This window comes from Streptomyces sp. M41, from assembly GCF_043673425.1.
In the GTDB taxonomy this organism is placed as follows: domain Bacteria; phylum Actinomycetota; class Actinomycetes; order Streptomycetales; family Streptomycetaceae; genus Streptomyces.
This window is the reverse complement of record NZ_JBIMKE010000042.1, coordinates 1-55,719: the sequence shown is the minus strand read 5'-3', so window position 1 is coordinate 55,719 and position 55,719 is coordinate 1. Positions and strand designations below refer to the sequence as shown.

At 70.2% G+C, this 55,719-nt stretch carries 53 protein-coding genes and 2 pseudogenes (1 of these 55 only partly in view); 23 read left to right on the top strand and 32 right to left on the bottom strand.

The annotated features are described in order from the left end of the window. From sbnB to mca, 11 genes are all read right to left on the bottom strand, one after another. On the bottom strand, positions 1-43 hold the beginning of the coding sequence (gene sbnB, locus ACHBTE_RS33420; protein ID WP_394729066.1) for a 2,3-diaminopropionate biosynthesis protein SbnB. The gene continues 980 nt to the left of window position 1, outside the view; the window shows 43 of its 1,023 coding nt (coding positions 1-43); its start codon is at positions 41-43; its stop codon lies off the left edge, out of view. Continuing rightward, the gene (sbnA, locus tag ACHBTE_RS33415; protein WP_394729063.1) at positions 37-1,050 is read right to left on the bottom strand and encodes a 2,3-diaminopropionate biosynthesis protein SbnA; all 1,014 of its coding nucleotides are present in this window, start codon (positions 1,048-1,050) and stop codon (positions 37-39) included. Before sbnA ends, sbnB begins: the two co-directional genes overlap by 7 nt. Further along, positions 1,047-2,444, bottom strand: coding sequence for a condensation domain-containing protein (locus ACHBTE_RS33410; protein WP_394729061.1), 1,398 nt, complete (start codon positions 2,442-2,444; stop codon positions 1,047-1,049). The genes sbnA and ACHBTE_RS33410 overlap by 4 nt, the downstream gene beginning before the upstream one ends. A gap of 3 nt (positions 2,445-2,447) precedes the next feature. After that, positions 2,448-2,693, bottom strand: coding sequence for an acyl carrier protein (locus tag ACHBTE_RS33405; protein ID WP_394729059.1), 246 nt, complete (start codon positions 2,691-2,693; stop codon positions 2,448-2,450). Between the two features lie 87 nt (positions 2,694-2,780). Further along, positions 2,781-3,737 (bottom strand): beta-ketoacyl-ACP synthase III, encoded by a 957-nt coding sequence (locus ACHBTE_RS33400; RefSeq protein WP_394729057.1) that lies wholly within the window; start codon positions 3,735-3,737, stop codon positions 2,781-2,783. 71 nt (positions 3,738-3,808) lie between these two features. Next, positions 3,809-4,783, bottom strand: a complete 975-nt coding sequence (locus ACHBTE_RS33395) for a TauD/TfdA family dioxygenase (RefSeq protein WP_394729055.1) — start codon at positions 4,781-4,783, stop codon at positions 3,809-3,811. Between the two features lie 65 nt (positions 4,784-4,848). After that, positions 4,849-5,784 (bottom strand): TauD/TfdA family dioxygenase, encoded by a 936-nt coding sequence (locus ACHBTE_RS33390; RefSeq protein WP_394729053.1) that lies wholly within the window; start codon positions 5,782-5,784, stop codon positions 4,849-4,851. Positions 5,785-5,926: 142 nt separating this feature from the next. Beyond that, positions 5,927-6,706, bottom strand: coding sequence for a thioesterase II family protein (locus ACHBTE_RS33385; protein ID WP_394729051.1), 780 nt, complete (start codon positions 6,704-6,706; stop codon positions 5,927-5,929). Continuing rightward, the gene (gene fabG / locus ACHBTE_RS33380; RefSeq protein ID WP_394729080.1) at positions 6,703-7,449 is read right to left on the bottom strand and encodes a 3-oxoacyl-[acyl-carrier-protein] reductase; all 747 of its coding nucleotides are present in this window, start codon (positions 7,447-7,449) and stop codon (positions 6,703-6,705) included. Before fabG ends, ACHBTE_RS33385 begins: the two co-directional genes overlap by 4 nt. A gap of 1,346 nt (positions 7,450-8,795) precedes the next feature. Continuing rightward, positions 8,796-9,095 (bottom strand): hypothetical protein, encoded by a 300-nt coding sequence (locus ACHBTE_RS33375; RefSeq protein ID WP_394729049.1) that lies wholly within the window; start codon positions 9,093-9,095, stop codon positions 8,796-8,798. Further along, a complete protein-coding gene (gene mca, locus ACHBTE_RS33370) occupies positions 9,088-9,948 on the bottom strand; it encodes a mycothiol conjugate amidase Mca (protein ID WP_394729078.1) in 861 nt (286 codons plus the stop codon). The genes ACHBTE_RS33375 and mca overlap by 8 nt, the downstream gene beginning before the upstream one ends. Positions 9,949-10,116: 168 nt before the next feature. On the opposite strand from mca, the gene ACHBTE_RS33365 reads away from it, so the two are divergent. Beyond that, the gene (locus ACHBTE_RS33365) at positions 10,117-10,515 is read left to right on the top strand and encodes a DUF4307 domain-containing protein (protein ID WP_394729047.1); all 399 of its coding nucleotides are present in this window, start codon (positions 10,117-10,119) and stop codon (positions 10,513-10,515) included. A 211-nt stretch (positions 10,516-10,726) separates the two neighbouring features. Beyond that, positions 10,727-11,227, top strand: a complete 501-nt coding sequence (gene greA, locus ACHBTE_RS33360; RefSeq protein ID WP_394729045.1) for a transcription elongation factor GreA — start codon at positions 10,727-10,729, stop codon at positions 11,225-11,227. 73 nt (positions 11,228-11,300) lie between these two features. Here greA and ACHBTE_RS33355 read toward each other — a convergent pair whose 3' ends face one another. The 3 genes from ACHBTE_RS33355 to ilvA all read right to left on the bottom strand — a co-directional run bounded on the left by ACHBTE_RS33355 (position 11,301) and on the right by ilvA (position 14,548). Next, positions 11,301-12,158, bottom strand: a complete 858-nt coding sequence (locus tag ACHBTE_RS33355; RefSeq protein WP_394729043.1) for an ABC transporter permease — start codon at positions 12,156-12,158, stop codon at positions 11,301-11,303. Beyond that, entirely contained in the window at positions 12,155-13,147 is a 993-nt protein-coding gene (locus ACHBTE_RS33350; protein ID WP_394729041.1) for an ATP-binding cassette domain-containing protein, read from the bottom strand. Before ACHBTE_RS33350 ends, ACHBTE_RS33355 begins: the two co-directional genes overlap by 4 nt. 171 nt (positions 13,148-13,318) lie before the next feature. Then, positions 13,319-14,548, bottom strand: coding sequence for a threonine ammonia-lyase (gene ilvA, locus ACHBTE_RS33345; RefSeq protein WP_394729039.1), 1,230 nt, complete (start codon positions 14,546-14,548; stop codon positions 13,319-13,321). Positions 14,549-14,711: 163 nt separating this feature from the next. On the opposite strand from ilvA, the gene ACHBTE_RS33340 reads away from it, so the two are divergent. From ACHBTE_RS33340 to ACHBTE_RS33330, 3 genes are all read left to right on the top strand, one after another. Next, the gene (locus ACHBTE_RS33340) at positions 14,712-15,215 is read left to right on the top strand and encodes a MarR family winged helix-turn-helix transcriptional regulator (protein ID WP_394729076.1); all 504 of its coding nucleotides are present in this window, start codon (positions 14,712-14,714) and stop codon (positions 15,213-15,215) included. A 174-nt stretch (positions 15,216-15,389) separates the two neighbouring features. Further along, the gene (locus ACHBTE_RS33335) at positions 15,390-15,902 is read left to right on the top strand and encodes a sigma factor-like helix-turn-helix DNA-binding protein (protein ID WP_394729037.1); all 513 of its coding nucleotides are present in this window, start codon (positions 15,390-15,392) and stop codon (positions 15,900-15,902) included. Next, entirely contained in the window at positions 15,899-16,147 is a 249-nt protein-coding gene (locus ACHBTE_RS33330; protein WP_394729035.1) for a hypothetical protein, read from the top strand. The genes ACHBTE_RS33335 and ACHBTE_RS33330 overlap by 4 nt, the downstream gene beginning before the upstream one ends. Positions 16,148-16,175: 28 nt before the next feature. Here ACHBTE_RS33330 and ACHBTE_RS33325 read toward each other — a convergent pair whose 3' ends face one another. Then, on the bottom strand, positions 16,176-17,330 hold the full coding sequence (locus ACHBTE_RS33325; protein WP_394729033.1) for a cystathionine gamma-synthase: 1,155 nt from the start codon (positions 17,328-17,330) through the stop codon (positions 16,176-16,178). A 212-nt stretch (positions 17,331-17,542) separates the two neighbouring features. Here ACHBTE_RS33325 and ACHBTE_RS33320 point away from each other — a divergent pair, with 212 nt between their 5' ends. The 5 genes from ACHBTE_RS33320 to ACHBTE_RS33300 all read left to right on the top strand — a co-directional run bounded on the left by ACHBTE_RS33320 (position 17,543) and on the right by ACHBTE_RS33300 (position 21,867). Further along, positions 17,543-18,661, top strand: coding sequence for a hypothetical protein (locus tag ACHBTE_RS33320; protein WP_394729031.1), 1,119 nt, complete (start codon positions 17,543-17,545; stop codon positions 18,659-18,661). A gap of 164 nt (positions 18,662-18,825) precedes the next feature. After that, positions 18,826-19,539: a peptide-methionine (S)-S-oxide reductase MsrA gene (gene msrA, locus ACHBTE_RS33315; protein WP_394729029.1), complete on the top strand. Its 714-nt coding sequence runs from the start codon at positions 18,826-18,828 to the stop codon at positions 19,537-19,539. 183 nt (positions 19,540-19,722) lie between these two features. Next, positions 19,723-20,136 (top strand): hypothetical protein, encoded by a 414-nt coding sequence (locus ACHBTE_RS33310; RefSeq protein WP_394729027.1) that lies wholly within the window; start codon positions 19,723-19,725, stop codon positions 20,134-20,136. A 165-nt stretch (positions 20,137-20,301) separates the two neighbouring features. After that, entirely contained in the window at positions 20,302-20,808 is a 507-nt protein-coding gene (locus ACHBTE_RS33305) for a hypothetical protein (RefSeq protein WP_394729025.1), read from the top strand. A 153-nt stretch (positions 20,809-20,961) separates the two neighbouring features. Beyond that, a complete protein-coding gene (locus ACHBTE_RS33300) occupies positions 20,962-21,867 on the top strand; it encodes a hypothetical protein (RefSeq protein WP_394729023.1) in 906 nt (301 codons plus the stop codon). A gap of 88 nt (positions 21,868-21,955) precedes the next feature. Here ACHBTE_RS33300 and ACHBTE_RS33295 read toward each other — a convergent pair whose 3' ends face one another. From ACHBTE_RS33295 to ACHBTE_RS33270, 6 genes and pseudogenes are all read right to left on the bottom strand, one after another. Next, on the bottom strand, positions 21,956-22,783 hold the full coding sequence (locus ACHBTE_RS33295; RefSeq protein WP_394729021.1) for a hypothetical protein: 828 nt from the start codon (positions 22,781-22,783) through the stop codon (positions 21,956-21,958). A 194-nt stretch (positions 22,784-22,977) separates the two neighbouring features. After that, a complete protein-coding gene (locus ACHBTE_RS33290; RefSeq protein WP_394729019.1) occupies positions 22,978-25,152 on the bottom strand; it encodes a hypothetical protein in 2,175 nt (724 codons plus the stop codon). Positions 25,153-25,164: 12 nt separating this feature from the next. Beyond that, the gene (locus ACHBTE_RS33285) at positions 25,165-25,743 is read right to left on the bottom strand and encodes a hypothetical protein (RefSeq protein WP_394729017.1); all 579 of its coding nucleotides are present in this window, start codon (positions 25,741-25,743) and stop codon (positions 25,165-25,167) included. Positions 25,744-26,087: 344 nt separating this feature from the next. Next, entirely contained in the window at positions 26,088-26,804 is a 717-nt protein-coding gene (locus ACHBTE_RS33280; RefSeq protein ID WP_394729015.1) for a hypothetical protein, read from the bottom strand. A gap of 195 nt (positions 26,805-26,999) precedes the next feature. Next, positions 27,000-27,536, bottom strand: a complete 537-nt coding sequence (locus ACHBTE_RS33275; RefSeq protein WP_394729013.1) for a MarR family winged helix-turn-helix transcriptional regulator — start codon at positions 27,534-27,536, stop codon at positions 27,000-27,002. A gap of 59 nt (positions 27,537-27,595) precedes the next feature. Then, positions 27,596-28,632, bottom strand: a pseudogene (locus tag ACHBTE_RS33270) (PP2C family protein-serine/threonine phosphatase). A 209-nt stretch (positions 28,633-28,841) separates the two neighbouring features. Here ACHBTE_RS33270 and ACHBTE_RS33265 point away from each other — a divergent pair. The 4 genes from ACHBTE_RS33265 to ACHBTE_RS33250 all read left to right on the top strand — a co-directional run bounded on the left by ACHBTE_RS33265 (position 28,842) and on the right by ACHBTE_RS33250 (position 33,695). Next, on the top strand, positions 28,842-29,363 hold the full coding sequence (locus ACHBTE_RS33265) for a nitroreductase family deazaflavin-dependent oxidoreductase (RefSeq protein WP_394729011.1): 522 nt from the start codon (positions 28,842-28,844) through the stop codon (positions 29,361-29,363). A gap of 264 nt (positions 29,364-29,627) precedes the next feature. After that, positions 29,628-30,146 carry a hypothetical protein gene (locus tag ACHBTE_RS33260; protein WP_394729009.1) on the top strand — a complete coding sequence of 173 codons (519 nt, stop codon included), beginning with the start codon at positions 29,628-29,630 and terminating at the stop codon, positions 30,144-30,146. A 258-nt stretch (positions 30,147-30,404) separates the two neighbouring features. Further along, positions 30,405-31,646, top strand: coding sequence for a cation:proton antiporter (locus tag ACHBTE_RS33255; RefSeq protein WP_394729007.1), 1,242 nt, complete (start codon positions 30,405-30,407; stop codon positions 31,644-31,646). A 72-nt stretch (positions 31,647-31,718) separates the two neighbouring features. Then, positions 31,719-33,695: an NAD-binding protein gene (locus tag ACHBTE_RS33250; RefSeq protein WP_394729005.1), complete on the top strand. Its 1,977-nt coding sequence runs from the start codon at positions 31,719-31,721 to the stop codon at positions 33,693-33,695. Between the two features lie 223 nt (positions 33,696-33,918). Here ACHBTE_RS33250 and ACHBTE_RS33245 read toward each other — a convergent pair whose 3' ends face one another. After that, positions 33,919-35,028, bottom strand: a complete 1,110-nt coding sequence (locus ACHBTE_RS33245; RefSeq protein ID WP_394729003.1) for an SPFH domain-containing protein — start codon at positions 35,026-35,028, stop codon at positions 33,919-33,921. A gap of 29 nt (positions 35,029-35,057) precedes the next feature. Next, a complete protein-coding gene (locus ACHBTE_RS33240) occupies positions 35,058-35,495 on the bottom strand; it encodes an NfeD family protein (protein ID WP_394729001.1) in 438 nt (145 codons plus the stop codon). A gap of 205 nt (positions 35,496-35,700) precedes the next feature. On the opposite strand from ACHBTE_RS33240, the gene ACHBTE_RS33235 reads away from it, so the two are divergent. The 3 genes from ACHBTE_RS33235 to ACHBTE_RS33225 all read left to right on the top strand — a co-directional run bounded on the left by ACHBTE_RS33235 (position 35,701) and on the right by ACHBTE_RS33225 (position 37,857). Continuing rightward, entirely contained in the window at positions 35,701-36,108 is a 408-nt protein-coding gene (locus tag ACHBTE_RS33235; RefSeq protein WP_394728999.1) for a YciI family protein, read from the top strand. Between the two features lie 8 nt (positions 36,109-36,116). Next, positions 36,117-37,265, top strand: coding sequence for an RNA polymerase sigma factor (locus ACHBTE_RS33230; protein WP_394729074.1), 1,149 nt, complete (start codon positions 36,117-36,119; stop codon positions 37,263-37,265). A gap of 118 nt (positions 37,266-37,383) precedes the next feature. Beyond that, entirely contained in the window at positions 37,384-37,857 is a 474-nt protein-coding gene (locus tag ACHBTE_RS33225; protein WP_394728997.1) for an SRPBCC family protein, read from the top strand. A 178-nt stretch (positions 37,858-38,035) separates the two neighbouring features. Here the strand turns inward: ACHBTE_RS33225 and ACHBTE_RS33220 are convergent, their stop codons facing one another. Beyond that, positions 38,036-39,037, bottom strand: coding sequence for a helix-turn-helix domain-containing protein (locus ACHBTE_RS33220; RefSeq protein ID WP_394728995.1), 1,002 nt, complete (start codon positions 39,035-39,037; stop codon positions 38,036-38,038). A 183-nt stretch (positions 39,038-39,220) separates the two neighbouring features. On the opposite strand from ACHBTE_RS33220, the gene ACHBTE_RS33215 reads away from it, so the two are divergent. The 3 genes and pseudogenes from ACHBTE_RS33215 to ACHBTE_RS33205 all read left to right on the top strand — a co-directional run. Continuing rightward, positions 39,221-40,264, top strand: coding sequence for an NAD(P)-dependent alcohol dehydrogenase (locus ACHBTE_RS33215; RefSeq protein ID WP_394728993.1), 1,044 nt, complete (start codon positions 39,221-39,223; stop codon positions 40,262-40,264). 312 nt (positions 40,265-40,576) lie between these two features. Beyond that, positions 40,577-40,960, top strand: coding sequence for a VOC family protein (locus ACHBTE_RS33210; protein ID WP_394728991.1), 384 nt, complete (start codon positions 40,577-40,579; stop codon positions 40,958-40,960). A 78-nt stretch (positions 40,961-41,038) separates the two neighbouring features. Beyond that, positions 41,039-41,644 (top strand): annotated as a pseudogene (locus tag ACHBTE_RS33205) (SDR family oxidoreductase); the annotation flags it as partial. Positions 41,645-41,668: 24 nt separating this feature from the next. Here the strand turns inward: ACHBTE_RS33205 and ACHBTE_RS33200 are convergent. From ACHBTE_RS33200 to ACHBTE_RS33180, 5 genes are all read right to left on the bottom strand, one after another. Further along, complete coding sequence (locus ACHBTE_RS33200) at positions 41,669-44,980, bottom strand: S8 family serine peptidase (protein ID WP_394728989.1); 3,312 nt, start codon at positions 44,978-44,980, stop codon at positions 41,669-41,671. A 193-nt stretch (positions 44,981-45,173) separates the two neighbouring features. Then, complete coding sequence (locus tag ACHBTE_RS33195; RefSeq protein WP_394728987.1) at positions 45,174-45,857, bottom strand: ABC transporter ATP-binding protein; 684 nt, start codon at positions 45,855-45,857, stop codon at positions 45,174-45,176. Positions 45,858-46,074: 217 nt separating this feature from the next. After that, positions 46,075-47,550, bottom strand: coding sequence for an ABC transporter permease (locus ACHBTE_RS33190; RefSeq protein WP_394728985.1), 1,476 nt, complete (start codon positions 47,548-47,550; stop codon positions 46,075-46,077). Positions 47,551-47,724: 174 nt separating this feature from the next. Then, on the bottom strand, positions 47,725-48,972 hold the full coding sequence (locus tag ACHBTE_RS33185) for an Ig-like domain-containing protein (protein WP_394728983.1): 1,248 nt from the start codon (positions 48,970-48,972) through the stop codon (positions 47,725-47,727). A gap of 221 nt (positions 48,973-49,193) precedes the next feature. Next, the gene (locus ACHBTE_RS33180; protein WP_394728981.1) at positions 49,194-49,547 is read right to left on the bottom strand and encodes a hypothetical protein; all 354 of its coding nucleotides are present in this window, start codon (positions 49,545-49,547) and stop codon (positions 49,194-49,196) included. Between the two features lie 151 nt (positions 49,548-49,698). On the opposite strand from ACHBTE_RS33180, the gene ACHBTE_RS33175 reads away from it, so the two are divergent. Beyond that, positions 49,699-49,983 (top strand): hypothetical protein, encoded by a 285-nt coding sequence (locus ACHBTE_RS33175; protein ID WP_394729072.1) that lies wholly within the window; start codon positions 49,699-49,701, stop codon positions 49,981-49,983. A 42-nt stretch (positions 49,984-50,025) separates the two neighbouring features. Continuing rightward, positions 50,026-50,808 (top strand): hypothetical protein, encoded by a 783-nt coding sequence (locus ACHBTE_RS33170; protein WP_394728979.1) that lies wholly within the window; start codon positions 50,026-50,028, stop codon positions 50,806-50,808. A 76-nt stretch (positions 50,809-50,884) separates the two neighbouring features. Here ACHBTE_RS33170 and hutH read toward each other — a convergent pair whose 3' ends face one another. From hutH to ACHBTE_RS33155, 3 genes are all read right to left on the bottom strand, one after another. Beyond that, positions 50,885-52,453, bottom strand: a complete 1,569-nt coding sequence (hutH, locus tag ACHBTE_RS33165) for a histidine ammonia-lyase (protein WP_394729070.1) — start codon at positions 52,451-52,453, stop codon at positions 50,885-50,887. A 64-nt stretch (positions 52,454-52,517) separates the two neighbouring features. Then, positions 52,518-53,666 (bottom strand): diguanylate cyclase domain-containing protein, encoded by a 1,149-nt coding sequence (locus tag ACHBTE_RS33160; protein ID WP_394728977.1) that lies wholly within the window; start codon positions 53,664-53,666, stop codon positions 52,518-52,520. A 277-nt stretch (positions 53,667-53,943) separates the two neighbouring features. Next, the gene (locus tag ACHBTE_RS33155; protein WP_394728975.1) at positions 53,944-54,744 is read right to left on the bottom strand and encodes an enoyl-CoA hydratase/isomerase family protein; all 801 of its coding nucleotides are present in this window, start codon (positions 54,742-54,744) and stop codon (positions 53,944-53,946) included. A gap of 221 nt (positions 54,745-54,965) precedes the next feature. Between ACHBTE_RS33155 and ACHBTE_RS33150 the strand changes: the two genes are divergently transcribed. Then, positions 54,966-55,598, top strand: coding sequence for a hypothetical protein (locus tag ACHBTE_RS33150; RefSeq protein WP_394728973.1), 633 nt, complete (start codon positions 54,966-54,968; stop codon positions 55,596-55,598). Positions 55,599-55,719 lie beyond the last annotated feature (121 nt).

Sequence of the window (55,719 nt, the reverse complement as noted above, 5' to 3'; positions counted from 1 at the left end):
CGGTCAGAAGCCCGGCCACCTGCCCGTGTTCGATGATCAGCATGCGCTCACCGCCATGAAGAGATCGGGTTCCTGCCACAGATGGGAGACCTCTCCGAAGTGGGCGCGCACCCAGTCGTCGGAGTAGATCGAGTCGAGGTACCGGTCGCCCCGGTCGGGGAAGATCAGCACGACGTTGCGGCCGGCCGGGATGCGGGCCGCGAACTTGCCGAGCGCGGCGGTGACCGCGCCGGAGGAGCCGCCGGCGAGGATGGCCTCGCGGTCGGTGAGGGTGCGGCAGCCGATCACGCACTCCAGGTCGGAGACGTGCACCACCTCGTCGGCCAGCGCCGGGTCGAAGAGGGCGGGCCGCACCGCCGCGCCGTGTCCGGGCAGCAGCCGCGGTCCGGACACCCCGCCGAACAGCACGCTGCCCAGCGCGTCCACGCCCACCAGGGTGGTGGGCAGCCGGTGTTCGCGGATGTAGCGGGCGCAGCCGGTGAGGGTGCCGCCGGTTCCGGTGGAGCAGAACAGGTAGTCGACGCGGCCGTCGAGGGCCTCGGCGATCTCCCGCATGGTCCGCTCGTGCGCCAGCGGGTTGCGCGGGTTGGCGTACTGGTTGGGCCAGTAGGCGCCGGGGATGGTCGCGACGAGTTCCCGTACCCGCTTCAGGCGCGTCGGCAGATAGGCCCGCGTCTCGGGGTCGACCTCGGTGACCATGTCGACGGTGACGCGGTAGGCCCGCAGGATGGCCAGGTTCTGCTCGGTGGTCTTCGGGTCGACGACGCAGATGAAGTCGATGCCGAAGTACCGGCAGATCTGCGCCATGCCGATGGCGAGGTTGCCGGAGCTGGACTCCACCACCGTGGACCGGCCCGGCACCAGGTCGCCGCTGCGGATGCGGCCCAGCAGCATGGAGAGCGCGGAGCGGTCCTTGACACTGCCGCCCGGGTTGAACGCCTCCAGCTTGGCGAAGACCCGGGAGCCGAACCGGGGCAGCAGCCCGGTGAGTTCCACCAGGGGCGTGTCGCCGACGCCGTCGAGGATGCCGTGGAGGACGGGAGCGCTCATGAGACGGCGCCGGGGTGGCCGCCGAGGGCGAGCAGGGCCCGCTTGTCGTCGCCGTCGGTGAGCGGGATACGGCCGACGGGACGGTCCGCGTCGTCGACCACGGCGGCGAGGAAGCGTACGTACTGGTCGAACAGCCGCTCCATGGTGGACCGTTCGAACAGCGCCGTGTCATAGCGCAGGGCGATGGTCAGGCCGCAGGCGTCCCGGGTGACCTCAAGCGACACGTCGCACTGGCCCTCCAGGTGCGGGATCTCCAGATAGGTGACGGTGAGACCGCCCACCCGCATCGGCACCCCGGCGGCGGCGACCCCCATGCCGCCGTCGAAGCGTTCGGTGGCGACCATCGTCATGGAGATCCGGTACAGCGGCCCGCCGTCCCCGGCGTCCTGGGCGACCAGCGGGAACGGATAGGTGGCGCGTGCGGTGGCCTGCCTCACCCGGTCCGCGGCGCGCTCGACGACCTCGCCCAGGGTGGCGTTCCTGGTGATCTCGGCGCGTACCAGCACCGGGTTGACGTAGTAGCCGACGACCTCGCGGGCCGCGGAGCGGCGCACGGAAGCCGGGCAGGCGATGAGGAAGTCCCGCATGCCGGTCCAGCGGTTGACCAGCGCCTGGAGCGCGCCGAGCGCCACCGCGAACTGGGAGACCTCGCGGTCGGCCGCGGCGCGCCGGATGCCCTCCGAGAGCGCGTCGGGCAGCCTGCGCACCAGACTCGTGCCCTTGCTCGCCGGTACGGCCGGACGCGGCCGGTCGGTGGGGAGTTCGGCGGCCTGCGAGCCGGCGCACTGCTCCCGCCAGAAGTCGGCCTGGCGGGCGCCGCGCGACGAGTCCAGCAGGGTGCGCTCGGCCGCCACGAAGTGGTCGAAGTCGGTGGCCGGCGGCTCCAGACCGGGGTCCTTGCCCTCGGCGAGGGCCGCGTAGGCGGCGAGCAGGTCGCGCCAGAGCAGCCACTGGGACAGGGCGTCGGTGGCGATGTGGTGGGTGACGACCAGCGCCACGGCGTCCGTCTCGCGCCGCAGCAGCACGGCACGGAAGGGGCCCTCCTCGGTCAGGCGGAACGGCGCGGCGACCTCCGCGTCGACCATCCGGCGCAGTTCCTCGTCCCCGGCGCCGGGCACCTCACGGACCGTCAGGCGCCCGGTGGCGCCGGGCGGCAGGACGCGGCGCCGCGGGCCGTCCTCGGTGTCCGCGTACACCGAGCGGAGCATGGGATGCCGCTCGGTGACCGCGTCGACGGCCCGCCCCAGGATCTCGGGGTCGGGCGCCGGCTCCATGCGGACACCCCCGGCGAGGTGGTAGGTGGAGCTGTCGGGAGCCAGGCTGTGCAGGAGCCACAGTCCTTCCTGGCCCACCGACAGGGGCAGCGCCCCGTTCCCGGGATCCATGTGGGTCATGGCTCAGACTCCCGCCTTGTACGCCATGAGGAAGTCCGCGACGTCACTGACCCTCAGCAGGTCGGCGACCTTGTCGTCGGGCACCGACAGACCGAAGTTTTTTTCCACCGCCGCCAGCAGATCGATACGGGTCAGGGAATCCATGCCGAGGTTCTCGAAGCTGGAGTCGGCGGTGACTTCGCCCTCCAGGTCCGGGGCGGTGCGCAGGGTGAGGTTGATGATCTCGACGATCATTTCGTCTCTGGTCATGGTGGTTCCGTCTCTGTGAGGAGGTGAGGAGGTGAGGAGGTGAGGAGTGAAGGTCGGTGGAAGAGGGTCGAGTGGACGGCGGTGCCGTCAGGGCATGTCGACGACCTGGCCGGCGTATGTCAGACCGGCGCCGAAGCCAAGCAGCAGGACCTTCTCGCCCGGGGTGGCACGACCGCTCTCCTTGAGGCGGTTGAGCGCCAGCGGCACCGACGCCGCCGAGGTGTTGCCGGTGTCCACGACGTCGTTGACGACGCGGTCCTGCGGCAGGCCCAGGTTGTCCGTCAGGGTGCGGATGATCCGGTTGTTGGCCTGGTGCGGGACGAACCAGGCGATGTCCTCCAGGGAGACACCGGCGGCGGCGCACGCCCGGTGGGCCACGTCCGGCATGGTGGCCGTCGACCACTTGTAGACGAGCGGGCCGTTCATCGTGACGTACTCGCGCCCGTCGGCCTTCTCCGTGATGCCGAGGACCTCGTGCCGCGCGCCGTCGCTGCCCCACACCGCCGGGCCGATGCCGGCCGTCTCGGAGCGCGAGACCACGGCGGCGCCGGCGCCGTCGCCGAAGATGACGAAGGTGTCCGGGTCGTTGGGGTCGATCCACTCGCTGGTCCGCTCGGCGCCGATGACCAGCGCGTGCCGGGCCTCGCCGAGCCGTACCGCGTTGGAGGCCATGGCCAGGGAGTAGGTGAAGCCGGCGCAGACCGCGTTCAGGTCATAGGCACCGGAGTTCGGCAGGCCGATCCGGCTGGCGACCTCGGGCGCCACCCCGGGCATGCGGACGCGGCGGGTGGCGCTGGCCACGATGGTGAGGTCCACCTCGGCGGGGTCGATGTCGGCCTCGACGACCGCCTTCTCCCCGGCCGCCGCCGCCATCGCGGCGATGGTCTCCTGCTCGTCCGCGTGGTGGCGGGTCTTGATGCCGGTGCGGCTCTCGATCCACTCCGGGGAGACCGTGGTCCGCTGCGACAGCTCCTCGTTGGCCACGAGGCGGGCGGGCCGGTAGACCGCGAGAGCGGCTATGCGTGATCCGTGTGTGGTGAGCATCTCTCTTCCCAACTGCGGGTCGGCTGGACGTACTTGTGCGGTCGGACCGCGGTGCTGTGGCACATGGCCGCTCAGGCCGCGGACGGCTCCGCCATGGCCACGGCGATCCGCCGGGGCCCGGTGAACGGCTCGCGGGCGTGCGCGGCGAGCATGTTGTCGACGATCAGGACGTCGTCGCGCTGCCAGTCGAAGCGGACGGACGCCCCGCGGTAGCAGCCGCGCAGATGGTCCAGCACGTCGTCGGGGATGGCGCCGCCGTCGCCGTAGAACGTGTGCGTGGGCAGGTCCTCGTCGTCGAAGATCGCGCGCAGTCCCGCGCCGACCTCCTCGGGCAGCGTGCTGGTGTGGAAGAACGTGGCGTGGTTGAACCACACCTCCTCGCCGCTGACCGGATGCCGGTGCACCGCGCGGCGGACCGCGGTGGTGCGCAGCCCTCCGTCGGGCCGCCACTCGGCCTCGATGCGCCGCTCCGCGCAGTACGCGACGACGGCGTCCCGGTCGGAGGTGTTGAACGCCTCCTGCCAGGGCACGCCGAACCCGGTGTGGAAGTTGCGCACCACCTGCCAGCCGCGTGCCTCGAACTCGGCCCGCACGTCGGGGTCGACGGCGGCCAGGACCTGCCGGATGTCGGCGAGCGGGGTCGCTCCCTGGGTGGTGGGCGGCTCGACGCAGTAGAAGTACAGCGTGCGGGGCCAGACGGCCTGGTAGGAGTTCTCGTTGTGCAGGAAGATCTCCTCGGCCGGCGGGTAGTCCGTCGACGTGTAGACCTGGCCCTTGATGGTGGAGCGGGGTGAGGAGCGTTCGGCGTAGGCCAGCGGGGGCGTGCCGGAGAAGGCGCGCACGGTCTGGTCGAAGCCGTCGACGCCGCCCACGTCGAAGCCGCGCAGCAGCAGCGCACCGCGCCGGCCGAGCAGTGCGCGCAGTTCGGCGCGGTGCTCGGTGAGGTAGGCGTGGATGCCGGTGCCGGGGGCGTCCGGCCGGCACAAGCCGGGCACGGTTCCGCTGCCCTGCCAGCCGGCGGGGATCTCTTCCGAGGTGATGGTCATGGTCAACTCGCTTGGTCGTCGCGGCGTCCGGGACCGATGAGGGCCGGTACGGGGACCACGGACGGTCAGTCGGACATCGCCACCAGCACCCGCCGGTCGCCCGTGTAGGGGCGTCGGCCGTGTGCCAGCAGCAGGTTGTCGATGAGCAGCAGGTCGCCGGCGTGCCAGTCGACGTCGACCGCGTTGTCCAGGCCCCGGTCACGGATCTGCAGCACGTACTCGGCGGGGATGGGGCTGCCGTCGGCGAAGGTCACCGACTGGGGCAGCTCGTCCTCGGAGAGGATCTGGGCGAGTTCCTTCGCGGTCTCGTCGCCGAGGCCGGCCGGGTGCCACTGGTCGGCCTGGTTGAACCAGACCTCGGCGCCGGTCACCGGGTGGACGGTGGTGGAGGGGCGCAGCGACTCGACGCGCAGGCTGCCGTCGCGCCGCCAGGTCCACTCGGCGCCGGCGCCCTTCAGGAACGCCTCCACCTCGGCCCGGTCGGACGTCTCGAAGGTGTCCTGCCAGCTCTTTCCGAGTCCGTAACCGTCGTGCAGGTTCTGGACGTAGCGCACTCCGCCCGCGAAGGCGTCCCGTACCTCCGGGTCCAGCGACCGGAGCCACAGCGCCGCATCGAGCACCGGGGTGGCGCCGCCTCCACCGGGCGTGATCTGGCAGAAGAACGCCAGCCGGGCCGGCCAGGCGTGGGCGTAACTCATCTCGTTGTGCATCGAGATGGTGAACTCCTGCGGATACTCCGTCGAGGTGTAGACGTTGCCCCCGACCTTGGTGCGCGGCGAGTTGCCGTGCACGTAGGCCAGTCGGTTCGGCAGCAGCCTGGCCAGCACCGGGTCCAGGGTGTCCGGCGTGATGCCGAAACCGCGGAACACCAGCGCCTTCTCCCGTGTCAGCGCGCCGGTCAGCCCTCCTTCCAGGGCGTCCACGCGCCGCAGCAGTTCCTCGGGGCCGCCGCCCTCGGCCGCCTTGATCTCCGTCGGTGCCCAGGCCGCGGTACTCGCCATGTCACCTCTCCTTTCGCTGTCGTCTCGGTGCGGTGTGTACGGGGCGCCGGCCAGGGGGTGTGGTGAGAGTCCTGTGCGGTGCCCGCGGTGTCCGTCGCGTGCCCTCGGCGCGTGCCGGGCGCGCGGGTGCTGTGCGGGACCTTCACAACACCCTCTGGGCGTGCCCGGCCACCGGCAGGCGGGCCAGCCGCTGCGCGATGTCCGCGGTCAGCTCCGCCTCCCGGGGCGCGAGGTAGAAGTGGTCGCCCGGAAAGGAGCGCACCATGAACTCGCCCTCGGTCAGCTCCGACCAGGCCTCGATGCCCGGCCGGGTGACTCCCGGGTCGCGATCGCCGAGGTACGCCACCACCGGGGCCCGCAGCACGGGCGGAGTCTGCCTGTCGTACGTCTCGATGAGCCGGTAGTCGGCCCGCAGCACCGGCAGCAGCAGCTCCCGCAACTCCGGTACGGCGTAGGCGTCGCCACCGAGGGTGCCCAGCCGGGTCACGCCCGCCACCAGCACGTCGTCCGCCGCCCGGTGCAGCGCGGTGGACCTGCCGCGGTGCGGCGCGCTACGGCCGGAGAGCAGCAGCAGAGCCGGTCCGGGCCCCTCGGCCGCCGGGCCCTCCAGGCGTACGGCGACCTCGTAGGCCACCGCCGCGCCCATGCTGTGGCCGAACAGGACCAGCGGCAGGTCGCGTTCGGGGTCGAGCGCCTCGGAGACCCGGCCGGCCATCTCGTCCATCGTCTCGACGCACGGCTCGTCCATGCGCTCCTGGCGGCCCGGGTAACGCACCGCGAGGAGTTCGACATCGGCGGGCAGCCGGGGCGCCCAGCCGTGGAAGAGGCGGGCGTTGCCGCCGGCGTGCGGGAAGCACACCAGGCGCACGCGCGGCGCCACCGCGCCCCGATAGCGCCGGAACCAGATCCCCGGCCCGGTCACAGCGCCATGCCGCCGTCGATCCGCACCACCTGGCCGGTGATGTACGCGGCCTGCGGCGAGACCAGATAGGAGACGAGGGAGGCGACCTCGTCGGGGGTGCCGAAACGCGCGAGCGGGATGCGGCCCATGGCGTCCTTGGCGACCGACTCGGGGACTCCGGCGACCATCTCGGTGTCGATGAACCCGGGGGCGACCGCATTGGCCCGCACGCCGTACCGGCCGAACTCCTTGGCCAGCGCCTGGGTGAGGCCGATGATGCCCGCCTTCGACGCCGAATAGTTGGTCTGCCCGGCGTTGCCGACCACGCCGGCCACCGAGGACAGCGTCACCACGGTGCCCTCGCGGCGGCGGATCATCGACCTGACCACGGAGCGCAGCAGGTTGTAGGTCCCGTCGAGGTTGGTGCGCAGCACGGAGTCCCACTCGTCGTCCTGCATCAGCGCCAGCGGCCGGTCGCGGGTGATACCGGCGGACGTCACGACCGCCGTCACCGGGCCGAGGCCCGACTCGACATCGGCGACGAAGGCCCGCACCCCGACGCGGTCGGCGACGTCCACGCGCCGGGTCAGCACCCGGCGGCCCGCCGCCTGGATCTCCTTGGCGACCTGCTCGGCCGCGCTCTCGTCGGACCGATAGCAGATCGCGACGTCGAAACCGTCGTTCGCGAGCCGGGTGGCAACCGCCCGCCCGATCCCCCGCGACCCCCCGGTCACCAGCGCCACCTGCCTGGACTGCTCCGGCATCTCTTCCCCACGCTCCGGCATCTCTCCCCCATCCGTTCGGATGAGTCGAGCGTGTGTTCGCGGGCTATATCTGGCCTATACGGCACCCTGCATCCGGGCCCCGACCACGCCCCGCGTACGCCGCCCCCGCCCCGCCGCTCCCATGCGCCCTCCTCCCCCGGCACCCCGTGCGCGCACGCCGCCCCGCTGGTCGCCACGGCGATGCCCCGCGTCGGCGCCCCGCACCAGACCACCCGGCGATCGCCCACACCCGGCCCGCAAGGCCCGCCCCCAACCGCCTCTCACCCCCACACCCCATGGCTGAATCCGGTGTTCCGCCCCAACACCCCACAGCACGAGCCGCCCGAGGGCGATCTGCTACCGCGGGGGGTGGGGTGGGGTACGGCAGGTCCAGCGGAGGCGCGGGGGCCCGCGTGGCTGCTGCACCGGACCGGCGAGGGGATTCGGTCGCTCGGGCGGAAGCGGAGGCCCCCAGGGGGAAGGGGCCCGCGTGGCTGCTGCACCGGACCGGCGAGGGGATTCAGTCGCTCGGGCGGAAGCGGATGCACCGGGCGGAGGGGGCCCGAGTGGCCGCTGCGCCGCGTCCAGGAGGGCTGCGGCAGTTCGGCGGAGGCGCGAAGGGGGCGGAGGTGCCCGAGTGGCAGCTACGCCGGGGCGGCGAGGGGGATGGGGCCGGGGACGGGGTACGGCCGCCTCCGGCGGAGACACGGAGCAAGAGGACCGAGTGGCAGCTCCGCCCGGCTGGACGCGATGGTGGCGGGCACGGAAAGGTGCGCGCCTGGCTCCCGGTGCGCGGCCGGTCCCGGTGCAGGCCAGGGCCCGATGCGCGGCCGGGGTCCGGTGCACGGCCAAGGTTCGGTTGCTCGTGACGCCCTGGAACGCCGGGAGCACCGGCAACCGTCGAGGAGTCGAAGGCTCGAACCCGCACCTTCGAAGAGGGAGCGGTCAGCTCGTCGTCCCACCTACCTGCGCCCCACCACCACGCCGAGGACCGTCGGCCGCCCCCGACGGAGGCAGACCCGGACAGCTGCGGCTTCAGCGGCTGATGACGCAGGCGGGCCGCGTTTCCAGCGGGCACGCGTCACGCATGGCGAGGCGAGAGGGGGCCCGGAGCCGGCGGTCGCGGGCAGACGCCGGGAACGTGCGGACGCAGCAGGCCACCGCGCTGCGAGCCGGCCCAGCTGTCCCGCACCGTAGCCGGAGGCCGGAGGCCCGGTGATCGGCATAGCGGCTCAGCGCGGCGCCGAATCGCCATGCGAGGGAGGTCATGACTGTGGCATCGGCGACCCGGCACTGCCCCGGCGACCCGCCTCGCCCGCCTCCGCCCCTAGGCCACCTGAGCCCACCTACTGCGACTTGCCCGGCGTCGTCCCGGTCGCCGCGGAGCCCTGGGACTCCTGGGAGCCCAGGGAGTCCTGCGGACCCGCGGAGCCCCCGGCGTCCGTCTGCGGCTCCGCGGGCTCCTTGAAGTCGACCCTGCTCATGTGGCGGTTCATGGACTTCATCAGGCCCCACACCGCCAGGGCCATCACCGCGAAGACGATGAAGCCGAGGACGCCGGGGGTGACCTTGTCCTCGTCCACCTCCTTGGCGAGGGTGGCGAGCTGTGTCATTGCCAGGCTTGCGCTTGCGCTCATGTCAGGCATTGTCGCGGATGCCCGCAAAGAGGTCGTCCTCGGGGAGGGACGTATCGACGAGGGCCTTCGCCAGCTCGTACTCCTCGGTCGGCCAGACCTCCTTCTGGACCTCCAACGGGACCCGGAACCAGCCGCCGTCGGGGTCGATCTGGGTGGCGTGCGCGATCAGGGCCTTGTCGCGGATCTCGAAGAAGTCGCCGCACGGCACATGCGTGGTGAGGGTGCGCTGCTTCATCCCGAACTCGTCCCAGCGCTTGAGCCAGTCCCCGTACGGCGACTCCAGGCCGCGATCCAGCATCGCCTGGTGCAGGGCCTCGGTGCGGGGACGGTTGAAGCCCTGGTTGTAGTAGAGCTTCAGCGGCCGGTACGCGGGCCCGTACTCCGCCTCCGGATACTTCTCGGTGTCCGCCGCCCCCTCGAAGGCCACCATCGAGATCTTGTGGGTCATGATGTGGTCGGGGTGCGGGTAGCCGCCGTTCTCGTCGTAGGTGGTGATCACCTGCGGACGGAAGCGACGGATCTGCTTCACCAGCTCACCGGCCGCCTTGTCGACGTCCTCCAGGGCGAAGCAGCCCCCCGGCAGCGGCGGCAGCGGGTCACCCTCGGGCAGCCCGGAGTCGACGAAGCCGAGCCACTCCTGCTTGACGCCGAGGATCTCGCGAGCCTCGTCCATCTCCTTCTTGCGTACCTCGTGGATGTGCTCCTCGATGTACTTGTCGCCCTGGAGCTTCGGATTGAGGATGGAGCCGCGCTCCCCGCCCGTGCAGGTCACGACCAGCACGTCCACCCCCTCGGACACGTACTTCGCCATGGTCGCCGCGCCCTTGCTCGACTCGTCGTCGGGGTGGGCGTGGACGGCCATCAGTCGCAGCTGGTCAGTCAAGACTCAATCCTCGTAAGTCGGCGCCCGGTGTGCACCGGCGCGATCGGCGGCTTCTATAGTGACCGAATCGGGGGGCGGATAATTCCGGGGTACGGCCCGGAGACCTTCTTTTGGGACATCCGTCCCGCTCCGGCCAGGAGGACGATCATGAGTACGGCGAGCACGCGGCTGCCCGAGGGCCGCTACGGCCGTTCCTCGGACGCGCGCGCGGACCGCAAGCTCAAGGTCGTCGGCGCGGTGCTCGGTGCGGCGCTGCTGGCACTGGTCGGGTACTTCGGCTACCACTACGTCGGCCAGAACAAGATCAGCGCCGAGGTGATCGGCTTCAAGGCGGCCGAGGACTCGGTGAAGGTCCACCTCGAGGTCCGCAAGGACGCCGGCGCCTCGGGCTACTGCACACTGCGCTCCCAGGCCGAGAACGGCGCCGAGGTCGGCCGCGCCGACTTCCGCTTCGACGGCGACGCGACCCGCCTCGACAAGGTCGTCAGCCTGCGGACGACGTCCCAGGGGACGACCGCCGAACTGCTCGGCTGCCACGCCGACTGACCCGGTCGACCGGAAGCGATCGAGACTGGTCGACACCGACCACCTTCGCTCAGAATGCATAGGCGCTGACCTGCATTGATGCAATCTTGGTGGCTTATGTCCTCCCCCTTCGGCCATTGAATTGTTAGGCTCGTGGTTTCGCCCTTCCGTGAGGGAACATCCTTCTGGGTAGGGCGATGCTTTGTATTCCCAGTACCTACGAGGAGCACCTGTGACCCAGACCAGCGAGAACGTCACCTGGCTGACCCAGGAGGCGTACAACCAGCTCAGGGCCGAGCTGGAGTACCTGTCTGGTCCTGCGCGCACGGAGATCGCCGCCAAGATCGCGGCCGCGCGCGAGGAGGGCGACCTGCGCGAGAACGGCGGGTACCACGCGGCCAAGGAGGAGCAGGGCAAGCAGGAGCTCCGAGTACGCCAGCTGACCCAGCTCCTGGAGAACGCCCAGGTCGGCGAGGCGCCGGCGTCGGCGGACGGTGCTGTGGCGCCCGGCATGGTCGTGACGATCGCCTTCGACGGTGACGAGGACGACACCCTGACCTTCCTGCTCGCCTCGCGCGAGTACGCCAGCTCCGACATCGAGACCTACTCGCCGCAGTCCCCGCTGGGCTCCGGCGTGATCGGCCACAAGGTCGGCGAGGACGCGGAGTACGAGCTGCCGAACGGCAAGACGGCCTCGGTGAAGATCCTCAAGGCCGAGCCCTACAGCGGCTGACCCACCTCGCACGGCGGCCCCGCCCGACAGACCTCGACAAGCCCCCGGCGCCCACCCGGCACCGGGGGCTCTGTCATGCCGTGGCCGAGCGGTACTTCCGTACCGCCAGGGTGCGGAAGACCACGATGATCAGGACCGAGTAGATCAGCGAGGCCCACACCGGGTGCTGCATGGGCCAGGCGTCCGACGCCGACTGACCGGGGTTGGCGAACAGCACTCTGCATGCCTGCACGGTCGCGCTGAAGGGATTCCATTCGGCGATGTGCCGTAGCCATGGGGTCATATGGCTGGTGTCCACGAACGCGTTCGAGATGAAGGTGACCGGGAAGAGCCAGATCAGCCCGCTGGACGTAGCGGCCTCGGGGGTCCGCACGGACATGCCGATCAGTGCGCCGATCCAGGTGAACGCGTACCCGAGCAGGAGCAGCAGTCCGAAGGCCCCCAGCACCCTGCCCGCGTTGGTGCTGCCGTCCGATCCGACGCGCCAGCCGACCAGCAGGGCGACCACGGCCAGGACGACCAGGGTCAGGGCGGTCTGGACGAGGTCGGCGAAGGTACGCCCGGTGAGCACCGCGCCTCTGGCCATCGGCAGGGAGCGGAACCGGTCGATGAGCCCCTTGTGCATGTCGTCGGCGATGCCCGCACCGGAGCTCGCGGTGGCGAAGGTGACGGTCTGCGCGAAGATGCCCGCCATCAGGAAGTTCTTGTAGTCGACGGCGCTGGTGCTGCTGCCGATCTGCATGGATCCGCCGAAGACATAGGTGAACAGCACTACGAACATGATCGGCTGGATCAGGCCATAGATGATCATCTCGGGAATCCGGGACATGCGGATCAGATTCCTCTTGGCGACCACCATCGAGTCCCGGACGGACTGGCTGACCGGGTTCGAGGCCGGCGCGACGCGCACGGCGTCGGTGAGAGCGCTCATTTCTTGACGGCCTCCTTGCCGTTCCCCTTGCCGTTCTCCTCGCCCTTGACCTCGGCCACGTGTCCCGTCAGGGACAGGAACACGTCGTCGAGGGTCGGGCGGCGCAGGCCGATGTCGTCGATCTCGATGCCGCGGGTGTCGAGCTCACGGATGACCTCGGCGAGCAGCTTGGCGCCGCCGGTCACCGGCACGGTGAGCTTGCGCATGTGCTCCTCGACGGTGGTGTCGCCCTTGCCGAAGCCGCGCAGCACTTCCGAGGCGGCCTGGATCTCGTCGCGCTCGTGGACGACGACCTCGACGCGCTCTCCGCCGGTGCGGGCCTTGAGCTGGTCGGAGGTGCCCTTGGCGATGACTCTGCCGTGATCGACGACCGCGATCTCGTGCGCGAGGTGATCGGCTTCTTCGAGGTACTGGGTGGTGAGCAGCAGTGTCGTGCCGCTGGAGACGAGGCGCTTGATGACCTCCCACAGCAGCTGGCGGTTGCGTGGGTCGAGGCCGGTCGTCGGCTCGTCCATGAACATCACGGGCGGGGAGACCACCAGGGCCGCCGCGAGGTCGAGGCGGCGGCGCATGCCTCCGGAGTAGGTCTTGGTGGGGCGGTCGGCGGCGTCGGCGAGGTCGAACTGCTCCAGCAGCTCGCCCGCGCGCGACTTCGCCGTCCTGGCCTTCATCTGGTAGAGCTGGCCGACCATTTGAAGGTTCTCGCGGCCGGTGAGGTACTCGTCGACCGCCGCGAACTGGCCGGACAGGCCGATGGAGCGGCGTACCGCGTCGGGATGCTTGAGGACGTCGACGCCCGCGACGACCGCCGAGCCGCTGTCGGGGCGCAGCAGGGTCGTCAGACAGCGGACGGCCGTCGTCTTGCCCGCGCCGTTCGGCCCGAGCAGGCCGAGGACCGTGCCCTCGGGGACATCGAGGTCGACGCCGTCCAGTGCCCTTACGTCACCGAAGGTCTTCACCAGGCCTTCGGCATAGATGGCGCCTGGCATATGAATCTCCACGTCGTCGGGGAAACTTCGGGAAGCCTAGGTTTGCACTTTTCATTCCACTCATGGCGGAATTTACGAACACACCATAACGCGATGTATCGCGTCCCTCAATGGATTTGCCCGAACGAGTGACAAGGGGCCTCCGAGCTGAGCTTCCACCCGCCTCACGACTCAGTCGATGACGGTGTAACCCGCCTCGCGGAGGGCATGGCCGACCTCGACGCAGTGCGCCGGCCCCTTCGTCTCCAGGTGCAGCTCGACCTCCGCCTCCGCGAGCCCGAGCCGTGGGTCGGTCCGGACATGGCTGACGTCGAGGACGTTGGCGTCCACCGCCGACAACACCCCGAGAAGCGTGGCGAGCGCACCGGGCCGGTCCGTCAGCCGCAGCCGGACGGCCAGGTAGCGGCCCTGCGCGGCCATGCCGTGCCGCAGGACACGCTGGAGCAGCACAGGATCGACGTTGCCGCCGGACAGCACCGCGACGACCGGTCCCTCGAAAGCGCCGGGGTCGCTCAACAGGGCGGCCACCGGGCTCGCGCCGGCGGGCTCGACGACCAGCTTGGCCCGCTCCAGGCACAGCAGCAGGGCGGTGGCCAGCTCGTCCTCGGAGACCGTGCGGACCTCGTCCACCAAGTCGCCGATGATCCGGAACGGCACGTCACCGGGCCGGCCGACCTTGATGCCGTCGGCCATCGTCGCCGGGTTGTCGACGGCGACCGGGTGCCCGGCCGCGAGCGAGGGCGGGTAGGCCGCGGCGCCCGCCGCCTGCACGCCCACGATGCGCACGTCGGGCCGCAGCGACTTCACCGCCATCGCGATACCCGCCGCGAGCCCTCCCCCACCGATGCCGACGACGATCGTCCGCACCTCCGGGCACTGCTCCAGGAGCTCCAGGCCCACGGTGCCCTGGCCCGCGATGATGTCGGGATGATCGAAGGGGTGGATGAACACCGCGCCCGTCTCGGCCGCGTACTCCTGCGCCGCGGCGAGCGTCTCGTCGACCACCTGGCCGTGCAGGCGCACCTGAGCGCCGTAGTCCTTGGTGGCGCTGATCTTCGGCAGCGGGGCGCCCTTCGGCATGAACACCGTCGACCGCACGCCGAGCAGCGACGACGCGAGGGCGACGCCCTGCGCGTGGTTGCCGGCGCTGGCGGCCACGACGCCCGCGGCCCGCTCCTCCGGGAGCAGTCCGGCGATCCGTACGTAGGCGCCGCGCAGCTTGAACGATCCCGTGCGCTGGAGGTTCTCGCACTTGAGGTGCACGGGCGCGCCCACCAACTGGGTGAGGTGCCTGCTGCCCTCCATCGCCGTCACCCGTGCCACGCCAGAGAGCATCTTCTGGGCGCCGCGCACGTCGTCGAGCGTGACGGGAGGCAAGGAGTCAGCCGTGCTGTAGCTCATGACTCAAGTCTCGCAGTTCACAGGCGCGAGGCCCTGGTGTGACCAAGCACCGAGATGGGTTTGCGCAGCGCCGGTACACCCCGCGGCCCGGCCGCGTACCCTGTCCCCCAACCCAGCACCCCCTTCATGAAGTGAGCCCCCGGCCATGCCCACAACACCTGAAATGTCGATGGACATGACGACCGTCGCTGACAGCGGTCTCCTCGACACGCTTCAGCACGAGGTGGCGGTGTTCGCCCGTCGTGCCGAACAGACCCGGCTCGGCGGCGTCGGGCAGGTGCGCAACTCCATGGACCGCGCCGCATACCTGCTGCTCAATCGCCTCGACAAGGAAGGCCCTATGGGCGTCAAGGCGCTCGCCGCGAGCATGGGGATCGACTCGTCGACGGTCACCCGGCAGGTCGCGCCGCTCGTCGACACGGGGCTCGTGAAGCGGACCTCGCACCCGGAGGACGGGCGGGCGGTGGTGCTCCAGCTCTCCCCGCGCGGGCAGTCGCGACTGGAGGAAGTGCGCTCGTCGCGGCGTCAGTTGATGGCCGAGCTGACCGAGGACTGGGCCCCGGAGGAGCGCGAGGCGTTCTGCACGCTCCTCACCCGCTTCAATGTCGCGCTCTCCTCGCGCATGGCGGCCCAGGGGATCTCGGGCGCGGAGTCGCCGGCCTCCTGACGCCGCGCCGCCGCCCCTGTCCCGGGGCCGCCGATCGGGTCGCAAGTCTTGACCTTGGGCCGTCGCTGTCCTCATATGAAACCGGGCCCTCCTCATCTGCGCGAGTGACGCGTCACGCGGGTGGCCGGGCCGGTTCCGCAAGACGTGTGCAGGCGTGTTCAGGCGGGAGGGGCGGTGGGACGACGGCGTGCGGCCGAGGACGCCCGCCGAGCCCGGGAATTCGAGGCGTTCGTCGCGGGCGCGGCAGGGCGGCTGCTGCATGCCGCCACGCTGCTCACCGCGGAGCCCCCGGACGTCAACCCGCGCGCGCGGCGCCTGCTGACGCTGTCCCTCGCGCACACGTACGCGTCCTGGCACCGGCTGCGCGGCGAGGACCCCTACGATCGCGCCCGCCAGCACCTGGCCACCCGCTTCGCCAGGACCGCCTGGCATCAGTACGGCGGCCTGGGCACCCTCGGCCGGTCCCGCCCGCACCCCGACAGCCCGCTCGCCGGTCTCTCCCCGCAGGAACGCCTGATCCTCGTCCTGAGGCTGTACGAGGGCGTCGCCGAGGAACAGGTCGCGGCGCTGCTCGGCCTGCCCAGGGAGCGCGTCCACGCGATCTGCGACCGGGCGACGGCGACCCTGCTGCATCCGCCGCGAGGGCCCGCACGGCCCGTGCTGGGAGCGAAGGCGGTGGCGCCGTGAATCGCAGCGAACGGGAAGCCGCCGCGCGGCGGATCATGGATCGCACACCGCCGTCCGTGCCGCCGGAGCTGTTCGGGGAGGCCGTGCGGCGCGGCGGGCGCATGCTGCGCCGCAGGACCGCCGCCGTACGGCTGATGTGGCTGCTGCTGTTCGCCGCGTCCGTGGCGTTCGTGGTGTGGGCCGTGCTGGCCCGCCCTTGGGTGGAGCCGCCGTCGGAGACGACTCCACCGCTGACCGGCTGGTGAGCCCCGTCCGAAGGGCCTGAGCCGTGTCCTAGCCGAGGGCCTGCTGGAGGTCCTCCAGGAGGTCGTCGACGTTCTCGATGCCCACGGAGAGCCGGACGAGGTCGGCGGGCACCTCCAGGGCGGAGCCGGCCGTCGACGCGTGCGTCATGCGACCCGGGTGCTCGATGAGGGACTCGACGCCCCCCAGGGACTCGCCGAGCGTGAACACCTTGGCCCGGTTGCAGACCTCGACGGCCGCCTCCTCGCCGCCGGTGACCTGGAAAGACACCATGCCGCCGAACGTCCTCATCTGCTTGGCGGCGACCTCGTGCCCGGGGTGCTCGGGCAGGCCCGGGTAGAGAACGCTGGTCACGCGCGCGTGCCGGGTGAGCATGTCGGCGATCTTGGTGGCGTTCTCGCTGTGCCGGTCCATGCGCACCGACAGCGTCTTGGTGCCGCGCAGCACCAGCCAGGAGTCGAAGGGCCCGGCGACCGCGCCCATCGCGTTCTGGTGGAAGGCCAGTTCCTCACCGAGATCGGGGTCGCTGACGATCAGTGCGCCGCCGACGACGTCCGAGTGGCCGCCCATGTACTTGGTCAGGGAGTGCACCACGACGTCCGCGCCGAGGGACAGCGGCTGCTGGAGGTAGGGCGTGGCGAAGGTGTTGTCGACGACGAGCTTCGCGCCCGCGTCCCGGGCGATCTGGGCCACGGCCGCGATGTCGGTGATGCCGAGCAGCGGGTTGGAGGGGGTCTCCACCCAGACCGCCTTGGTCTTCGGTGTGACGGCGGCCCGTACCGCGGCGGGGTCGCTGGTGTCGGCCACCGACCATTCCACGCCCCAGCGGGAGACGACCTTGGCGAAGAGACGGAACGTGCCGCCGTAGGCGTCGTTGGGGATGACCACGTGGTCGCCGGGGCTGAGCAGCGTACGCAACAGGCAGTCCTCGGCCGCCAGTCCGGACGCGAACGCGAGGCCGCGACGACCGCCCTCCAGGGCGGCGAGGTTCTCCTCCAGGGCGGTCCTGGTCGGGTTGGCGCTACGGCTGTACTCGTAGCCGCCGCGCAGCCCGCCGACGCCGTCCTGCTTGTAGGTCGAGACCTGGTAGATCGGCGGGACGACCGCGCCGGTCAGGGGGTCGGCGGTATTGCCCGCGTGGATCGCGAGGGTCTCGAAGTGCTGACTGATATGCCTGTCGCTCATGGGCACCGAGCGTAGTGCGCCGACGAGGCGGATGCCGGGCGACGGAGTTTCCATCCACCGCAAGCACCGGACGTCCGCGACCGGCCTCCGCAGTCGGCCTCCGCTGCCGGCCTCCGCCGCGGATCTGTGCGGGCGGGTTTTCCACAGCCTCGTTTTCCACAGGTCGCGCACCTCGTTGGCCAATTGTCCGGGGCGTCTGGAACGCTGGAGGCATGGAGATTCTCTGGGTCCTGATCGCGCTGCTCATGCTCGGCTTTGTGCTGGTGCCGTTCCTGAGGCGCAGGCGGGGCATGATCGAGCAGGTCCCGGCGGGCCACCCGGACGCCGCGGACCCGGCGAACTACGGCTTCGTACGGCAGGAGGAGCTGGACGTCCGCATGCCCGGCCCCGACCAGGATTTGCTGGACGTGCTCGACCTGGTGCAGCGCACCCAGGACTATCGCGCGGCCTCGCAGCTGCTGGCCGGCACCCAGGCGGAGGGCGAGCTGCGCTGGCAGCGGGTGCAGGCCTTCGCCGGCGCCGCGTCGCTGGAGCTCCAGCAGAAGCCGGGCGGGGTCAGCGAGGCCCCGGGCGGGCAGTGGCTGCGGGTGTGGCGCACCGAGCAGCCCAAGGACGCGGGCGGGGCGGCCGTCCACGCGGAGTTCCTGGTGCAGCAGGCGTGGCGCACGGCGACGCCGGGCACGGACGAGTTCCGGATCATCATGGAGGAGGCGAGATCGGCGTGCGCGGATGCGGCGCTGCTGGCTCCCGGTGACCCGATCCCCTACATCGTCGAGCTGTCGGTAGCCCGTGGACTGGCCTACCCGCGCCCGGAGTTCGAGCAGCTCTGGCTGAAGATCCTGGACCGAGCCCCCGCCCACATGGGCGCGCACCTGGCGGCCCTGCACTACTGGTGCGAGAAGTGGCACGGCTCACGGCAGCTGGCGTACGACTTCGCGGAAGCGGCGGCGGCCCGCGCGCCTCAGGGCTCCCTCCTGTCGGCGATGCCGCTCTTCGCGGTCTTCGAGCACATGCCGGAGGTGAACCTGGTCAGCGGCTTCTACCAGAGCGAGGTCGTGACGAAGGCGATCCACGGCGCGCTGTACGCGGAGCACGCCGCCCGCCCCGACGACCCGATGCTGGCGCACGTACGGCATCTGCTGCTGTTCTTCCTGGTCCGCGGCGAGCGCTGGGCGGAGGCCATGAACCAGCTCATACACGTCGACGGCCATGTCGGCGCCCTGCCCTGGACCCTGTCCGCCGACCCCGCGGCGGAGTTCGCGGTCTATCGCGCGCTGGCGGTGGCGGGCTACGAGGCGAACGGCGGCAGCCCGGCGACACTGCCTCACTGACCCGGCCCGGCCGACCGGCATGCCGACGGCCAGGAGGAATGTGCGAACGCGGCGAGACGTTGAAGGGTCAGCACCGGGCGGAGGTGTCTCCGTCGACGCGAACCGCCCGCCAGCCGTGCCACCCGGTCTGCGAGACCCGCGAGACCCGCGAGGAAGGAACCGTCATGCTCTTCGGCCGTACGCCCGTCCTGCCCACCCCCGAGCAGGCGCTGAAGGGCCGTCCGGAACCGGCCTTCACGGTCCCCGACCGCCACACGGTCCTCGGCAACGCGCTCGTCGGCCCCTACCCCGAGGGCCTGGAGATCGCCGACTTCGGCCTGGGCTGCTTCTGGGGCGCCGAGCGCAAGTTCTGGCAGCTCCCGGCGGGCGTATGGACGACCCTCGTGGGCTACCAGGGCGGCTACACCGAGCACCCCACCTACGAGGAGGTCTGCTCGGGCCTGACCGGCCACACGGAGGCCGTGCGCGTGGTCTACGACCCGAGCGTGATCTCGTACGAAAGCCTGCTGAAGACGTTCTGGGAGTCGCACGACCCGACGCAGGGCTTCCGCCAGGGCAACGACGTGGGCACCCAGTACCGCTCGGCGATCTACACCCACACCCCGGACCAGGCGAAGGCGGCCGAGGCCGCCCGCGAGTCGTACCAGAAGGTCCTGACAGGCTCCGGCTACGGCACGATCACCACGGAGATCCTCCCGGCAGAGGGCCGGCCCTTCTACCCGGCCGAGGGCTATCACCAGCAGTACCTGGACAAGAACCCTGCGGGCTACTGCGGGATCGGCGGGACGGGGGTCAAGCTAAGTACCCCGTTCGAGACGAACTGGGGAGCGTCGTGCCCGACAGGGATCGCGCCCGCGCCGGAGGCGACAGGCCAATAGGTCTGCAGGCTCAAGCTGTCTTAGCGGGCTGTGCTAACGACTGTCAGGCAACACGGCAGCACAGCCGATCCGCGCGTCGATGGGCTGACTCGGTTGCGCGGCTCCAGCCACCCTGGAGTCCACTTTCAGTCATACCGTCCACTTGCCGCATGATTCCTCATGTTCGTAGCCACGATTACGACCATGGCGGCTTCGGGGGCAAAAAGCAGTCGACTCGGCGGCTTAGGACAGTGGTGGGGCATCTTGGCCGGCACCTTACTCATCGCCGCGTGGATCAATGAAGCAGCAGGCCCGGCGGTGATCATCAGCCTGTCCGCATTGGTTCTCCTCTGGTCCTTCTTTCAAGCTCCAGTTGCTTGCGGGGCCCCAGTCAGAGGACGAACCGACGGTTGCCGCAACAACGCCACCGGCATCCTCATGGGCTGCCACATCCATCAACACCGGTGGCAGAAACTGAAGATGCTGATCCTCCGGCGCCGAGTGCGCGAGTTCTGCTCCGGACTGTTCTCAGACGGCAAGGCCACCCTCGTCACACTCGCTGCTGCAGGCAGCTTCCTCTCAGGACTCGTGGCTCTCATACCTGGTGTCGCCGTCTGACCAACGGGTCACATGACAGCACAGGCTCGGCGGGACGGGGGTGTCCTGCCCGATCGGCGTCGCCAAGGCTGACGGGTGACGGCTGGCGTCGCGCCGACGGTGCTGGAAGCGTTGTGGCGGGAACGACGACCGTGGGGCCCGCCCCTCGCCCACACGTTTCGCGGCATGTATGCGGATCGCTGGGTGCGCTTCCACAGCCTTCCCGGCTCCAAGCGCTACCCCGAGTCGGCGGATGAGTACGGAATCGTCCTGGAGCGGTACAACACGGTCCTCGACGAGTTGTTCACGGGCCTGGAAGTGTTCGTCGTGACCATGGACTGGTCGTACACACCGACCGGTCCCGCCGGCCACGGGACACCACGGCAGGAACTCCACCCCGACAGCGTCCTCTGGTGGACCGAATCGAACCAGGACGACACGGACCCGGAGTTCCACACCCACACTCGCCTCTACGCCGATCGGCGCCAGTGGCGACACGGCTGCGTCGACAACCTGCTGCGCGCCGTCGCCGACGAGGCGCTCGTCGAAGTGTTCATCACCGACACGGAACTTCGACGCGTCCACCATCCCTACGACGGCGGCGCGGATGTCATCGCGGCCACCCCCGACGAGCGCGACGCACTCCGTGATCGGCACGCCGCCTGGTTGTCCGGTCACCCTGCCGGTCTCTGACGAGCCGGAACCGCCACGGCTTGATCGAGCAAGAGCCGACATCAGCTGTCCCCTGGGCGCGGAAACGGCCATTCCGCCTGTTCGAGGGTCCCGTGAACCTCCATACTGGTTCAGCTTGTTGGACCTGAGGTGGGGGGCACCTTGCAGTCACGCGTGAGACTGACCATGGTGGGCCTGGCAACCGGTGTGATCGCTCCGATCAGCGTGGAAGCACTGATCGCCTACATCAAAGGTGAAAACTACAGCTTCGCCCGCGCGCTGATCGTGCTCGGCGTCATTTCACTGGCAGCACTGGTGTTGCTGGTGATCCGAAGCAGTTCCAGAAACCTGCGCACCAGCCTGGACGTAAGCCTCTTTCTTGCGGGGCTCGCAACCTTCGGGGTGGGCACTGCGAACGTCGTCGATTCCGCAGGCGACGGAAGCAGCGCTCTGGCAAAGGCGTGGGGAGTCGTCTTCCTCGGAATCCTCGTCCTGACGCTGGCCATCTATTCGCATGTCGTGTCGAGAAACGGATCAGCTCTCCTCCTGGCAACTCGGCAGTCACCTGCCCCGAAGGAGGTCGAGCAGTTCAATGTCGACAGCGTCCTGACCGTTCACAGGTTCGACGATTATCAAGATGCCGACCGAGAGGTGGAGGAATATTGCCGGCAGGCACTCGACCCGCAAGATCTCCAATTCATCGGATACTACGTCGACGGCCGCTGCCGATTTCATGTCGATGCGCTTGAAGCCGCGACATTGAACCCGTACTTCCGCCGCAGCAGCCGTGCTGATCGCCGGCTGGCATACGAGCGGTCCGGACGCCAACTCGACTGGCTGATCGAGAATCTCGACGTCTACATGCAGCACCTGTCGGGAGGGATTCTCATCAGGGTGGTTTTCGATGTCGAGCAAGGCGCCCTCTACTACTGCAACATCGACGAGGGCACCTACATCATGGGCGTCACCATGATCCAGGACGAAGTTCTGGTGGCTGACGAGAAGATCCGCCATCTCGCCAACGAGCTGGGGCATCTACCCCGCGCGGGGGCGCCGCCGTTCGTCCGATTCGCCAAGTAACCGGCGGCCCCGCGGCCTGACACAGGCCTGCTGATCGCTGACCTTCGAACACGAAGGTGACGGTCGCTCTACTCAGGCCAACTGCCGCCTATCCGCATTCCGTTGGATGCCGGGTGCATCGCAGGCTCTTCTCCGCCTCCACCGCGCTGGAGTTGGCATCCCCGACGACCGTCAGCTCCAGGTCGTTCACCTGCTTGGAGTCGATGCCGTCACCTCGTGCGCCGGCCCAGATGCCGACGATTCGGGAGCTGTCGTCCTTGAGGAACCGGGTCCGCTCGGAGTCGACCTGCTCGATGACCGCCTGTTGCCAGCTGCCCGCGATGTGTTGCGCGCGGTTCACCTCGTAGGGCGGGGGGCTGTCGACGGTCGCTTTGAGGCGCTGCAGGACACCAGAGCGCCATGCTGCTGCCTGCGATTCCGGGATGTCATCGCCGATTCCGTCGTAGTGGCCGAGGCCGACGGCGCAGCTGCGGGCAGGCCCGGTGTAGGCAGCGCCCGTGGCCTGGGAGGGAACCGCGGCCAGGTGCGTTGCGCATGTGCGGACATGCGCGGCTCGCACGTCGGCGTACGCGGAGGGATCCTCGGACACCGCGCGTACGACGTTGGTGAAGTCGTCGGGGTGCGCAGACATGCGCACGGTCTCGCCGTCCTGCCATGGGCCGCTGTCCGCTCGGCGCGTGTACTCGCCGTTGACACCGGCGAGTATCTCGTAGGTGTCCTGGGCGTAGTCCACCAGAGCGGCTGCCAGGGGGGCGCGAAGTTCCGGGGGGATGGAGGGCTCTTGGCGTTTTTCGATGTCCTCGTTGACCGCGGCGAGGGTCGCTTGCATGGCGCGGGCTTCGGGGAGCGTGTGGCGTCCGGGAGCCGACCCGGTCGTGGCGTCCTTCATCGCCCGGCCCAGGGCTGCACAGTCCATGTCCTCGCGGTATGCGTCACCGAGGGAGCGTTGAAGGATGGGCGCGGACAGCAGACTTTCACAGTCCGAACTGCCCTCCCCTGCAAGGGGGGTGCAGCCGACCACCCCTCCGCCGGCCAGGACGACAGTGGTCACAGCTACGACGAGAAAGCGTGTGGGGCGGGGGCGTGGCGCCCGGGGCGGAGTGTTGTCGTTCATCGGCCTATCGCGTCGTTGGCCAGCTTCTCGCCGGTGGTGTGGTCGTTGCGCATGTCGAACTGCAGGTCGTTGACGGACGGGTCGTCCATGCCCGGCATGCCGGGCCCATTGGCCCATTCGTCGACGAGGAACTGCATCTCCCGCTGGGACTTGAGGCTTCGGTCGGCGACCTCGGCGGCAGCCGCGTCGTTGTTGTAGCCCTTCTCCTGGTTGGAGATGTCGTAGGTCCAGGCGTCCAGCATGCGCTGCGCGGCGTCGCCGATCCCCGGGACCATGGTCACCGGAGTGCCGCCCACGTGGTAGATGGTCTTGGCCTTCCAGTCCTCCTGGGCGTTGGCGCTGTCCCGCTTGTCGTAGATGACGTCCTCGCGCACGGCGTCGTAGGCGCCGAGAGCGGAGCCGCCCTTGCGGACGGGTTCCCGGACGGAGTCGGCGGTGTTGCCGCCGTTGTCCTCCATCTGCTTGGCGATGTACGCCGTCTCGGCCTTGTGCATCGTGCCGTACGCCTCGGGGTCCTCGGAGATCCCGCGCATCATGCGGATCAGCTTGTCCGAGTTGGGGGCCATGTGGGCGTCGTTGCTGTCGCCGAACAGGCCGTCGCCGCCTCGCCCGTGCTCCTGGGGAGCCTCGTGCGTGTACGAGCCCTGGACTCCCGAGAGGATCTCGTGGGTGTCGTTGGTGTAGTCGGCGAGGCAGTTCGCGAGCGGTTGACGCAGGTTGGGCTTGATCTCCTCGTGGCCCGGCGCGGTGTCCATCAGCTCGACGGTGTCACGCATGATGCGCGCCTGGCCGGCCGTGTGCGGGGGACCCGCTTCCTCGCCGGTTGTCGCGGCTTGTAGAACGCTGCCGAGGCCGACGCGCGTGTTGGAGGCGTCGATGTGGTCGATCTTCCCGGTCGGCTCCTGCCCGCGGTAGACCTCCCGGACCTCCAGGTCGGGCCAGTCACGCTTGTTGAGCAGGTACTCCAGACGCTTGTTGCCTCCGTCGTCACCCGGGTCGAGGTACGCGGTCGCCGTGTCCGGATCACGGCTCATGATGCCGAGCATGTCGTCCACCGGGTCCATGACGGGAACGGCGTCGACGTCGGCTCCGGCATTGGCCTGGTCGTACTCGTTCCACAGGTCCGGGTGCTTCTTCTCGGCCGCGATGATGTCGTCGGTGAGCCCGGTGGTGAGCCGTGGCGGGTAGTCGGCGGTGTCACCGTGCTTGAGCAGGGTGGTCAGGGTCTGGTAGCCGTACGGCTGGGAGCCGTCGTCGCCGGTTCGCTCGACGCCGAGTGCACGCATGTCCTTGCGCCACTCGTCCGAGAACTCCTTGTCCTTGTTCGCGGTGGCGATGTTGTTGGCGAGGGCGTGCTGGATGTTGTTGTACTTGTCCTTGTTCGGGCCGTCGCCGGAGCGTTCGTGCTCCAGGTCCTGTGCCAGACGCAGCGTGCCCTCGGGGCCGAGGTCGTCCAGGACCATCCGGCTGAACTCCGGGTCCTTCTGGTTGTGGCCCATCAGCCGGTCGAGCTCGCCCAGTTCGGCGGGCGAGAGCTTCTCGCCGCTCTCGTACTTCTTCAGGAGCTTCGAGGCCCGCTGTGACTCGTCCTGATCGACGGACTTGACGGTCTTGTCGTTGAAGCCTTCGTCGCCGCCCTTGCCGGTGTTGCGCTTCAGGGCGATGGCGGCCGACTGGTCGGCGTTCGCGGCGGCCGTCAGGATGAGAACGATACGGGCCTGCCATTGCAGGATCCTTTCCTCGTTCTGCGACGGCAGTACTCCTCCGGGACCGCGACGCCGGTCGCCGCCCTCCTCCGGATCGATCAGGCTGACTTCACCCGTGCCACTGATCCGCACTCCGTTGCGCTTTGCGGCGGCGGCCAGCTCGTGCAGGTCCTCCTTGTACTTGCGCAACTCCTCGTAGGCGTCCTCCAGGACGGCGCGGATGCCCTTCGCCTCGATGACCGCGTCCCCGAACTCCTTCTCAGCGGCCGCGACCTGAGCGCGGGCGAACACCGCGGTTCCGTCGATGCTGGTCCAGCCGGCCTGGTCGAAGGGCTTTACGACGCCGTCACCGAACCCTTGGCCCCACTGTTCGTAGCGGCGAATGACATCGCCCCACTGGTCGGCGGCGGCTTTCACCGAGGCGACGTCGAGGTGGTAGAGCTGTTCGTAGGCGATGCTGCTCATGGCAGGTTCCTGTCAGTCGAAGTCGGGCAGCGAGGCGTGGACGGCGTTCATCTCGGACTCGTTCGCCGACTCCGTACGGACGTGGTTGTGCGCGGTCGTGATGCACTTGTCGCCGATGTCGCCGCAGGTGCGGGCCAGACGGCGGGCCTGCTTGTCCCAGCTCTCCAGCGTGCTCATCAGGGTCACGCCGAGATCGCCGCCCCACAGGTCGCCGCTGAGGGACCCCACAGCCGCCATCATCTCGGCGTCCTCGCCGACATCCCCGTTGGAGTGCACCAGGCTGGCCAGCTGGTTGGAGTTCTCACCGGCACGGTTCAGCGCCGCCGGATCGTCGACACCGCTGAAGCCGGCGGTCTGCACACCACCGCTGCCGCCGCTCGACATCGTCTGGATTCCGCCGCTTGCGGGCCCCGCGGAGTGGGTGCCGGGTGCGGGGTCGAGGTCGCGCACGTCCACGGGCTGATCGGGCCCGGCGATGGGCGAGCTCGCAGGGCCTGAGCCCGAGGTTCCGGATGCGGGCGCCGGCATCGTGCGTTTGCCGTCGGCGTAGAGGCCGCCCGGATCAGGGTCGGCGCCGGGAGCTGGGTCCATGTCCCGAACGTCCCTGCCTGTGTCCGGTGCCGGCAGCTGGTACGCGACACGTGGATCCGGGCCCGTGTTCGGTACTGATACAGGGCGTATGTCGCCTGTGTCGGAACTCATCGCTTTCCCCCGTGTAAGTGACGCGCCATCACCTTGGACCGCATGTCAACAAACCATGATCGACTCGTTGCCACCTTAACGAGGTTTGCATACCGGTGGTCAAGGCCATCGGGTGAGCGTCAGCGGGCACCTGGCGTCGCGGATTGCCGCTTCGCTGCTGTGTACCGTCCGACGCCGCCCGCTGAGCATCCGCTGCCCAGGTGAGGAGCTCGGCCAACGGCGGTGCAGTCGGTTCAGCCTTGCGCAGCGGGGCCCGGAGAGTCCTGGGGGTCGGGCCGGATGCGCGAGAGCCGATAGGAGCGCACGACCGCGATCACAGATGCGGTGACCAGGGCGCCGGCCCATCCGGCCAGATCACGCAGTTGCTTCGGCCAGGACCCCCCGTTCTCCACACCTCGCGGAGACACCCGCCCCTTCGGGTCGTACACGACGGCGAGCGCGTCACCGGGGCGCGTCGTGTGACCGCAGCCCCTCCAGATGCGGACCTTGAGCGGTACCCCGTACCGGTCGGTCACCGAGCAGAGGTAGCGGGCACGGCTGCCGCCCGCGGCGTCCTGCACCGAGGTCACCACCACGGACTCGACGCGCCCGCGCTCGGCCAGGACCACACCCGCGGCCGTCTGAGGCGCGTGCAGGGCCAGGCACATGCCGAGCACAGCCACGATGCCGATCAGCGCCCGTCCGGCCCGCATCACACAGAGGTAGAGAGCAAGCGCTGCGGCGCACACCAGGCCGGCCTCACCGTGCGCCAGCCCGGGGATCCCGTACCAGGCGCCCGCCAGCGCACTGCCGACGATGCCGCCCACCGCGAGCACCCCGGCAAGGAGGCCCTCCCCGGTCAGCCACCAAGGCGGCAGGCCGACGAACTCCGCGGGCCCCCACACCACTGCGCGCAGTTGGCTCAGCAGGTGCGGTTCCGCCGCGGGCCGAGGGCGATGCGGTCGGCGCATGTCCGTCTCAACTCCCCGCGATCCTCGTCGCCGCTCCGCGGCCGTCCGCCCTCCCGCGGACCGACCGCGGCCGCCCTCGGCCGGCTCGCTCCGCCCACCGGACCTGCCTTCACGTTTTCCTTGCATTATGCAAAACCTGCGCCGCCGGTAAAAAGGCGCGGTCCGAATGGGAGACTGATCGTTACCTCGACACCGTCAGGCGTCGTGTCCGATCGCAGTGTCGGCCGCCCAGCCCAGCGGGTGCGGTTCCGGATCGTCCGGCGCCGGCGCCAGTGGTTCACCGCCGGCCTCGTTGAAGGCGTTCAGGGCCTCGACGAGCGCCAGCCGCTGGGTGGGGCTGAGTCGCTCGACGATCGCGGTGATCTCGGCGCGGCGCCGGGCGGTGACGTCGTCGACGATGCGCCGCCCCTCCGCGGTGAGCCGCAACATGGTCTCCCGGCGGTTGCCGGGGTTGGTCTGCCTGTCGGCGAGCCCGGCGGCGATCAGCCGGTCCACCATGCGCATCGCCGTCGAGGGAGCGACGTGGAGATGGTCGGCCAGCGCGACCAGCTTCGTGGCGCCCCGCGTGGACAACACGACCAGCATCCGGAACTGCGGCAAGGTCACCCGCTCCTCGACCGCGGCCAGAGAGCGGGCGGAGACCGCCACCAGCAGGCGTGACGCGGTCAGCACCGCGCCCGTGACCGCGTCGACGTCGTCCGTGGTCTCCAGGCGGGTCTCGTGCTCCGGCATACGTCCCTTTCTACCGTGCCGAAACTCCAGCTCGCTCACTGACCCTTGGCGGATACTCCCTACTCATGCTCGTAAGCATGTCCATGACCGTGGTAGCGCAACAGGATCATCGCCGCGTCGTCATGGGCGGGTCCGGCCACGTGCTGCGCCACGTCGTCCCGCAAGGCACGCAGAGCGCGGTGCGCGTCCGGGTCCTTCAGCAGATGCGTGCGGTCGCCGAGGGGGTAGAAGCGGCCGCTGTCATCGCGGGCTTCGGTGACGCCGTCGGTGTACAGCAGCAGTTGCTCGCCGGGCGCGAAGCCCGCGCGGAACGGTTCGGGAGCGTCCGTCCCGTGCGCGCCCAACCCCAACGGGAGTGCGTACGAGGGTGGTTGGGGGAAGTCGGCGGTGCCGTCGCGCCGTACGAGCATCGGGGCCGGATGGCCGTAGTTGAGGAAGACGGCCTCGTGGTCGGTGCCGATCTCGGCGAGGATCGCGGTGACGAACTTCTCCCCCTCCAACTCCCGGGCCACACTGCGTTCCAGACGCGCGCCCAGTCCCGTCAGGTCGGGCTCGTCGTGGGCGGCTTCCCGGAACGCGCCGAGCACCAAGCGGCCGTCTCCACCGCGGCGAGCCCCTTGCCCTGAACATCGCCCACGATCACCCGGATCCCGTGCGGCGAGGCCACCACCTCGTACAGGTCCCCGCCGATCCGCGCCTCCGCCACGGCGGAGGTGTACGACACCGCCGCCTGCAACGGTCCCGCGGTCAGCGGCACCGGACGCAGCAGGACTCGCTGCGCCACCTCCGCGATGCGCTGCACACTCGCCAGCTCCGCCTCCCGGCGCGAGCGCATCACGGCCGCTGCGATCCCGGCACCCGTCACCCCCGCGACAGAGGCCATCGCGGTGTATCCACGCCGCGACTCGAACAGGCCGTCGTACAGCCCGAGCCCGACACACAGCACCAACGCCCCGACGCCGATCAGCGCGGTGCGCCGCCAGCCGCCCACCAGGCCCGCGAACGCCGGCCCCAGCGACACGAGCGGCAGCAACCCGACACTCGGGCCGGCCACGACGTCCACACCCGCCACAGCGGCCATCACCATGATCGGCATCCAGGACAGAGCCGTGCCCCCGGACGGCTGTTCCTTCGCGGTCACGACGTACTCCAGCGGTGTGGCAGCCCTGGAGGGGTCACCCTTCCCGGGTGCCTCCCCCTTCACCTTTAGACTATGCAAAGGTTTGTCGCACGAGGGGATCCCCGCACCAGGCCTTTACCCAATCGAGTCCGAGAGCTGACTCCCCGATCCGCGAGAGGGACACGATGACGCGCAGACACCCGGAGAGGTCCGTACGCCCTCAACTCCCGGCCGGATGGCGGCGCCTGGCCGCGCGGCTGCCGATCCTGCTCTTCCGCGCGGGACTGGGGCCGGTCTTCGGCAAGCGGCTGCTCCTGCTGCATCACACCGGCCGCGTCACCGGGCTGAATCGCCATGTGGTCCTGGAGGTCGTGCGCTACGAACCTTCCGAAGGGAGCTGGACGGTCGCAGCAGGCTTCGGCCCGAAAGCGGACTGGTACCAAAACCTTCGTGCGCAGCCGAAGACAGTCATCCAGTTCGGCAACCGTCACCATGCCGTCACCGCCCGCTTCCTGCCGGCCGAGGAGGGCGGTGAGGAGATGGCCCGCTACGCCCGGAGGCATCCCGCGACAGCTCGCCGCCTGTGCGCATTCATGGGGTTGCCGGTGGACGGTGGCGAAGGGTCCGGTGGCGAAGCGTCCTTCCGGGATGCCGGACGAGCCATCCCCTTCGTTCGCCTCGACGCATTCAGCCGTTCTCACCACTGAGCGAGGCCCGGCAGGGAGCCCAGCGACAAAGGCCCGTGGGCCCTCAGGGCTGGCGTCCAATTTTGCACTGTGCAAGGATCTTGTTCCGGGGGCTGAGCCGGCGGCCCGCTTCCGTTCGGTGCCCAGGAGTGGCAGCGGCATGGCAACCCGGCACAGCGGAAGTCCGGCCGCCGGTGCGCCCCTCACCGCACAGCTCAGGCGGCGCGGGACCATTTGCTCACGACCTTCACGGCAAGCCGCCACGCACGAGGGGACACATGCACGGTGACCACCCGAAAGACGGGTGACGACGGGATGCCCGACGAGCCCGAGGACACGTCGTCCATACCCGACGAGGTCTGGTTGCGGTTCCTCACCGACAGCGAGCGCGACATCCGCACCTCGGCCCCCAGGGAACCCTCCGCTCGGGAACGGGCCACAAGCTCTCGCCCCGGAGCTGGGCCCGCCGAGGCAGGCAGGAGCGTCTCGGACGGGCGAACGCGACGGACGCAGGGGCGAGTGGAGGCGGTGGGCGAGTTGTGGCAACCCGAGGAGAACTCCACCGGCCCGGCCTGGCGGGACATGGACGCCCGCGCCAGGCTGCGACGTGCGGGCCGCGTCGTCGCCACAGCCGCCGCGATCACCCTGGCCCTGGGTGCCTGGTCCTGGCTGTCCACGAACGCGGGCGCACCGGACGCCCCGCTCGACGAGACCGTCCAGCACTCGGAACAAGCCCCTCCCACGGCCTTGCCCCTCACGCCCGAACCCACCTACACCGCTTCCGCTCCGCCCCCTGCCGGCTGAGCGGGCGGCTAGGTCAGAGATGTGTGACGCCCCAGTTCGGCGGTCTCCTGGTCGCCCGAGTCATGGGCCGACGCTCAGAACGCTGACGCCCGCGGGCTGTCCTCGCGTTGCCGGAACCCGGCAAGGATCCCCGCCCCGAAGTGCGCGTCAAGGACCTGTCAGGAACGCGTAAAGCATGCGTAAGATCGCCACTGGTGTGCCGGGAAGTCTGGTCGGCGGTGTGGACAGAAGTCTCTTCGTCGATCGGGGGTCCTGATCATGGTGCTCGTTGTGGTGTTCGGTGCGGCGCTGCTCATCGCGGTGCTGCTGTCAGGGCTCGCGGCCCGGACCGTGCTCTCGACGTCCTTCCTCTTCCTCGTCGGCGGCGCGCTGGTCAGCGACGGCTTTCTGGGTCTGATCCACATCACCCCGGACAGTGAGATCGTGTCCGTGACGGCGGATCTGGCGCTGTTCGCGGTGCTGTTCACCGACGGCATGCACGTCTCCTTCCCCAAGCTGCGGGAGAACTGGCGCAACCCGGCGCGTGCCCTCGGGCTCGGCATGCCGCTCGCCTTCGTCGGCATGGCTCTGCTCACGCACTTCGCGGTCGGGCTGGACTGGACGACGTCCTTCCTCGTCGGCGCCGTACTGGCACCCACCGACCCCGTGTTCGCCTCCGCGATCGTGGGGCGCAAGGAAGTCCCGTCGAAGCTGAGGCAGTTGCTCAACGTGGAGAGCGGTATCAACGACGGGCTTGCCCTGCCGGTCGTCCTCATCCTGATCGCGGCGGCCGGGCCGACGGCCGGCGATGCCGATGCCTCGCTCGGAGTGATCGCCCTGGAACTCGTCCTCGGGCTGGTCTTCGGTGTCGTCCTGCCGTTCGTCGTGAACGAGCTCGTACGCTTCCGGCTGCTGGGCGCCGAGCCCAAGCTGCAGCCGCTGCTGCCGCTCGCGATCGGTGTGATCCTGTACGCCCTGTGCCACCTCACGCACGCCAACCCCTACCTCGCCGCGTTCTCCGCCGGCGCCGTGCTCACCGCACGGGCGCCGGAGGCGAAGGAGGCGTTCGAACCACTGGGGGAGGCGCTGGCGGAGCTGGCCAAGTTCGCGGCCCTGCTGGTGTTCGGCGCGCTGCTGACGCCGCAGCTGTTCGGCGACCTGTCCATCGGCGGCTACGTCGCGGTGGTCCTCGCCATCGTGCTGATCCGCCCGGCCTCGCTGCTGCTGTCGCTGCTCGGCACGCGGTTCACCCGCCGGGAGAAGCTGGTGGCGGCCTGGTTCGGACCGAAGGGCTTCGCCTCGGTGGTGTACGGGCTGCTGGTGCTCCAGGCGGGCATCCCGCAGGGTGAGGAGGCGTTCACGCTCATCGCCGTGTGCATCGCCTTCTCGATCGTCGCGCACAGCTCGACCGACGTACCGATCGCCCGGCTCTTCCACGTCGAGGACATCGCCGGGGTGCCTGACGGTGACGCGGCACCGGTGACGTGTGCGGCCGGACGGTCGCAGGAGGTGGGTGCCTGACCTGGTCCCGGACCGGCAACCCTGCTCCCGCGCTTCCGCTGCGCGTCCGTTCGACCGGAGGTCTGCGACGACATGACCTTGTTCCCCCAGCCCACGCCCGGTGCTCCGCGGCCGGGTCACATGATCGTGTGTGGTGACGACGCACTGGCCGAACGGCTGGCGGCCGAACTCACGACGGTGTACCGGGAGCGGGTCACGCTGATCGTCCCGGGCTCGACCGGCACCGGTGTCACCAACCCGACACGTGCCTTCGCTCTGCTCGGCCGGATGCAGGCCGCCATGAACCGTACGACCGACGCTCCCGGCGGGGGCGGGGCCGCTCCGCGGATACTGGAGGCGCCCGTGCTCACGGAGGCGGTACTGGTCGAAGCGGGTGTGCGGGAGGCCGCCGCACTGGCGCTGGTCCACGACGACGCGACCAACATCCACGCGGCCCTGGCCGCCCGGCGGCTCAACCCCCGACTGCGCCTGGTGATCAGGCTCTACAACCGCAAGCTCGGCCAGCACCTGGAAGAAGTCCTCGACCAGGCCGCCGCCCTCGCCGCACCCGGCCTGGACCCCGACGCCCTGGACACCTCCACCACGGTCCTGTCGGACGCGGACACGGTCGCGCCTGCCCTGGCGGCCACCGCGGTCGCCGGCACCAGCAAAGTGGTCCAGGCCGACGGCCTGCTGTTACGGGCGGTGGAGCGTACCCCGCCCGGTCGCGGGGAGGTGCCCGACTCCGGCCTTTGCACGCTCGCCCTGCTGTCGTCGACCACCAACGATCCCGCGGGAGCGGAGGGTTCGGACGCGAGCGGGCAGGACGGGCCGGCGCTGCTGCCCGACATGAACGCGGTCGCCGCCGCGACGGGTCGCGGCACGGTGGTCCTCGAAACGGTCGCCCACACCGGCTCCCCATCCGCCCCCGGCCGCCTGGCAGGGCGGGCACTTCCGCTCGCTTCCCTGTTCTCGCGTCGGCTGCGCTGGTCGCTGGCCGGGCTCGTCGCCAGTGTCCTGGGGCTTGCCGTGGCCGGCTGGCTGACCACCGACGACCACCCGCTGCATGCCGCGTACCTCACCTTGCTGGACCTGTTCGCGATCGGGGACCCGGCGATCGGCGCACCCACCGCCCGTCAGGTCCTGCAACTCCTGTCCGGCCTGGCCGGGCTGCTACTGCTCCCCGTCCTCCTCGCGGCCGTGCTCGAAGGGCTCGGCACCTTCCGCACGGTCTCGGCACTGCGACGCCCGCCCCGCGGTCTCTCCGGGCACGTCGTCCTGCTCGGTCTCGGCAAGATCGGCACCCGTGTCCTGGCCCGGCTGCGGGAACTCGACATCCCCGTGGTGTGCGTCGAGGAGGACCCCGAGGCACGCGGCCTGCCTCTCGCCCGCCGCCTCCGTGTCCCCACCGTCCTCGGCGACGTGACGCAGGAGGGGGTCCTGGAAGCCGCCAAGATCCACCGTGCGCACGCCCTGCTCGCCCTCACCAGCAGCGACACCACGAACCTCGAAGCGGCCCTGTACGCACGCTCCGTCGAACCGGACCTGCGGGTCGCCCTGCGCCTGTACGACGACGACTTCGCCACCGCGGTGTACCGCACGTTGCGCGCGGCCCACCCGCACGCCCTCACGCGCAGCCGCAGCGTCTCCAGCCTCGCCGCGCCCGCCTTCGCCGGTGCCATGATGGGCCGCCAGATCCTGGGGGCGATCCCGGTCGAACGCCGCGTGCTGCTGTTCGCGGCCCTGAACGTCGCCGGACACCCCCAGCTGGAGGGGCGCACCGTCGCCGAGTCATTCCGGGCCGGTGCCTGGCGCGTCCTGGCCCTGGACACCGCCGCCCCGGACGACCGGCTCCCCGACCTCGCCGCCAACCCGGCGCACGAGGACTCCGACCGGCCCGCCGGGCTCGTATGGGACATTCACCCGGGCTACGTCCTGCGTCCGCGTGACCGGGTGGTCCTCGCCGCCACTCGTCAGGGCCTGGCCGAGCTCCTCGGCCGACAGCCACGGAGCGGGGCGCGGGTTCGGGTCCGGAGAGGACGGGACGAAGGGACCTTGCCGCCACCGTGATGACGCCGACCTCGCGCCGGAGCGGCGGTCCTGGGCAGGCCCACCGTGTGTCTGGCCTTCTTCCGGCCGCCGTCCCGCCGCGCGGCGGGCCTGGAAGTTCGCCATCGAGTGGCGTGGGTCGGCAGCATCGTCCGTCGCCGCGGGGTGCGGACCGCGGTGATCGGTGCCCGGCCGTTGGACTGGCCAGGAACGGAATCCTGGTCCCCGGCAACCGGCTCAGCCCTCATCCACCGGACGTCTGCCCCCGCCGCGGCATCTGTGGCGCCTTCGCGGCCTCTGCCTCCGCCTTGGCGTCGCTCACTGCGGCGGCGGCCTGTTTCCCAGCCTCGTCAGCAGCCGCGGCGGCATCGAGCGAAGCGGTCCAGCCCGCATCGAGCTCAGGGGTGCGGCCTTCGTCCGATGTGTCGTCGGCGTCGGCTGGGCCGGCTTCCTCAGGTTGCGCAGGTGCGTGCGTACCCGTCGTCGGCTGATCACCGAAGGCGCGGGTGACGGTCCGAACGGCCTCGGTCAGCTCTCCCGGGATCACCCAGAAGGTGTTGTTGTCGCTGCCCGCCAGGTGCGGCAGCGTCTCGAGGTACTTGTAGGCCAGGACCTTCGGGTCGGCGTTGTTGCGATGGACCGCCTGGAAGACCAGCTCCACCGCCTTCGCCTCGCCGTCCGCCCGCAGGATCATGGCTTGCTGCGTGCCCTGCGCCTCCAGGATGTCCTTCTGCTTCGTGCCCTCGGCGGTGAGGATCTTGGCCTGCCGCTCGCCCTCCGCGTGCAGGATGGCCGCGCGCTTGTCCCGTTCGGCCCGCATCTGCTTCTCCATCGCCTCCTTGATGGTGTGCGGTGGATCGATGGCCTTGATCTCGACACGGTTGACGCGGATGCCCCACTTGCCGGTGGCGTCGTCGAGGACGGCACGGAGCCGGGAGTTGATCTCCTCACGCGAGGTGAGGGTCTCCTCCAGGTCCATGCTGCCGATGACGTTCCGGAGCGTGGTGACGGTGAGCTGATCGATCGCCTGCAGATAGTCGGCGACCTCGTAGGCCGCCGCCCGCGGGTCGGTGATCTGGTAGTAGAGCACGGTGTCGATGTTCACCACGAGGTTGTCCTCGGTGATCACCGGCCTGGGATCGGACGAATAGACCTGCTCACGCACGTCGAGTTTGGTGTTGATGCGGTCCGCCACCGGCACGACCAGGTTCAGTCCGGGTTGCAGCGTGCGGCGATACCGGCCGAAACGCTCGACGTTGTAGCGGCGCGCCTGCGGGACGATCCGCACAGTGGAGGCCACGAGGAAGACGACGACGATGGCCGCCACCAGAGTGAGGATGGCAAGTGGATCCACAGTGCCTCCGTTGCTGTGTGTTCAGCCGTTCATGGGAGGAGCTCGCGGGGGTAGACGATGGCCGTCGCCCCTTCGATCTCCATGATGTCCACCAGCGCTCCCACCGGGATCACGAGGCTTTCGTCGAAGGCGCGGGCGGACCACTCCTCACCGGACAGTCTGATCAGGCCGCGGGTAGCGGTGACCTCCTGCATGACCTCGGCCCGCTTGCCGATCAGTGCGTCACTGCCCTCGTATGTGAGAGGTTGCTGTGCCATGTGCCGCAGCGCGACAGGACGGACGAGGAGGAGGCCCGCTGCCGCTGCTGCACACAGAGCCAGGAGCTGGCCGAGAAGGCCGATACCCACACCGGCGACCACGGCGGCGACCAGCGCGGCGCCCGCCAGCAGCCCGAAGACCAGGGTCAGAGTGAAGAACTCCGCGGCACCCAATGCCGCGGCGGCGAACAGCCATACGTACCACGGCATCGCATCGCCCTCCTCAAGGGGCCTTGTCCACCAAGCTACTCCCGGGTCGCCCGGCGGAACAGATACGGCAGCGTTGACTCGATCGTGGAACGCCCGGCCGACGGACGGAAAAAATCTTCGGCAGGCATGTCGAGAAGGCCGGTGCGGCTCCGTCCCCGGGGTGAACGCGACCAGAATGGGTCGCACAGCACCGAGGAGACACACCATGGCCAAGTACCTGCTTCTCAAGCACTACCGCGGCGCCCCGGCGGCGGTGAACGACGTGCCGATGGAACGGTGGACGCCGCAGGAGATCTCGGCGCATGTGCAGTACATGCAGGATTTCGCGGCCCGGCTCGAGAAGAGCGGCGAGTACGTCGACGGCCAGGCACTCGCCCCCGAGGGGGCCTGGGTCCGCTACGACGGTGAGGGGCGGGCGCCGGTCACCGACGGCCCGTTCGCCGAGACCAAGGACCTCATCGCCGGCTGGATGGTGATCGACGTCGACAGCTACGAGCGGGCCGTCGAGCTGGCGGGGGAGCTGTCGGCCGCCCCCGGCGCGGGCGGGAAGCCGATCCACGAGTGGCTGGAGCTGCGCCCGTTCCTCGCCGAGCCGCCCACCGTCACGGAGTGACCTCGCCCATGGACGAGGCGCTGCTGAGGAGCCTGACACCCAGCGTGCTCACCGTCCTCGTCCGCCGCGGAGCCGACTTCGCGGCGGCCGAGGACGCCGTGCAGGACGCCCTGGTGGAGGCGGTCCGTGTCTGGCCGGACGATCCGCCGCGGGACGCGAAGGGCTGGCTGATCACCGTGGCCTGGCGCAAGTTCCTCGACCAGGCCAGGTCGGACGCCGCCCGGCGTCGGCGGGAGGACCGGGTCGACGAGGAGCCGGCGCCCGGACCGGCGTCCTCCGTGGACGACACCCTCCAGCTCTACTTCCTGTGCGCCCACCCCTCGCTGACACCGTCGTCCGCCGTCGCACTCACACTGCGGGCCGTCGGCGGGCTCACCACTCGCCAGATCGCCCAGGCCTACTTGGTCCCCGAGGCGACCATGGCGCAGCGCATCAGCCGGGCCAAGCGCACCGTTTCCGGCATACGGTTCGACCAGCCCGGCGACGTCGCCACCGTGCTGCGCGTCCTCTACCTGGTCTTCAACGAGGGCTACTCCGGCGATATCGACCTCTCCGCCGAGGCCATCCGGCTCACCCGGCAGCTCGCGGGCGCGATCGACCACCCCGAGGTGGCCGGGCTGCTCGCCCTCATGCTGCTCCACCACGCCCGGCGGGCCTCCCGGACCGCGTCGGACGGCAGCCTGGTGCCGCTCGCCGAGCAGGACCGCGGCCGGTGGGACACGCGGGCGATCGCCGAGGGCGTCATGATCCTTCAGACGGCCCTCGCCCGTGACCGGCTCGGCGAGTTCCAGGCGCAGGCCGCCATCGCCGCCCTGCACGCCGACGCGCGCACCGCCGAGGAGACCGACTGGGTGCAGATCGTGGAGTGGTACGACGAGCTCGCGCGACTGACCGACAGCCCGGTGGTCCGCCTCAACCGCGCGGTCGCCGTCGGCGAGGCGGACGGACCGCGCGCCGGGCTGGCGGCGCTCGCGGACCTGGATGACGCGCTGCCCCGCCACACCGCGGTCGCGGCGTACCTCCACGAGCGGGACGAGGACCTGGCCACGGCGGCCCGGTTGTACGCCGAGGCCGCCCGGAAGGCGTCCAACCTCGCCGAGCGCGACTACCTGACCCGGCGGGCAGCCCGGCTCAACACGGGACGACGACGTCACTGAGCCCCCTGCCGTGTCGCTCGGCTCCCCTCGCCGGTCGGCGCCCCCTCGCTCCGGTCAGTAGCCGGCAGCCGTCGCACGTCATCGGGCGATTGTCAGACCCTGCTGCTTACATGGGTGCATGAGCAGCAGCAGCGTGGTGGTGGAGCGTCGCATCGCCGCGGGCCAGGGGCCCGTGTGGGAGGCGCTGACCGATCTGGCGGGGATGGAGCGCGTGCTCAGCGGCGTCTCCAAGGTGGAGGTCGTCACCGAGGGAGCCTTCGGGGTCGGCACCCGGTGGCGGGAGACCCGGCGCATGTTCGGGAAGGAGGCCACCGAGGAGATGTGGGTGACCGCCTGCGACGCGCCCGAGCGCTATGTCGTCGAGGCCGAGTCGCACGGCACCCACTACGTCTCGGAGTGGGTGGTACGAGCGGACGGGCCGTCGGCGACGACCGTCCGGATGACCTTCTCGGCGGTGGCCTCCGGCGGTGTCGCGAGCTTCTTCGCCAAGATCATGGGCAGCGTGGGCGCACGGGCGGTCAGGAAGGCGATCGCCAAGGACCTCGACGACATCGCCTCGGCGGTGGAGGGCCGAGGCGCAAGCGGTGGCTGACGCGCGCTCGGGGGCGGGCTCGGGCGCGGACCCTCGTACTGGTTGTACGTGGGTCTGCGCCCGGTGCGGCGAGAGTGCGTGCATGGCGTCGCACGGCAGGCGGGAATTTGACGACAGGGCCTAGGGGTCGGGCACAGCCACAGGCACCGACGCTGACGCCGACGCCACCAGAGGGACGTCAGCGCGTCCCGGGCGCCCCCGCCTTCGTCGCGTCCGCGCCCCAGCTGGCCAGCAGTCGCAGTGCCTCCGCCGACGGCGATCCCGGCTCCGCGTGGTAGGTGACCAGCGTCTGCTCCGTGCCGTCGGACAGGCGGAACGACTCGAAGTTCAGGGTCAGCTCGCCCACCAGGGGGTGGCGCAGCGGCTTGACGCCGTAGCTCTTCTCCTTGACGTCATGGTTGGCCCACAGCCGCCGGAACTCCTCGCTCTTGACGGAGAGTTCGCCGACCAGGGCGGCCAGTCGAGGGTCGTCCGGGTGGCGGCCCGCGTCCATGCGCAGAAAGCCGACCATGTCGGACGCCTTCTGGTCCCACTCCACGAACAGCCGGCGGTAGTCGGGGTTCAAGAACACCAGCCGTGCCCAGTTCCGCTCCTGCGCCGGCAGCTCCGACCAGTCCCCGAAGACGGCCGCCGCCATCCGGTTCCAGGCGAGGATGTCCGAGCGACGGCCCCCGATGTACGCGGGCACCCCTTCGATCGACTCCAGCAGCTGCCGCAGCACCGGCCGCACCTGCTCGGTCCGCGCGACCGACTTCTTCTTGTGCTGCTTCGGCTTGGCGAGGTGAGTGAGATGGGCGTGCTCGGCGTCGCTCAGCCGCAGCGCCCGCGCGATCGCGTCGAGGACCTCCGCCGAGACGTTGCGGCCGTTGCCCTGTTCCAGGCGTGTGTAGTACGCCACGGACACCCCGGCGAGCTGCGCCAGCTCCTCGCGCCGCAGCCCCGGCACCCTGCGGTGCCGCCCGAACTCCGGCAGCCCGACGTCCTCCGGCTTCAGCCGGGCACGCCGGGTACGCAGGAACTCACTGAGCTCGGCACGCCGGTCCAGGCCGGCACTGCCGCCATCGGTACCACGGCCGCCATCGGTACCACTGCTGCCGGCGGTACCAGTGCCGCCACCGGTACCACTGCGGCCACCGCTGCCGGCGGCGGGTCCGGTCAGGGACTCGGGCTTCTCCTCCATGCCTCAAGTATTCCCGGTCGTACGCACACGAGCCTGTCCCCGCCAGTAGTAGGACGGGCGGACGTACGAACATGGGAGGTCTGGGTAGCTCGCGCGCGTTCCAGCAGGCTGGATGCCGTGCCCGGACGGACAGCAGGAACCAGAAGGCAGCCGGGCGCAAGACCCCTCTAGGAGACCCCGCGCATGACCACCGTTGCCGCATACGCAGCACCCGCCGCCAAGGCTCCGCTGGAGCGCACCACCATCGAGCGCCGCGAGGTCGGCGAATTCGACGTACTGATCGACATCAAGTTCGCGGGTATCTGCCACTCCGACATCCACCAGGCCCGCGAAGGCTGGGGCGAGGCGATCTTCCCGATGGTCCCCGGTCACGAGATCGCGGGCATCGTCTCCGAGGTCGGCCCCGGCGTGACGAAGTACCAGGTCGGCGACCGTGTGGGCGTCGGCTGCATGGTCGACTCCTGCCGTGAGTGCGAGAACTGCAAGGCCGGTCTGGAGCAGTACTGCACCGACGGCGGCATGATCGGCACCTACAACGGCGTCGGCAAGGACGGCGAGCCCACCTACGGCGGCTACTCGCAGAAGATCGTCGTCGACGAGAACTACGTCGTCCGTGTCCCCGACGGCCTGTCCCTCGATGTCGCCGCGCCGCTGCTGTGCGCCGGCATCACCACGTACTCCCCGCTCAAGCACTGGAACGCGGGCCCCGGCAAGAAGGTCGCGATTCTCGGCATGGGCGGCCTCGGCCACATGGGCGTGAAGATCGCGCACGCGCTCGGCGCCGAGGTGACGGTCCTGTCGCAGTCCCTGCGCAAGAAGGACGACGGGCTGAAGCTGGGCGCGGACCACTACTACGCCACCAGCGACCCGAAGACCTTCGAGGAGCTCGGCGGCACCTTCGATCTGATCCTCTCCACGGTCTCGGCGCCGCTGAACCTGGACAAGTTCCTGTCCCTCCTCAAGACGGACGGTGCCTTCGTGAACGTCGGCGCCCCCGAGGAGCCCGTCGCGCTGAATCTGTTCTCGGTGATCGGTGGCCGCAAGACCCTCGCCGGGTCCGGCATCGGCGGCATCCGCGAGACCCAGGAGATGCTGGACTTCTGCGCCGAGCACGGTTTCGGTGCCGAGATCGAGCTGATCGACGCGGACCGGATCAACGAGGCTTACGAGCGGGTGCTCAGCAGCGATGTGCGCTACCGCTTCGTGATCGACACGGCGACCATCTGACCCTGCGGACGCCGCTACGGACGACCGCCGGACGACCGGCCGGACAACCCGCCGGACGAGCGGCCGAGGGCCCCGGAGCCGCACTGCTCCGGGGCCCTCCCGGCGTTCCCCTGCCGAAAACCGGCGTACCGAAATGCGACGCACCGCAGGTCGGCGTACCGAAAGACGACGTACCGAAAGCCGACGGCCCGAGAGGCGGAGTACCGAAGACGTAGCCCAGCCCCCGCCCCAGGACCGATGTGCCGCGCGGTCGGCCTGCATAGCGTGAGGAGTGGAGCCAGTCCGATCCGTGCAGCCGAGGAGGCAGCCCCGATGGCCGTCGAGCTCAACCACACCATCGTCGCGGCACACGACAAGAAGGCGTCGGCCCAGTTCCTGGCCGACATACTGGGCCTGGAAGTGAGCCCGCAGTACGGCCCGTTCATCCCGGTCGAGATCCCCAACGGCGTGACCTTGGACTATGCGGACTCGCCCGGCGCCATCACGCCGCAGCACTATGCGTTCCTGGTGTCGGAGGACGATTTCGACACGATCTTCGGCCGGATCAAGGGGGCAGGTCTGACGTACTGGGCCGACCCATACCACCGCCGTCCCGGCGAGATCAACCACAACGACGGGGGCCGCGGGACCTACTTCGAGGATCCCAACGGCCACAACCTGGAGATCCTTACACGGCCGTACGGCAGCGGCGGCTGAGACACCGGCGGCACCGCCCCCGCCCTGCTGTCACCTCACTGCCCGCCCTGCTGTCACATCCCTCTTCCCCCCGGCGTCATCGAGGCGGCCGTGGCGGGCGCCGGGACGATCCTGCATCTGGCGGGCGGTCCCAAGGGCGACGACGTGGCGACGCGCCACCTGGTGCGCGCCGCGCGGGAGGTCGACGTACGTCACCTGATCCACATCTCCGTGGTCGGCGCCGACCGGGTCCCGCTGGCCTGGCTCCGCTCGAAGCTGGCGGCGGAGCGAGCGGTGGCCGGGTCCGGCATCCCGTGGACGATCCTGCGGGCGGCCCAGTTCCACGACCTGACGCTGAAGATGGTGCGGCAGCTGACGAGGCTTCCGCTGCTGCCGGCCCCCGGCGGACTCCGGCTCCAGCCGGTCGACTCCCGTGAAGTGGCCGCCCGGCTGGCCGAGTTGACGCTCGGGGCCCCGGCCGGCCAGGTCCCCGACATCACGGGCCCCGAGCTGTACGACCTCCCCGCCCTGGCCCGCCCCTACCTGCGCCTGCTCGGCCGGCGCCCCCGCCCGACCCTGCCGCTCCGGATCCCGGGCAAGGCGGGGCGGGCGTATCGGGCGGGGGCGAACCTCACGCTGGACGGGGCCGAGGTGGGCAAGCGGACGTGGGAGGAGTTCCTGGCGGAACAGGGAGATGGTCGCTGACGGCCTGTCCCACGGGGTGCGGGCTCACTTCCCGTAGTACGCGTTGTAGATCGAGACCGTCGCCTTGTTCCCCTTCTTGTCCGCGACCTTGGCGTGGAAGGAGACGGCCTTGCCCTTGGCCGGGTTGCGCACGGTGATGCGGCCGTTGTCGAGGTCGAGCTTCTTCCAGGTCTGGCCGTAGTCGTACGACACGTACACATGCAGCGACTTGAGGTTGCCGCCCGCGGCCGAGCCCACGACGGTGACCGGGAACGTCACCTTCTTGCCGGCCTCGGCCCGGCTGTCCAGGCCGGTCCTGGCGTTGAAGCGAACCGTGGAGGCAGGCAGCTGGGCCATGTCGCCGGCCGGTTTCCTGGAGCGGAACGTCCAGCTCGCGTCGATCCGTGTGGAGGCAGCCGCCACCTTGACGCTGCGCTTGACCGAGGTCGTCAGCCGGTACTGGGCCTCCCCGGCCGGGACCTTGAACAGCCCTTCGCCGAACAGCGGGTCGTCGTTGGTGCCGACCTTGGTGCCGTTGCGGTACAGGCTCGTGGTCACCGAGGTGAAAGCGGAGGAGCCGGCGTGCTTGTTCGCGTCGGCGAACAGCGGCAGGAAGCCGTAGATGTCATTGCCCTCGCGGAACAGGCCGAAGTCCTTGTTGATGTGTGGGCCGAAGACCGCCGTGTTGAAGGTCTTCGAGTAGCTCCGGCCCGCCTTGAAGGTCTGCGGCTCGCCCAGGGTGTAGTAGGCGTCGACGATGGGGAAGCCGTCCGCGTCCTGACCGGCGTACTGCTCGAAGTCGAACGTCCACCGGATCTTGTCGGACGTGGACAGATACAGCGTGCGTGAGCTCGGCAGTTTCCGCTCCATGGGGCCGCTGACCACGGCGTCGTCGGGGAAGACCCCGATGGGGAGCAGCGCACCGGTCTTTCCGGATGCCGCGGCACCGAGGCCGGCCTTCACCTTCGCGAGCTCGCCCGCCTTGAAGTGGCGGACCTTGTCGCCCTGGATCTTCTTGACCTCGGCGGTGGTCGCGACGTCGTACTCGGCGTCGTCGCCCTTGGTCCACTGTCCGTTCCAGCTCTGGCTCAGGCCGGTCGCGATCTTGGGGCCGAGGTGCGCCATGCGCAGGTCGGCGAAGGAGTCGAGACCGACGCCGATGCCGACGCCCGCCGCTTCGTAGTAGTAGCTGCTCGCGGCGAGCACCTGCTCGGCCCGGGTGTCCGGCACGGTGATGTCGGCGGACTTCGTGGTGCGGGCGTCGATCGTCACCGAGGTGTTCCTGGTGACGCTCAGCTTCGGCTGGACCAGCCAGTCGAGGCCGCCCTCCAGGTTCACCCAGTCCTTGGCGATCCAGGCGTCCAGCAGGTAGGTGCCCTTGGGCAGCCGCATCCTGGTCGTGCCGGACTCGGCGAGGGGAACCTGGAAGCTCAGGTCGGTGGCGAGGCCCGAGTGGCCGAGCAGGACGCTGTTGTACTCGGGGGCGGGCTTGCCCTCCCGGTCGATGTGCTTGACGGTGACGTCGTACGACTCCACCTCACGCTGGACCGCGGCGGCCGTGCGGACGCTCTGCCCGCCGCCCTTCGCCGTCACATACGCCCAGTAGGCGCCGTCGACGGTGCCGCCGAGCCTGGTGTCGGCCGTGAGGTCGACGGCGGCCTCGCCACCCGCCGGGACCGTCACCTTCGTGGCGCCGAGCTCGAAGAAGCCCGCGGGGGCCGGCCGGCCCTTGGGGTCGGTGGCCGACGCGGAGAGGGTGAGCGTGACGTCCTTGGCGCCGAGGTTGCGGTAGGTCAGCTTCCTGGTGTCGGGCTTGTCGTCGGCGTGCGGCCACGCCTTGGTGCCGTAGCTCAGCGACACCGGGTCGGCGATCACCGTCTGCTTGATGGCCCGGTCGACCTGGATACGGCCCGAACCCTGCTGGAACGGCGTGTACTTGCCGCCCTTGGTGGACCCGGTCAGCGCGCCCTTGAGTTCGCGGTACGTCCAGTCCGGGTGCTGCTGCTTGAGGATGGCCGCGGCGCCCGCGACATGCGGGGTCGCCATGGAGGTGCCGTCGATCGTGAGGTAGCCGGGCGGGTTCTCGCCGACCTCCTGCTCGATGAGGCTGCCCTTGGCCGAGGCGGCCGTGATGGCGACGCCCGGCGCGGTCACGTCCGGTTTGACGGCGCCGTCGCCGGCCCGGGGGCCGGTGCTGGACCAGGGTGCGAGGACGTCCTTGTCGTCGACGGCGCCGACGGTGAGCGCGGCGTCCGCGCTGCCGGGCGAACCGACCGTCTCCGGACCGGCGTTGCCGGAGGCGACGGCGAAGAGGATGCCCTTCTCCGCGGACAGCTTGTCGACCGCCGCCTCCAGCGGGTCGACCTCCGGGGTGTCCATGCCGCCCAGGCTCATGTTGACGATCTGGGCGCCCTGCTCGGCGGCCCACTCCATGCCGGCGAGGATGCCGGAGTCGTCGCCGAAGCCCTCGTCGTCGAGGACCTTGCCGTTGAGGAGGTCGGCGCCGGGGGCGACGCCCTTGTACTTGCCGCCGGACTTCGCGCCGGTGCCGGCCGCGATGGACGCGACGTGGGTGCCGTGGCCGACCTTGTCGTCGGTGGTGGCGGACTGGCTGAAGTTCCTGGCCGCGATCACCTGGTCCTCGAGGTCCGGGTGCCCGGCGTCGACGCCGGTGTCCAGAACGGCGATCTTGACGCCCTTGCCGTCGAAGCCGGCCGCCCATGCCGTGGGGGCGCCGATCTGCGCGACGGACTTGTCGAGGCTCGCCTTGCGGACGCCGTCGAGCCAGATGTGCGCGATGCCGGAGGCGGCCCGGTCGCCGTTGGTGAGCGCGTCCCACAGTGCCGGAGTGTCCTGGTGCGGGGTCAGCACCGCGTCGGCGTTCACGGACTTCAGGGTCCGGCGCAGCTTGCCCGCGTCCCGGACGTCGGCCTTGGCGCCGGCGGCGGCGCCCCGGTAGCCGACGATGACCTTGAGCCCCTTGGCCTGGGAGGCGCGGGTCGCGGACTTGTTCAGCTCGGTCATGTCGAACAGCCGCTGGTCGAGCTTGCCGGCCGCGACCAGCCGCGCCGCGTCGGCCGGGATCACGAGCGTGTGCCCGCGGCCCTCGCGTATCTGGACGGGTATGTGCCCGCGCCCCTTCGCCCGCTCCAGGCCGACCACGCGGCCCTTGGAGTCGACGGACACCCGGTCACCCGTGATCAGGGTGATGTGGTGGGGGGACGTGAACGAGGCGGCGGCGCCGGACGGGCCCCGCTTTCCTTCCGCCGACGCCGGGCTGGTCATTCCCGCGGCGAGGGCGACGGCGACCGCTGTGGAGACAGAGGCCGCGCATGCTCTTTTGACTTGTCTGCGCAAGTTTCCCCCTTGCAGAAGGTCCGGGCGAATTCCCGTCACCCGGCCGGAGGAGATCCCGTACGCATACGCGTCGCCCCCCGGAATACGCAGTATGCCGAGGGGCGATCTGACGCCTCAATAGATGGGAAGGAGAAGAGAAGCAGACTCGCCCACGCTGACGCGACGGCGCGAACTCCCGTACCCGGTCGCCGTGTTACGCCCCCGCGTTCACCTTGACACTGATCCGTCCCTTGCGGATGGTGGCGAGCCGTGGGGCCTTCTTCGCGATAGCCGAATCGTGGGTGACCATGATGAAGGTCAGCCCGAGTTCCTTCCACATGCGTTCGAGTACGTCCATGATCTCGTCGCGCATCGACTCGTCGAGATTTCCGGTGGGTTCGTCGGCGAGCAGCACCTTGGGCTGCTTGACGAGCGCTCTGGCTATGGCGACACGCTGCTGCTGGCCGCCGGACATCTCGGACGGCAGATGTCCGAGCCGTTCGCCGAGTCCCACGGAGTGCAGTGCCTCGGCGGCCCGTTCACGGCGTTCCTTTGCCTTGAGGCCGAGGGGGACGAGGGCGGTCTCCACGTTCTCCTGTGCGGAGAGGGTGGGGATGAGGTTGAAGGACTGGAAGACGAAGCCGATGCTCTCGCTGCGGACCCTGGTCAGCCGGGCCTCGGGCATCGTGGCCAGGTCGGTGCCGTCGAGCACGACTTCACCGGAGGTCGGCCGGTCCAGGCCGCCGAGCATCTGGAGGAGGGTGGACTTGCCACCGCCGGTGGGGCCCTGGATGACCAGCCGGTCGCCGTCGGGGACGGTGAGGTCGACGCCGTCGAGGGCGTGGACGGTGTCCTTGCCCCGGGTGTAGCGCTTGGTGACGTTTCTGAGGTCGTACATGGAGGTGCTCCTGGGTGAGGTTCGGGGAGGTGCGCATCGTGCGTGGTTGCGGAGGGGTGTTGGGGGCCGGTCGCGTCGGCGCCGCCGCACCAGGCCAGGCCGAGTCCGGCGGCGCCGCGTCGTCGCCGCGCCCTGGGGAGTTGCGGCCCCTTCGGCCGGAGGGCACCTCGTCGCGCGGGGTTGTGCACCCGTCCGCCTCGGCCACGGCCGGCTTCCGCTACTCGACGCGGCGCAGCGCGTCCGCCGGACGGAGCCGGGAGGCGCGCCAGCCGCCGAACGCGCCCGCGATCAGGCCGCCCGTCACCGCCAGGCCCACCGCGAGGGCGACGGTCGTGAGGCTCACGGGTGCGGTCAGTGCGACGTCCAGGGTCTTGGCCGCGCTCTGGCGTGCCGGGCCGCCGAAGCCCCCGCCGCCGCCCGGACCGCCCGCACCGGCGCCTGCGCCGCCGCCCAGCTGCGCCTGCAAGGTCGGGCTGACGGCCGTGACGGCATACGCGCCCGCGAGCCCGATCGCGATCCCCAGTGCCCCGCCGAGCAGCCCGTGGACCACGGCCTCACCGACCACCTGCCGGGTCACCCGTCCCGATGTCCACCCGAGCGCCTTGAGCGTGCCGAACTCCCGCACCCGCCGTGACACCGCGGACGAGGTCAGCAGCCCCGCCACCAGGAACGCCGCCACGAGCACCGCGGCGGACAGCCACTTGCCGACGCCTGCGGCGAGGGACGAGGCCGTGGACAGGGAGCCGGACACGGTGTCGGCGAGGTCCGCCGAGGTCGTCACCGTCGTACCGGAGACGTTCTGCTGGATGGCCGACTTGACGGCGTCGATCCGCTGGGAGTCGGACGCCTTGACGTAGATCGTGGTGACCTTGTCCTTCGCCTCGGCAAGCGTCTGCGCCCGCTTCAGCGGGACGTAGAGGTCGGCGGCGGCGTCCCCGCTGTCGGGCGTGGCGATGCCGATGACCTTCAACTCGGTGCCCTTGACCGTGACCTTGGAGCCGACTTCGAGCTTCTTCTCCTTGGCGTACGAGGTGTCGGCGACGGCGACCTCGGCGTCGGTCTCGGTCGCCTTGAACGTACGGCCGCTGGTGATCTTCGAGGAGGTCAGCGGGCCGAGTGCGGGCTCGGTGACGTCGGTGCCGTAGACGGAGTAGGTGTTGACGTCGAAGTCGGCGCCGCCGCCGCGTACTTCACCCTGCGGCTGCCCGGTGCCGCCCGCGCCCGGCCCGCTGCCGTCGCCGCCCTGCTGACCGCCGTCGCTTCGGCCCTGCTGGAACTGGCCGCGGGTGAACTCGCCGCTGACCTTGACGACCTGGAGGCTCAGCCCGCCCACCGCGTCGGACACCCCGCTCTGCGCGCCGACCTTCGTCACCGTCGAGGCGGGCAGCGTCTCGAAGCCCTGGACCATGACCCGGTCGCTGGACTGCTCCTCGCCGGAGTCGTCGTCCCGGGCGTCGAACCGGAAGCGCGGACGCGCGGAGGTGGTCGCCGCGGGCTCGGCGGCCTTGGTGACGGTCATGTCCGTGCCGAGGCCGTAGAGGGACTGCAGGACCTTGTCCTGGGCCTTGCTCATGCCCGAGGACACGGAGTTGACCACGATGACCAGCGCGATGCCGAGCGCGAGTCCGGAGGCGACGACGAGGGCCGCCTTTCTGCGGCGGCGCAGCTCGCGCCTCAGGTAGGTGAAGAACATGCGCCGCAAGCTAAGGACGGCGCGTGATGACTGGATAAGGCCGAAATAAGAGATGGATGAGAAGGCCGGGGCGTCCCCGCAAACACCGATGCCGCCCGTCGGGGGCGGCATCGGTGCGCTATCGGTGCGCTGTGCGTGAGCTGTCCTACGGCTGTACGCGCGCGGGAGCGGTGATCAGGCGGCCGAACCGGCCTTCCACTGCGCCCAGTCCATGTTCCAGCCGTTGAGGCCGTTGTCCGGCGCGATGGTCTTGTCACCGGTGTTCTGGACGACCACGACGTCACCGACGATGGAGTTGGTGTAGAACCAGTAGCCCGCGGTGCCCTTGTCGTTGGCACCCTTGGTGTCGGACAGGCCCACACAGCCGTGGCTGGTGTTCACGCTGCCGAAGATGGACTTGGCTCCCCAGTAGTTGCCGTGGATGAAGGTGCCGGAGGTGGACAGCCGGATGGCGTGCGGCACGTCCTTGATGTCGTACTCGCCCTTGCCGTCGTCGTCGGTGAAGCCCACGGTCGCGCCGTTCATGCGCGTCTCCTTGAACATCTCCGACATCACCATGATGCCTTCGTAGGTCTTGTTGTCCGGGGAGCCGGCGGAGATCGGGATCGTCTTGACGGTCTTGCCGTCCTGCGTGACCTTCATCTGCTTGGTCTTCGCGTCGACGTACGAGATCTGGTTACGGCCGATCTTGAAGGTGACCGTCTTCTGCTGGACGCCGTAGACACCGTCGGAGCCCTCGACGCCGTCCAGGGCCATCTTCAGGGTGACGGTGGCGCCCTCCTGCCAGTACTCCTCGGGCCGGCAGTCCATGCGGGTGTCGTTGAACCAGTGGCAGGCGACCTCCTGGCCACTGGTGGTGGAGACGGTGACGGCCTTCTGGACCTCGGCCTTGTTGCTGATGGCCTTGTCGAAGTTGACCGACACCGGCATGCCGACGCCGACGGTGGAGCCGTCCTCCGGCGTGAAGTAGCCGAGGAAGCTGTTCTTCGGGGAGACGGTCGTGAAGGAGGCGTTCTCGTGGGCCTCGAGGCCCTTGGAGTCCTTCGCGGTCACCGTGATCTTGTAGGTCGTGGACCGCTCCAGCTGGGCGCTGGGCTTCCAGCTGGTCTTGTCGGCGGATATCTCGCCCTCGACCGCGGCGCCGTCGGCGGTCTTCATGGTCACCTCGGTGAGCGAGCCCTTGCTCACGGTGACGGCGGCGGAGTTGTTGATGGAGGCGTTGTCGGTGCCGTCCTTGGGTGTGATCTTGATCTGGGCGGCGGAGGTCTTCTCGGCGGCGGCCTCGTCGACCTTGGACTGCGAGGTGTCGCCGTCGCCCCCGGAGGCACTGTCGTCGCCGCCGGAGCAGGCAGAGAGCACCAGGACACCGCCGAGCAGTGCGGACGCGACCGTCAGGCCCTTGCGCCGCTTACTGTTCGTCATCACACGCTTCTCCATTGTTCCCGAATCCCCAAAACACCCGAGAGTCCCCGTCAAGAATCTTCAACGCTACGACCGGTTCGTCCCGTTCCACATCGCTGATATGTGTGGGGCACACCACCTTCGCCAAGGGCAGTGGTGCGGATGTCGGTCCGTGCGCCCCATGAGACGACGAAACCCCGGGTGGCGGTTGCCGCCCGGGGTCACGATTTCCCCAAGACGTCTCAGCCGACCGGCTTCGCCGTTTCCTCGTCGAAGTCCTCGTCCACATCATCCTCGTCGAGGCCCCACCCGGGCGAATCCGGGTCGTGGTCGATCCGCTCGCTGGACCAGGAGGCCTGCGCGAGTTCGACTCCCGGCACCTCGCTGACCAGGTCGAAAGGATCGACCAGATAGGCCAGGGCCTCGGCGGTGTCTTCCGTCACAGCGCTCTCGGCGAGCGTGCGCTCATCGGCCGGCATCGTGCTGTCCTCGGCGACGCGGCGCAGCGCGGCCTCGGTGACGGCGTCCTCGTCGTCCACTTCGAGGACGACTTCCACGCGAATTCGTACATAGCGTGATGTTTCTGGAGTACTCATGCCCGGAGAGTACGGCTCATTCCCCCCGTGACTTTCCCGTGACCCGCCACTTTCACTAACATCGCCCCACACGGCCAATTCGCCAGCGCCACAAGGGGATCGATATTCCGTGTCCGCCGCTCACCGATTGTCGTCCACCGCACGCCGATCGCTGCTGACCGCCACCGCCGCGGGCGCCCTGCTGGGTGCCCTGTGGTTCGTGCCCTCCGCGAACGCGACAGGCGAGGAACCGGCGAGAACGGAGCCGTCGGCGACCCAGGTGACACAGCAGGCACGGGCCGCTTCCCAGACCGCGGCCGACGACGCCGAGGGCACCCGGCTCGCCGACACCGGGAGCTTCGACACCACGCCGTACATAGTCGGCGGAACCGTCTTCCTCGCGCTGGGCGCCGGCTTCGTCACCTACTCGGTGCGCCGGGAACGTCTCGGGTTCTGAAAAAACTTGACGCATCCTTCACCTGCGCTTCATAGTCCGCCCATGAAGAGATCATCGGGCGTGCGTGTAGCCGCCACGGTTGCCGTGAGCGCGCTGTCGCTCGCCCTTGTCACGGGTTGCGGTGGGGGGTCGGACGACTCGAAGGGGTCGGACGGGCAGACCGCGAAGGCGCTCAGCGCCGCGGAGTTGGAGAAGGCGGTCATCGCCCAGGGCGATGTCACCGGGTACAAGGTGGACTCAGGCGCCAAGCAGCTGCCGAAGTCCAAGGACGAAGTCAAGAGCGGCGACGAGAAGTGCGCGCCGCTGGCCTACGCCATGAGCGGCCAGGCACCGGGCGACGCGGCGTCGAGCACGGCCGCCATGGCCAAGCAGGAGAAGAAGAAGCCCACCGCCGACCCCTCCAAGTCCCTGGAGGACCTGTCGGAGGGCGAGTTCGAGGACGCGTTCACGGACGCCATGGACCTCAACATGACCGTGGTCGGGCTCTCCTCGTACGACGGTGACGGCGCCGAGGAGACCTTCAAGTCCGTGTCGGACGCGGTGAAGAACTGCTCCGGGGGCTTCCCGGTCACCATGCAGGGCACGGACCAGAAGATGACCGGCGTGACCGCGGCGAAGGCGTCCGGGGCCGGCGACGAATCGGTGGCGTTCAACTTGAAGAGCGACGCCGAGGACGGCGACGTGGCCACTACGCACGTCGAGGTGGTACGGCACGGCAGCACCATCGCCACGTACTACACGATCAACATCGGCCTGATGCTGACCGACAAGCCGTACGGCGTCCCGGCCCCCGTCATCAAGGCGCAGTCCGCCAAGCTGAAGTAGCCCGCCCGAGCAGCACCGGGGGCCCTGTCGGTCGTACGACAGGGCCCCTTTGCGTGCCGCGGGAGCGGCCGGGGTGTCACTGGAGCGGGCCGGTGACCTTCTCGGTCGCCGCGACCAACTCCCCGCCGCGCACGAACGCGTCGGCCGCGGCGAGGTCGGGTGCGAGGAACCGGTCGGGGCCGGCGCCCTTGACCCCGGCGGCCCGGGCGGCGTCGATGACGGCCCGTGAGGCCGGTGCCGGGGCGAGACCCTCACGCAGCTCGATGGCTCGGGTGGCGGCGTAGAGCTCGACGGCGAGGACGCGGGTGAGGTTGTCGACGGCGTGGCGCAGCTTGCGGGCGGCGGACCAGCCCATGGAGACGTGGTCCTCCTGCATGGCGGACGACGGGATCGAGTCCGCCGAGGCGGGCACGGCCAGCCGCTTCAGCTCGCTCACCAGCGCGGCCTGCGTGTACTGGGCGATCATCAGCCCCGAGTCGACACCCGCGTCGTCGGCCAGGAACGGCGGCAGACCGTGGCTGCGGTTCTTGTCCAGCAGCCGGTCGGTGCGGCGCTCGGCGATGGAGGCGAGGTCGGCGACGGCGATGGCGAGGAAGTCCAGCACGTAGGCCACGGGCGCCCCGTGGAAGTTGCCGTTGGACTCCACGCGCCCTCCCTCAGTGCCGAAAGCCTGGGAGGTGCCCCCAGGCAGCACCACCGGATTGTCGACAGCGGAGGCCAGCTCCCGTTCGGCGACGAGCCGCGCGTGCGCCATGGTGTCCCGCCCGGCACCGGCGACCTGCGGGGCACACCGCACGGAGTACGCGTCCTGGACGCGGGGCGCGTCGTCCTGGTGATGCCCGGTCAGCCCCGAATCCTTCAGCACGGCCAGCATGTTGGCGGCGGAGGCGCCCTGGCCGGGGTGCGGGCGGATCGCGTGCAGCTCGGGCGCGAGCACCTTGTCGGTCCCGAGCAGCGCCTCCAGCGAGAGGGCGGCGGTGACATCGGCGGACTTGTAGAGGGTGTCGAGGTCGGCGAGGGCCATGATCAGCATGCCGAGCATGCCGTCGGTGCCGTTGAGCAGGGCGAGGCCCTCCTTCTCGCGCAGCTCGACGGGCGCGATGCCGTGCGCGGCGAGCAGCTCACCGGCGGGCCGTACGGTCCCGTCCGGGCCCTCCGCGTCGCCCTCGCCCATCAGCGTGAGGGCGCAGTGCGAGAGGGGGGCGAGGTCACCGGAGCAGCCGAGGGAGCCGTATTCGTGGACGACGGGCGTGATCCCGGCGTTCAGGACGTCGGCCATGGTCTGCGCGACCTCGGGCCGCACGCCCGTGTGTCCCGAGCAGACGGTCTTGAGCCGCAGGAACATCAGGGCCCGTACGACCTCCCGTTCCACCCGCGGCCCCATCCCCGCGGCGTGCGAACGGACGATGTTGCGCTGCAGCTGCGCCCGCAGCTCCTGGCTGATGTGCCGGGTCGCCAGGGCGCCGAAGCCGGTGGAGACGCCGTAGACGGGGTCGGGCTTGGCCGCCAGCGCGTCCACGATCCCGCGCGCCGCGGCCAGCGCCGCAACCGCCTCCTTCGACAGCTCGACGCGGGCCCCACCCCGCGCCACGGCGAGGACGTCGGACGCGGTGACCCCGGAAGTCCCCACCACCACAGTGTGCATACTCATATTCAGGAGCGTACGCAGTGAAGACGAAGATGTCACTAGTGGGTGACCGGTACGACCCTTACGGCAGCCGCCCCCGGAACCGCCGCCGCTCCACGACCCCCTCCCCTGAGGGCTCCGCGTCTGCGAGGCGCACGACCGGGTCGTCCGGGCCCTCACGCCCCGCGACCACGGGCTTGTCCGACCGTACGGCCTTGGCCCGGTACTGGGCCGCGTCCGCGAGCCGGAACAACCGGCGGGCGGAAGGCACCTCACCGATGGGATCCTCCGTGGAGGCCACCCCGCACGCCACGCCCTCCCCCAGCTCCAACTCGGCCGCCCGCCGGCAGAGTTCGTCAGCGGCCTTCACCACATCGTCGGCCGGCGACCCCACGACGAGCAGACAGAACTCGTCTCCGCCGAGCCGTGCGGCGAGCGCGCCGGGCAGCATGGCCCCGCACAACGACAGCACCGACCCGAACCGCTCGAGCAGCCGGTCCCCCACGGCATGGCCCTGGGTGTCGTTGACCCGCTTGAGTCCGTTGAGGTCGCAGACGACGAGGCTGACGACGATGCCCTCGATCCGGTGCCGCTCGATCGCCTCCTCCAACCGCACATCCACGGCCCGCCGGTTGGCGAGCCCGGTGAGCGCGTCGGTGAACGCCAGCCGCTGGGCCTCCTCCAGCCGTTCACTCTGCCCGATCCCGGCGGCCACGACGGAGGCCAGCACGGTGGCGAAGTCGGCGTCGCCCCGGTCGAAGACGGGCGTTCCGACGGCTCGGGCCACATACAGCTCCCCCCAGGCACGCCCGCTCAGCACGATGGGCGCCACCACACAGCACCCCCGGCCGCGCCGCCGCAGAGCGGCCACCCGCTGATGGCAGTACCCGGGGTGCCCGGCGGACAGACCGTCCGCGGTCTCCACCCAGGCATCGGGCTCACCCCCGGACGCCCACCGCTCGTGCAGGAACTCGGCGATCTCCGGGAACTGGTGCACCGGATACGCCTCGTCGCCCGGAAACTCCTCCTCCCCCTCCGCCCTCTCCCCGACGTTCACGAGCACCCTCAGCCGCCCGAGCTCCCGCTCCCACACCGACAGCGCGGCGAAATTCCCGGCCAACGCCCGACACGCCCCGAGCGCCGCCGCCCGCCAGGACTCACGCGGGGTGTGCGCCGCCGCCATCCCCTGCGCCAACGCCACCACGGCCGCGAGCCGTCTGTCCTCACCCATCACTCCAGGCTAGGAGGTTTGTGGCGAACTGGGACATTGATACGGCGCTTGGAGTGACGAGCGGCGCCACACGGGGACGGGACGGTGAGCGGAGACGGCACGGCCCATGCCGGCCTGCACGGACGCCGGTGCCGCACGGCACGACCACCGACACACGGCACACGGCACACGGCCGACGTCGCACGGCACAACGGACAACACATGACACAACCGACGTCTCACGGCACACAACCGTCGTCGCCTTACACCTCCGGCGTCTCCCCAGCCCGCTCCGGCCTCACTCCCCGGGCCACTGGGGCTTGCGCTTCTCGTTGAACGCAGCCACGCCCTCCGCACGGTCGCCGGAGAACGCCGTGGCGCGCCAGGCCGCGTCCTCGATGTCCAGGCCGGCCCGCAGGTCCAACCCGTGCCCGACCCGCAACGCCCGCTTGGCATTGCGCAGCCCGACCGGCGAGTTCGCGGCGATGCGCGTGCCCATGGCCAGGGCCTCGGCGCGGTCCTGCCCCGCCTCCACCAGCTCGTCCACCAGCCCGAGCTCCCGCGCCTCGACGGCCTCGACCCGCCGTGCCGTGAAGATCAGCTCGGCCGCCCGGGCCGCCCCCACCCGCCGGGGCAGCAGTTGCGTACCGCCGCCGCCCGGGATCACCCCGACCGACACCTCGGGCAGCCCCACCACAGCCGTACGGTCGGCCACGATCACATCGCAGGACAGCGCCAGCTCGAATCCGCCGCCCAGGGCGAAGCCGTGCACCGCCGCGATCGTCGGCACCGGCAGTTCCAGCACCCCGGTGTACGCACCGCGCGCCACGGGCCGCTGGCGCACGAGATCGGCGTCGCTGAAGGAGTTCCGCTCCTTCAGATCGGCCCCGACGCAGAACGCCCGCTCGTGCGTCGAGGTCAGTACGACCACCCGTACGCTCGGGTCCGCGCCCAGCGCCGCGCACGCCGCCCCGATCGAGCGGGCCATCTCGGTCGAGACGGCGTTCATGGCCTTGGGCCGGTCGAGGGCGAGCTCCGCGACATGCCCCTCCCCGTGCCGCCGCACCAGCACGAACTCCCCGTACCGCTCCTCGCTCATGACACCTCCGGTTAACGCGGGTTAACAACATTCGCCCCGATCATCGCAGCCGGACCCCGATGGGGAAAGGCCCACCGCGAGCGGCTCCAGATCGAGTCCCGCGACCCCGTTCGAGTGACATACCGCCCGACTCCCGGCGGAGCACCGACGCAGGCGCATAACGTGCGCGAGACCACGGGCGCATTGGGGGCGCGGGCGCGTTGGGAGGGGTCGTGATGGGCGTGACGACGGAGACTGCGACGGAATCCGGGCCGGTCGGCGAGGACGGACAGAGCCCCGGCCGCCTCTTCGGTGCCCGTGGCCGCCACCGCCGCCCCCGCCCCCGCAAGGTCCTCCTGGCCGCTGGCGGCCTCGCCCTGGCGGCGGGCGCACTGAGCCTCCTACGCCTGACTCCCGACACCGAGGTAGCCGGCCTGGGCGCAACGGAAACGGACCCCGGCACGGACAGCGATGCGGATACGGGCGTAGACATGGCCGCAGACCGCTCGACGAACACCGCACCCACCACCGCACCCGCCGCGCCCACCGCACCCACACCCGCCCCGAAGGCGAGCCCGTCCGCGACCTCGGTCATGGGCGGCCTGAACGCGACACCGACGACGACCATGATCGTCGTACCGAAAAGGCACACGGCAGCCACGCCACGCCCCACCACGTCAGCAGGCCCCCCGACACGCCCTTCCGCACCCCGCCCGCCCGCGCCGACGGCCCGACCGCCCCAGCCGACCCCTCCTCCGGCCCCCAGCCGCCCGACGACGAACCCCCCGGCCCCCCAGCCGCAAGACCCCGACGAGGACGCGGTCTGCGTCCCGGTCATCGGCCTGTGCGTAGACCCCCTGGCCGACCGCGACTGACTGCCGGCGCGCACCCCGGACGGCGGGAAAGCCGCGTACGGCGGGAAGGGGCCGGGGTGGGGGGTGTCCGCCCGCAGCGGCCGGCGTCAAGAACCGCACCACTCATCAAGGCCCAACCGCC

Bases quoted from the DNA above. Each gene is read 5' to 3' on its own strand.
- sbnA (WP_394729063.1), bottom strand. From the start codon at position 1,050: ATGAGCGCTCCCGTCCTCCACGGCATCCTCGACGGCGTCGGCGACACG.
- ACHBTE_RS33410 (WP_394729061.1), bottom strand. From the start codon at position 2,444: ATGACCCACATGGATCCCGGGAACGGGGCGCTGCCCCTGTCGGTGGGC.
- ACHBTE_RS33405 (WP_394729059.1), bottom strand. From the start codon at position 2,693: ATGACCAGAGACGAAATGATCGTCGAGATCATCAACCTCACCCTGCGC.
- ACHBTE_RS33400 (WP_394729057.1), bottom strand. From the start codon at position 3,737: ATGCTCACCACACACGGATCACGCATAGCCGCTCTCGCGGTCTACCGG.
- ACHBTE_RS33395 (WP_394729055.1), bottom strand. From the start codon at position 4,783: ATGACCATCACCTCGGAAGAGATCCCCGCCGGCTGGCAGGGCAGCGGA.
- ACHBTE_RS33390 (WP_394729053.1), bottom strand. From the start codon at position 5,784: ATGGCGAGTACCGCGGCCTGGGCACCGACGGAGATCAAGGCGGCCGAG.
- fabG (WP_394729080.1), bottom strand. From the start codon at position 7,449: ATGCCGGAGCAGTCCAGGCAGGTGGCGCTGGTGACCGGGGGGTCGCGG.
- ACHBTE_RS33375 (WP_394729049.1), bottom strand. From the start codon at position 9,095: ATGCCTGACATGAGCGCAAGCGCAAGCCTGGCAATGACACAGCTCGCC.
- mca (WP_394729078.1), bottom strand. From the start codon at position 9,948: ATGGCCGTCCACGCCCACCCCGACGACGAGTCGAGCAAGGGCGCGGCG.
- ACHBTE_RS33365 (WP_394729047.1), top strand. From the start codon at position 10,117: ATGAGTACGGCGAGCACGCGGCTGCCCGAGGGCCGCTACGGCCGTTCC.
- ACHBTE_RS33355 (WP_394729043.1), bottom strand. From the start codon at position 12,158: ATGAGCGCTCTCACCGACGCCGTGCGCGTCGCGCCGGCCTCGAACCCG.
- ACHBTE_RS33350 (WP_394729041.1), bottom strand. From the start codon at position 13,147: ATGCCAGGCGCCATCTATGCCGAAGGCCTGGTGAAGACCTTCGGTGAC.
- ilvA (WP_394729039.1), bottom strand. From the start codon at position 14,548: ATGAGCTACAGCACGGCTGACTCCTTGCCTCCCGTCACGCTCGACGAC.
- ACHBTE_RS33340 (WP_394729076.1), top strand. From the start codon at position 14,712: ATGTCGATGGACATGACGACCGTCGCTGACAGCGGTCTCCTCGACACG.
- ACHBTE_RS33325 (WP_394729033.1), bottom strand. From the start codon at position 17,330: ATGAGCGACAGGCATATCAGTCAGCACTTCGAGACCCTCGCGATCCAC.
- ACHBTE_RS33320 (WP_394729031.1), top strand. From the start codon at position 17,543: ATGGAGATTCTCTGGGTCCTGATCGCGCTGCTCATGCTCGGCTTTGTG.
- msrA (WP_394729029.1), top strand. From the start codon at position 18,826: ATGCTCTTCGGCCGTACGCCCGTCCTGCCCACCCCCGAGCAGGCGCTG.
- ACHBTE_RS33310 (WP_394729027.1), top strand. From the start codon at position 19,723: ATGGCGGCTTCGGGGGCAAAAAGCAGTCGACTCGGCGGCTTAGGACAG.
- ACHBTE_RS33305 (WP_394729025.1), top strand. From the start codon at position 20,302: ATGTATGCGGATCGCTGGGTGCGCTTCCACAGCCTTCCCGGCTCCAAG.
- ACHBTE_RS33295 (WP_394729021.1), bottom strand. From the start codon at position 22,783: ATGGACTGTGCAGCCCTGGGCCGGGCGATGAAGGACGCCACGACCGGG.
- ACHBTE_RS33290 (WP_394729019.1), bottom strand. From the start codon at position 25,152: ATGAGCAGCATCGCCTACGAACAGCTCTACCACCTCGACGTCGCCTCG.
- ACHBTE_RS33285 (WP_394729017.1), bottom strand. From the start codon at position 25,743: ATGGACCCAGCTCCCGGCGCCGACCCTGATCCGGGCGGCCTCTACGCC.
- ACHBTE_RS33280 (WP_394729015.1), bottom strand. From the start codon at position 26,804: ATGCGCCGACCGCATCGCCCTCGGCCCGCGGCGGAACCGCACCTGCTG.
- ACHBTE_RS33275 (WP_394729013.1), bottom strand. From the start codon at position 27,536: ATGCCGGAGCACGAGACCCGCCTGGAGACCACGGACGACGTCGACGCG.
- ACHBTE_RS33265 (WP_394729011.1), top strand. From the start codon at position 28,842: ATGACGCGCAGACACCCGGAGAGGTCCGTACGCCCTCAACTCCCGGCC.
- ACHBTE_RS33255 (WP_394729007.1), top strand. From the start codon at position 30,405: ATGGTGCTCGTTGTGGTGTTCGGTGCGGCGCTGCTCATCGCGGTGCTG.
- ACHBTE_RS33250 (WP_394729005.1), top strand. From the start codon at position 31,719: ATGACCTTGTTCCCCCAGCCCACGCCCGGTGCTCCGCGGCCGGGTCAC.
- ACHBTE_RS33240 (WP_394729001.1), bottom strand. From the start codon at position 35,495: ATGCCGTGGTACGTATGGCTGTTCGCCGCCGCGGCATTGGGTGCCGCG.
- ACHBTE_RS33235 (WP_394728999.1), top strand. From the start codon at position 35,701: ATGGCCAAGTACCTGCTTCTCAAGCACTACCGCGGCGCCCCGGCGGCG.
- ACHBTE_RS33230 (WP_394729074.1), top strand. From the start codon at position 36,117: ATGGACGAGGCGCTGCTGAGGAGCCTGACACCCAGCGTGCTCACCGTC.
- ACHBTE_RS33225 (WP_394728997.1), top strand. From the start codon at position 37,384: ATGAGCAGCAGCAGCGTGGTGGTGGAGCGTCGCATCGCCGCGGGCCAG.
- ACHBTE_RS33220 (WP_394728995.1), bottom strand. From the start codon at position 39,037: ATGGAGGAGAAGCCCGAGTCCCTGACCGGACCCGCCGCCGGCAGCGGT.
- ACHBTE_RS33215 (WP_394728993.1), top strand. From the start codon at position 39,221: ATGACCACCGTTGCCGCATACGCAGCACCCGCCGCCAAGGCTCCGCTG.
- ACHBTE_RS33210 (WP_394728991.1), top strand. From the start codon at position 40,577: ATGGCCGTCGAGCTCAACCACACCATCGTCGCGGCACACGACAAGAAG.
- ACHBTE_RS33195 (WP_394728987.1), bottom strand. From the start codon at position 45,857: ATGTACGACCTCAGAAACGTCACCAAGCGCTACACCCGGGGCAAGGAC.
- ACHBTE_RS33190 (WP_394728985.1), bottom strand. From the start codon at position 47,550: ATGTTCTTCACCTACCTGAGGCGCGAGCTGCGCCGCCGCAGAAAGGCG.
- ACHBTE_RS33185 (WP_394728983.1), bottom strand. From the start codon at position 48,972: ATGACGAACAGTAAGCGGCGCAAGGGCCTGACGGTCGCGTCCGCACTG.
- ACHBTE_RS33180 (WP_394728981.1), bottom strand. From the start codon at position 49,547: ATGAGTACTCCAGAAACATCACGCTATGTACGAATTCGCGTGGAAGTC.
- ACHBTE_RS33170 (WP_394728979.1), top strand. From the start codon at position 50,026: ATGAAGAGATCATCGGGCGTGCGTGTAGCCGCCACGGTTGCCGTGAGC.
- hutH (WP_394729070.1), bottom strand. From the start codon at position 52,453: ATGCACACTGTGGTGGTGGGGACTTCCGGGGTCACCGCGTCCGACGTC.
- ACHBTE_RS33160 (WP_394728977.1), bottom strand. From the start codon at position 53,666: ATGGGTGAGGACAGACGGCTCGCGGCCGTGGTGGCGTTGGCGCAGGGG.
- ACHBTE_RS33155 (WP_394728975.1), bottom strand. From the start codon at position 54,744: ATGAGCGAGGAGCGGTACGGGGAGTTCGTGCTGGTGCGGCGGCACGGG.